The sequence below is a fragment of the Demequina maris genome, from assembly GCF_000971155.1.
GTDB classification, from domain to species: Bacteria; Actinomycetota; Actinomycetes; order Actinomycetales; family Demequinaceae; genus Demequina; species Demequina maris.
In genome coordinates this window covers 1-55,868 of the sequence record NZ_BBLX01000003.1, presented here as the reverse complement: position 1 = coordinate 55,868, position 55,868 = coordinate 1, and the positions used below count along the sequence as shown (strand labels likewise).

Here is a 55,868-nt window from a genome sequence, read left to right as displayed (position 1 = left end):
CGCGTTCGGCAACAGCTCGTTCGAGCTGCTCGCCGGGATCGGCGTCTTCGCCGCGCTGGGCTTCCTCGCGAGCCAGCAGGGAGTCGCGGTGGGCGACCTCGAGGGCCTTGCGGGCCCGTTCCTGTCCTTCGTGACGTTCCCCGCGGTGATCGCGGAGATGCCCGGAGGGCAGTTCTTCGGCGCGCTGTTCTTCGCGTCCCTGGTGCTCGCGGGGCTCACTTCGCTGGTGTCGGTGCTGCAGGTGGTGTCGTCGGCGCTCCAGGACAAGCTCAACCTCAAGCCGCGCACCGCCGCGGTCGCCGTCGGCGGGGTCAGCGCGGTGCTCTCGATCGTCGGCTTCGGCACCACCACCGGCCTGTACCTGCTCGACACGGTCGACCAGTGGTCCAACCAGCTCGGCATAGTCGCGGGCGCGATCACCATGATCGCCGCGGCGGTGTGGTTCGGCAGGCGCGGCCATGAGCTCGAACGGCACCTCGCCGCCGTCTCCACGCTCAGACCCGGCAAGGCGTGGCTGTGGCTGGTGAGCGCGGTGGCGCTGCTGCTCATCTACATGTTCGTCGACAAGGCGGTCACCCTCCTCGTTGACGGCTACGAGGGCTATCCGACCTGGTACCTCGTCGTCTTCGGATGGGGCACGGTGGCGTTCCTCGCGCTCGCGGCCTTCCTCATGCCGGTGATGCGATGGCGCAAGGACATCGTGCACTTCCACCCGTGGCCCACCCGTGAGCAGCTCAAGCTCCCCGCCGAGGTGGGGGAGCGCCATACCGAGGACTACGACCCGAGGAGCGGACCATGAGCGGCTCGGCCATCGTCCTGCTCGCGGTGTCGATCGTCCTCGTCTGGGGCGGCCTCGCCGGCTCGATCATCGTGCTCGCGCGCAGGCCGGAGAACGACCACATGCCCGAGGGCGGCGAGGACACGCGCGTCCCGGACTAGATCCCGCCCGCGCCAGGCTGCGGGGAAACCAGCGACGGTTTCAGGAGGTTTGTGACTCCTACGGGGAACTCAGCGACGCTACGACGAGTAGTCGCCCAGGTGCGCGTCCACGACCCAGTCGCTGTCGGTGATGCGGGTGATGAGCCGCGGGTCGCCGTCGGCGAGCATGAGGTATTCGTGGCTGGTGCGCGGGTTCGTCGACGGGTCGTCCCACGTGACGTCCACGAGCAGCCACTCGCCGTCGACCAGCACCTTGTTCCACGCGTGGTCGCCGCCGGTCGTCCCCGCGAGGTCCGACCCGGTCACCTGCACCGCGTCGAGCCCCGCCGCCTCCGCCATCGCGAGGAACGCCTGCGCGTAGCCGTTGCACACCGCCGTACCCTCGACGAGCAGGCCGTACGCCTCCTGCGATCGGGCGACCACGGCGGAGTCCTCGCCGCGGTTGATCGCGTCGTAGGCCTCGTAGTCGTACTCGCCCAGCGACACGAGGTAGTCGTGGATCCGCCTGACCTTCTCCCCGTCGGACGATGCGCCGGTGGCCCCGGAGGCGTTCAGCCCGAGCTGGACGGCGGTCGCCGTGAGCGACCGGCGCCGATCCGCGTCGTCGGCCGCGTACGTGTAGACGGGACGTAGCTCGGCTCCGGTGGCCGTGTCCCAGAACGCCCAGCCCTTGATGAACGCGTAGGGGTTCTGGGTCACCGCCTCGAGCAGCGCGTCCTCGATCGCAGGACCGCCGAGCTCGCGGTCCCAGTAGGTGACGTCGATCGTCTCCTGCTGCGCGATCATCGCGCTCTCGAGGTAGCGGACGAGCTCGGTGGACCCGTAGACGGGGTAGTCGACCGTGGGCGCCACGGGCTCGGTGGTGGGCGAGAGCGCAAGCGCGGCGGTCCGCCCCACGTTGGCCCACTCCGGGAGGAGGCCGGCGTCCGCCGCGCGCCCGGCCCAGAGCACCCCGAGCAGCGCGACCAGCACGACCATCAAGACGGGCGTGTGCCACCGGCGCCTGCGCGTGGTCCGAAGCCCGCGCGCCGGCTCTGCGGCCGGCGTCCAAGCCCGAGCAGGAGTGGTGTACGCGCTTGGAGAGACGCCGTGCTCGATGCGGGTGTAGCGGTTGCGGACTCGGCCCGTCCACCGCGTTCCGTCCCAGTAGCGTTCCAGATCCGGGTCGCTGGGGTCCGGAAGCCAACCGGATGCCGGCAGACCCAACGCACGACGCTCTTCCGGGCGCAGCGGTTCAGGCTGCCACTCGGTGGGATTGAATGACATGCGGCCCCCAGCCCGGAGCGCCCTCATCGCTCCTGGCGGGAACCTACCAGCGCCGACGGCGGGGGAGAAGGGCGTGCGTCACACGCTCACCCCTCGACCGCCTGCGCCGCGTCGACCACCTCGCCCACGAGCCGCTCGATCACGTCCTCGAGCATCGCCGCGCCGAGCACCTCGTCGGTCTCCGGATCGCGCACGAGCGCGAGGTGGGTGCCGCCGGCCTGCATCGCCGCGAGTGCCTCCTCGAGCGACGCCTCGGGCGAGATCACCGTGAGCGGCCGGATCGCATCGTCCGGCACCGCCTTGGTGGCGCCGCCGCGCGGCACGGACGCGAAGTCCTTGAGGTGCAGGTAGCCGGCGTACGAGCCGTCGGCGTCGACCACCGGGAAGCGCGAGAAGCCCGTGCGCACGCACTCCTTCTGCGCGCGCTGCGGCGTGACGTCGAGCGGCAGCGTGACGAGCGAGTCCAGCGGAGTCATGACGTCGCGAACCGTCTCGAAGCTGAGCGTGAGCGAGCCGGACAGCACCTGGTGCTCGTGCTCGTCGAGCAGCCCCTCGGAGCGGGACTCCGCAAGGTAGCCCTCGACCTCCTCGGCGCTGAAGGTCGACGTGACCTCGTCCTGCGGCTCCACCTTGAGCAGGCGGAGCACCAGGTTCGCGGACTGGTTGAGCAGCCAGATGAGCGGCTTGAGCACCCACACGATCGCGTACAGCGGGGGACCGAGCACGATGGCGGCGCGCTCGGGCCCCGCGATCGCGATGTTCTTGGGGACCATCTCGCCGAGCACCATGTGGAGTGCGACGACGATCACGAGCGCGATCGCGAACGCGATGCCGTGCACCCAGGCGCCGGTCACGCCGATCGCCTCGAGCGGCCCCTCGAGCAGGTGCGCGACCGCGGGCTCCGCGACGGCACCGAGGCCCAGCGAGCAGGCGGTGATGCCCAGCTGCGCGCCCGCCATCATGAGTGAGACGTGCTCCATCGCGCGCAGCGTGATGCGTGCGGGACGCGAGCCCTCGGCCGCGCGCGGCTCGATCTGGGTGCGGCGGGCGGAGATGAGCGCGAACTCGGCGCCCACGAAGAACGCGTTGCCGAGCAGCAGCGCGACGGCGATGAGAAGCGCGGTGTAGTCGTTCATCGGCCGGCCTCCTCGTGCGCGTCGTCGGTCGTGTCCGCATCGGGCTCGGGCGGCGCGACCACCTCGACCACCACGCGGTCCACGCGGTGGCCGTCGAGGCGGGTGACGCGCATGCTGGCGGTCACGGGCGTCGGGAGGCCGTCCTCGTCGCGCGCGGACTCGTCCCGCGCCTCGAGCTCGACCACGTCGCCCACCCGCGGGAAGCGCTCGAGCCGCTCGGTGAGCAGGCCTCCGAGCGTGTCGGACTCGCGCGCCTCGGGCAGCTCGAGGCCCATGACCTCGCCCGCCTCGTCGGGGCGCAGCAGCCCGGACAGCGACCAGCGGCCGTCGCGCAGGCGGCGGTGCCGACTGACGGGGCGGTCCTGCTCGTCCTCGATCTCGCCGACGATCTCCTCGACGAGGTCCTCGAGCGTGACGATGCCGTCGGTGCCGCCGTACTCGTCGACCACGACGGCGACCTGGGAGCCCTCGCGCAGCGCCGCGAGCACCGCGCTCAGCGGCATCGTCGACGGCACGGAGGCCACGGGCAGCGCGATCTCCGCCACGGTCATGGACTTCCGCGACCGGGACGGCACCGCGAGCGCGCGCTTGAAGTGCGCGACGCCGACGATCTCGTCGACGTTCTCGCCCATGACGGGGAAGCGGGCGTGGCCCGTGCGCGAGGCGAGCGCGAGCACGTCGGCGACCGACGCATCGGCCTCCACGAAGTGGACCCGCGTGCGCGGCGTCATCGCGTCGGAGGCGGTGCGCTCGCGCATCTCTGCGGCGCGCGCGAGGCGGCGCGCGACCCGCGGCTCGAGCGTGCCCTGCTCGCCCGAGCGCTCGGCGAGCGACTGCAACTCGCGCGCGGAACGCGCCGACGCGAGCTCCTCGCGCGGCTCGATCCCGAACATCCGGACGATGCGGTTGGCGCCCCCGTTGAGGACGCGGATGAGCGGCCCGGCGAACCAGGTGAAGCCGCGCTGCATGCCGGCGACCGCGCGGCCGATCCTCAGCGGCTCCGCGATCGCCCAGTTCTTGGGTACGAGCTCGCCGAAGACCATCTGGGTGCCGGTCGCGATGATGAACGCGAGCGTGAGCGCGACGCCGAGCGCGGAGCCCTCGGGCAGGCCGGCCGCCTCGAGGGGCACGCGCAGCAGCGTCGCGATCGACGGTTCGGCGATGAACCCGACCATGAGCGAGGTGACCGTGATGCCCAGCTGAGCGCCGGAAAGCTCGGTCGACAGGTTCCTGAGCCCCGCCTGGAGCGAGCGCGCGCGACGGTCGCCCGCCTCGGCAGCGCGGTCGACCGTCGGGCGGTCCACGGTGACGAAGGCGAACTCGGCCGCGACGAACAGCGCGTTCGCGGCGATGAGGACGATCGCGAGGAGAAGGAGCAGCCAGGCCTCGGTCATCGGCGGGCTCCCTCGCGCGAGGGGTGGACGGGGGCGGGCGCCGGTCGCGGGTCGGGGACCTCGCGCCGGCGCTCGGGACTATGGCCGTCGGACATGGCGTCGAGTGTAATTCACGGCGCCGACCGCCCGAGGTGGGCGCGCATCGTCCCTGGTGGGCCAGCGAAATCGCGGGAGCGGTCCAAGGTCCCGTTTCCGGTCCTGCATAATGATGCATAGTGATGCATGAAGCGCCGCTGGAGGTCACCTTCGAGGCGGCGCCCGCGGGAGTCCCCACCCCGGACCCGCGGTGCCATGCGTCCTCATACCCTCGAAGGAGCACCCCCATGCGCAAGCCTGCCCTCGTGATGATCGCGGCGATGACCGCGGCCTCGCTCTCCGCCTGCACGTACGCGTCGCAGGAGACCGCCGTGACCGGCTCGACCGCCGGCGCCACCGCGGCCGCCGGCTTCGACCTCGCGTCGGTCGAGGTGAACGAGGAGGCCGCCGCGCTGCTGCCTGCCGACGTCGCGGACCGCGGCACGCTGCGCGTGGGCATGGAGACCAGCTACGCCCCGGCCGAGTACGTCGACGTCGACGGCGTCACCCCGATCGGCTACGACGTCGACATCGCCACCGCGGTCGCCGGCGCGCTGGGCCTCGAGGTCGACATCCAGTCGGCCGCGTTCGACTCGATCATCCCGGGCATCGGCACCAAGTACGACGCCGGCATCTCGTCCTTCACCATCACCCCCGCGCGCGTCGAGGTCGCGGACATGACCTCGTACCTGTCGGTGGGGGAGGCCTTCGCGGTCGCCGCGGGCAACCCCGCCGGCATCACCGCTGACGACCTGTGCGGCACCACCGTCGCGCTCCAGACGGGCACGATCCAGCAGGACGAGGCCACCCAGATGGCCGCCGACTGCGAGGCCGCTGGCAAGGACGCGCTCGAGATCCTCACCTACGACTCGAACGCGGACGCCGCCACCAACGTGGTCGGCGGCAAGGCCGACGTCCTCTTCGCCGACTCGCCGATCATCGGCTACGCCGTCACCCAGACCGGCGACAAGCTCGAGCAGCTGGGCGACGCCTTCGCGACCGCCCCGCAGGGCGTCGTCACCGCGCAGGGCTCCGAGACCACCGACGCGGTCGCCGCGGCCCTGCAGGGCCTCATGGACGATGGCACGCTGAAGTCGATCCTCGACGCGTGGGGCGCCGCCGACGGCATGCTCACCGCCGCCGAGGTCAACCCGGCCTGAGGCCCGGCTCGAGAGGCGCCCGCATGACCACCGCATCGTCCACCGATCCCGTCCCGAACCGGATCCACGCCCGCCCCGTCCCGCGGCCGGGCCGCTGGATCGCCGCCGCGATCGTCGTCGTCCTCGCGGCGATGGCGATCCACGGGCTGGTCACCAACCCCAAGTTCCGCTGGGACATCGTGTGGGCGTACCTGCGCGACGTCACCGTGATCCGCGGCGTCGGCTGGACGCTGCTGCTCACCTTCGGCTCGATGGTGATCGGCGTCGTCCTCGCGGTGCTCCTCGCGATCATGCGCCGCTCCGACAACCCGGTGCTGCGCTCGGTCAGCTGGTTCTACATCTGGCTGTTCCGCGGCACCCCGATCTACACGCAGCTCGTGTTCTGGGGCCTCATCTCGGTGCTCTACCCGACGTTGAGCCTGGGCATCCCGTTCGGGCCCGAGTTCGTGACGTTCCAGACGGACGTGGTCATCACCGCGTTCTGGGCGGCGCTGCTCGGCCTGGGCCTCAACGAGGCCGCGTACCTCGCGGAGATCGTCCGCGCCGGCCTCGGCTCGGTGGACAAGGGCCAGGAGGAGGCCGCCCGCGCGCTCGGCATGAAGGAGCGCACGATCCTGCGGCGCATCGTTATCCCTCAGGCCATGCGGGTGATCGTGCCGCCCACCGGCAACGAGACCATCTCGATGCTCAAGACCACGTCGCTGGTGCTCGCGGTGCCGTTCACGCTCGACCTCACCTACGCGACCAACGCGATCGGCAACCGTCTCTTCGAGCCCATCCCGCTGCTCATCGTGAGCGCGTTCTGGTACCTGCTCATCACGTCGATCCTCATGGTCGGCCAGCACTACCTCGAGCGCTACTACGGCCGTGGCACGGGCTCCGAGAAGCCGCGGCGCGGCGGCCCGCGCAGGCCCCGCTCGGGACGCCAGGCGGCCATCAAGGCCTCCGGCACGGCCAAGGACGACCCCTTCCTGGAGGTGACCCCGTGACGGGTTCCGCGACCCCCATGGTCGAGGTGCGCGGCGCGCACAAGATGTTCGGTGACCTGCACGTCCTGCGCGGGGTGGACCTCACGGTCGCGCCCGGCGAGGTGTGCGTGGTGCTCGGTCCGTCCGGATCGGGCAAGTCGACGCTTCTGCGCTGCCTCAACGAGCTCGAGGTGCTCACCGGCGGCTCGGTCCGCATCGACGGCGAGCTGCTGGGCTACCGCGAGGACTCCGCGGGCGTGCTCCACCGGCTGCACCCCACGGCGATCGCGCAGCAGCGCTCGCGCATCGGCATGGTCTTCCAGCGCTTCCACCTGTTCCCGCACATGACGGCCCTCGAGAACGTCATGGAGGCGCAGGTCCAGGTGCTCAAGCGGTCCAAGCGGGAGGCGAGGGCCAAGGCCGTCGAGCTGCTCGATCGCGTGGGGCTCTCCGACCGGATGGACCACTACCCGGCGCAGCTCTCCGGCGGGCAGCAGCAGCGCGTGGCGATCGCCCGCGCGCTCGCGATGGACCCCGAGATCATGCTCTTCGACGAGCCCACGTCCGCCCTCGACCCCGAGCTCGTCGGCGAGGTGCTCGCCGTGATGAAGGACCTTGCGGCGGGCGGCATGACGATGGTCGTCGTCACGCACGAGATCGGCTTCGCGCGCGAGGTCGCCGACCACGTGGTCTTCATGGACGAGGGCGTGGTCGTCGAGGAGGGCGCGCCGTCCGCGGTGATCGACGCCCCGACCGAGGAGCGGACGAGGGACTTCCTCTCGCACGTGCTCTAACGCCTGCGGCCCGGGCGTGGCGGGGCGGCACGGCGGGTGTCGTGTTTCCGTATGACAGCCCTGGCTGAAACAGCACGGCCGTGCTGCGCGAAAGCGCTGGTAGACGGAGTGCGGCGACCGCCGCGACGGGCCTGTTTCACCTCTGCGTGAAACACGCGGGAGAGAGTGCGGTTCCTCGCGACGAACGGCCGAGCCCCGCCCGACGCGAGAAGCGCACGTCGCGCACGGGATGGAGCGCACGCGTGGCCTAGCGGCGTCGTGCCTGGATAGGGCACGATGCGGGACATGGAGACACCCGTCGCCGCGCCCGCCGTCGGGTCCGGAAGCCAGCCGTTGTCGCTCACGACCGAGGCGGCGTACCTCGTCTGCGTGCTCCTCGCCGCCGCGGCGCTCGGCTGGGGCGTCGTCGGCTACCTGCTCGCGCCAGCGGCGGTCGGCGATCCGCTGGGGGGCGTGCACGAGTTCGGCTATCTGCTCGAGGCCGTCGTCGTGACGGCGCTGCAGGTGGTGCTCCTGGGGTTGTTCCTGGGGCTCCGCTGGATGGCGCGGCGCCGCGACGCGGGGACGTCGCTGTCGCGCTTGTGGTCGCTGATCGCTGTCGTCGGCCCCGCGATCGCGGTGCTCGCCACCGCGGGGAACGTCTCCGACGGTGAGCGGGTGGCCTACTGGGCCGCGACGCTCTCCTCGACCGCCCTGTACGCGGCGGCGGTCGTGGTGGCGCCACGCGTGAGGCTCGGATCCGGCGCCGCCTTGGCGCTCCGCATCGCCGGCACGGCGCTGGGCACGCTGATCGGCGTGCCGGCGGCGGTGTTCCTGCTGTTCGGCGGCTACACGGCGCTCTAGCTCACCGCACCTCACGCGCGAGGTAGAGCGCCCGCTCGCCGGTGTCGGGCTGCAGCAGCGCGAACCTGTGGCGCGCGTAGAAGCGCAGCGCGTCGCCGTCGCCTTCGTCGACGTTGACCTCGACCAGCCGGCAGCCGCGCTCGGCGGCGTCGGCGACCACCGCGTCCACCAGCTCGGTGCCCAGCCCGTGATCGCGGTAGTCGGGGCGCACGTAGAGCTCGTCGATCAGCGCCACCGGCCCGTCGTGCCACACGTTGGGGCGGTACGTGACGAGCGCCAGGCCCACCGAGTGCTCGCCCGCGAGGAACGCCACGGTGTCGGTGGTGCCGAGCATCAGCCGCAGCCGCGCCTCGAGCACGTCGGGGCCCGGGGTCGGGGTGTCGAACTCGCGGTTGAACGCGTCGAGCAGCCTCGCGACCTCGGCGGCATCGCCGGGCCCGGCCGTGCGGATCACCCCTCCACGGTACGACTCTCCGTCGCTGATTTCCCCGCAGGAGTCGAAGTTCTCTCAGAACCGTCCCTCAGTTCCCCGCAGGGGGGTCCGGGTGGCGAGAGGTGGGAGGGGTGGGAGGCTCAGCTCGCGCGGTACGCCGCCGCCATGTCCTCGTCCCCGTGACCCTCCTCGACCACGCGGTCGAGCCGGGCCCGCGCGCCCTCGAGCCCGTCGAGCCGGACGTCCGCGAGGCCAGCCGCCGCGAGGATGAGGTCCGCGTCCTTCGCCGCCGTCGCGGCGCCGAAGCTCGCCTCGTCGAGCCGGTCCTCGAGGATGAGCCCCGCCTTGGCGCGCAGGTAGCCCATGTCGAGCGGGCCGTCCTCGATGAGCTCGAGGAAGAGCTCCGGCGCGACGCCCAGGCCCTCGGCGAGCGAGATGACCTCGCCCGTCGCGTTGTTGACCGCGAGCACCCACGCGTTGGTCACCAGCTTGAGGCGCTGCGCGGCCCCCGCCGCCGCGTCGTCGCCCACCCAGAACGTGCGCATCGCGATCGCGTCGAAGACGGACGATGCGTCGGCCCGCACGGACTCCGGCCCGGCGGCGAGCACGGTCAGGGTGCCGAGCTCCGCGGGCTCGCGCGTGCCGAGCACCGGGGCGTCGATGAGCGTGATCCCGAGGTCGTCGGCCAGCGCCGCGATCGCGGGCTGCAGGTCGAGGCCGACCGTCGCGCTCTGCACCCACATCGTGCCCGGGCGCAGGCCCGGCGCGGCATGGCTCATCACCTCGAGCGTCACGGGCCCGTCGTGGAGCATGGTGAGGACCACGTCCGCCTCGGCGACGGCCTCCGTCGGGGTGGACGCGACGGTCGCGCCGTCCGCCGCGAGGGCCGAGGCGGTGGCGTGGGTCCGGTTCCACACGCGCACGCCGTGGCCCGCGCGGACGAGGTTGCGGGTCATCGCGGACCCCATGATCCCGGTGCCGAGCACCGCGATCGTCAGCGGGCGGAACACGCCCTCGGGGGAGGGCGTGGGGGCGGTCTGCGTCATCGGGGGCTCCTGCGGTCGACGGATGAGGTCCGGGGGTACAACGTCTCGGGACCCCGCGAGGCTTCCCCGGGCACGGGACGATGCGGCGGTCGACTAGCCTCGTCGCGTGCCCCGCCTCGTTCTCGCGCCCGTCCTCGCGCTCGCCGCGGCGACGCTCACGGGCTGCGCGCTGCTCGGCGGCGGCGAGACAGGCGGCCCGGCCTCCGCTTCCGTGACCGAGGACCGCCCGACGCCCGCCGCCACCGAGGCGAGCCCGACACCCTCGGAGACCGCCGCATCGTCAGGCGTCGAGGTGCCCACGCGGGTGATCGACCTCGCCGAGCACGGCTCGTACGGCGTGGTGACGCTCGACCTGGACGCGTGGGACGTGCGCGTCGACTGGCCCGACGACCCGGACGGCACCGACCTCGCGGAGTACATCGCCGACCATCCCGGTATCGCGGTGCTCACCAACGCGGGCATCTTCTCCGAGGACCTCAGCCCGGGCGGCCTGCTGGTCGCCGACGGCGAGGAGCTTCGCGCGCTCAACCTCGCGGACGGCTTCGGCAACTTCCACCTCAAGCCCAACGCGGTCTTCGAGATCCGCGACGACGGCACCGCCGCGGTGGTCGACTCGACCGCCTACGACCCGGCGGGCGTGGCCCAGGCGACGCAGTCGGGCCCCGCGCTGCTGCTCGACGGCGAGGTGCATCCGCTCTTCACCGAGGGCAGCGAGAACACCGCGCTGCGCACCGGGGTGGGCGTGAGCCCCGACGGCGGCACCGTGTACCTCGCGATCACCCGCACGTACGTGAACCTGTGGGACTTCGCGGTGATGTTCCGCGACGAGCTCGGCGTCGAGGACGCCCTGTACCTCGACGGGCAGATCTCGCAGCTGTGGGTGTCAGGCGCGCCCGAGCCGACCTCCTACCTGGGTCCCTACGCCGGCGTGATCGCGGCGTACCCGCGCTGACCACCTCCCGCGGGTCGGCCACGGTCGCTAGCCTCGGTGCATGACCCTCGACCCGCCGGTCGCCACGTGGCTGGAGTCGCGCCTGGGCTCCGCGTCGCGGGACGTGTTCTTCGAGGCCCGTTCGATGTCCGAGGTCTGGGGCGTCGCGCTCGCGGACGGCACGCGGGTCGCGGCCAAGCGCCGCGGCGGGGGTGACCGCCTCGCGATCGCCGCCGCCGCGCATCGGGCCGCCGAGCGCGCCGGCATCGACACCCCGGCCCTGCTCGCGGGCCCGGACCCGGCCGCGGACGGGCTCTGGCTCACCGCGGAGGAGTGGCGGCCCGAGGGGGCGTTCACCCCGGACGGCGACGCGCCCACGCTGTTCGCGGGCCTGCTCGCGCACCTCGTCGCGGCGCTCGCGACGGTCGACGCGGACGGGCTCGAGCCGCCGCCGTGGCTCGACTACGCGCACACCGCCGAGGATCGCGTGTGGCCCCCGGCGGCCTCCGCGCGCTGGGACCCGCACCGCATCGAGGCGGACCTCCCGCCCGCGCTCGCGGCCATCGCGGCTCGCGCACGGACGCGCCTGCGGGCGAGCGACCTCCCGCCCGTGCTCGGCCATGCGGATCTCAACGGCCTCAACGTGCGCTGGTTGGGCGACGTGCCGATCGTCCATGACTGGGACTCGATCGCGCTGCTGCCCGAGGCGGTGCTGGTCGGCACGCTCGCGGTCGACCACGTCGCCGCGCCCGACGCCGGGGCGATCGCCGACGTCGCGACGGGGGAGCGCGTGATCGCCGCGTACGAGGACGTGGCCGGCCGGGCCTTCGACGCCGACGCGCGCGAGGTCGCCTGGGCCGCCACCGCGTGGCTCGCCTGCTACAACGCCGTGTTCGAGCATCTCCACGGCGGCCCCGGCGCCGTCACCGCGCAGATCCTGCGCGACGGCGAGGAGCGTCTCGCTCTCGCCGGGGCCTGACGCCGCGACCGGCCTACGCTGACCTCATGGCCATCACGGACCTGGCGGAGCTGCTGTCCAACCTCAGCGTGCGGCTCGACCCCGAGCGCTACGTGTGGGCGTCGGTGTCGGTCGTCCCCGAGGGATGGAGCCCCGTGGTCACCGTCGAGGAGTCCGAAGGCGTCACCGTCGTCCTGCGGGAGGACGATGCGCGGGCCCTGGACCTGCCGTACGAGTTCCCGTCCGCGCGGATCACCCTCGAGGTGCACTCCTCGCTCGAGGCCGTCGGCCTCACCGCGACCTTCGCGCGCGTGCTCGCGGACGCCGGGGTCAGCGCGAACGTGGTCGCGGGCTTCCACCACGACCACATCTTCGTGCCGTGGGACCGTCGCGCCGATGCGCTGGCCGCCCTCGAGCGGCTCGAGGCGGACTCGCGCGGCGCCTGAGCGGCCCTATCGCGGCCCGGTTGCTCGCGTGGCGAGCCGCCTGGCACCCCGATAGATTCGACGGAGAACCATGTCCACGCTGTCCCTGACGCCGCGCGAGCGGGAGCAGGTCGACGCCGCGAACGCGGCGGACGGCCCCGCCGTCGTGCTCCTCCACGAGCTCTGGACCCTCGCCGAGGCGTGGGACCCGTGGCGCGAGCGCCTCGCCGAGCACGGCTTCGCCTCCGTCGCGGTGGCGTGGCCGCGCGAGCCCGAGAACGCGGAGGCCGCGCTCGCGGACCCCGACGTGATGGCGGGCGTCAGCCTCGTCGACGTGCGCGAGCACACCATGGCCGTGGTGGGCGCGCTGCGCGAGCCCCCGTTCCTGGTGGGCCACGGGGTCGGCGCGCTCACCGCCCAGCAGGTCGCGGGCAAGGGCCTCGCGCGGGCCACGGTGGCGATCGCGCCCGCGCCGATGAAGGGGTCGACGCGGGCCCCCGACTCGATGCTGGCGGCCGCCGCGCCGGTGCTGCGCGATCCGCTCAACCGGGACCGGGCCATCCGGATGACGTTCCCCGAGTTCCGCTACGCCTACGCCAACGCCGTCAACGTCGACGAGGCGCGGACGCTGTGGCAGGAGCGCCACGTGCCGGGCGCCGCCCGCGTGGGTTTCGAGCTCGCCTCGCAGCGGCGCGACCCGCGGTCGCCGTCGAGCGTCGACACCGTCAACCGCGAGCGCGGCCCGATGCTCGTCGTGTCCGCCGGCCGCAGCCGCCTCGTCGATGCCGCGGTCGCCCAGGAGACCTTCCGCATCCAGAGCCGCAACCCGTGCGACACCGAGTACCTCGACCTGCCCGATCGCGGGCACACGCTCGTCATCGACTCGGGCTGGGCGGAGGTCGCGGACCAGGTCATCGCGTACCTGGAGCGCCACCGCTGACGGTCACACCCCGAGGATCGCGTGCAGCCGCTCGCGGTTCGCGCGGATCGACGCGCAATGGTCCTCCAACCAGTCGCCGGCGAAGCCACGCGGCTCGATCTCCGTGAGCTGCACCGCCATCGACCACAGCCGGTAGAGAGCGACGCGCCTCTCCGCCGCCTCGTCCATGACGAGCGGCGCGCCGGTGCCCGCCTCGTAGCCGCGCACCTTGGCCGGCTCGAACGGTCCCGACGCGTGGGTCTCGCCGCCCGCAAGGCCCCACAGCGGGTCGCCGAACAGCGACCGCTCGAAGTCGACCACGCCGGTGACGTCCCCGGTCTGCGGGTCGACCAGCACGTTGCCGTGCCACAGGTCCGCGTGGACGAGGGTCGGCTCGGTCACCTCCGCGAGCGCCTCGGAGGCCGCCTCGACCGCGGCCACCAGCCGGCCCGATTCGACGTCGACGCCCCAGGCCGCCGCATCGTCCACCGCCGACGCGACCAGGAGGCGCAGGAAGCCGGGCCAGGTGCCGTCGCCCAGGCGGAAGCCGTCCGCGGGGAAGCCGAAGCGCGGGCCGTGCACCGCGCCGAGCGCGGCGAGGATCTCGCCCACCTGGTGGAAGGCGCGCGCGTTGGCGGCGGGCGACATCACGTCGACCGCGGCGTCCCACGGCACGCCGGGCACGAGGGTCATGACCAGCACGTCCACGTCGGCGACCGCACGCGAGAAGTCCTCGAGCAGCACGCTCGGGGCGGGGACGTCGAGTCCCGCGACGAGCGCGAGGTGGTCGCGCTCGGAACGCAGCATGTCGTGCTCGTAGCCCAGCAGCCGCGACCGGCCCCGCGCATCGCGCGCGTCCGGCACCGAGGTCTTCACGACGACCGTGCCGCCGCCGTCGAGCTCGACGCCCTGGACCGCGGAGAACGTGCCGCCGGACAGGAGCCAGTGGTCGGTGACGCGGCCGAGCGGGGCGAGGACCGCCTCGAGCTCGTCGCGGGCGAGCGGCCGCTGGGTGGGGAGGAGGTCGGTCACAGGGTCCGGATCACGCGGGCCGGGTTGCCGCCGACCACCGACATCGGGGGCACGTCCTTGGTCACCACGGACCCGGCCGCGACCACCGAACCGCGGCCGATCGTCACGCCCGGGCAGATCACCACCGAGCCGCCCAGCCACACGTCGGCCTCGAGCGTGATGGGGAACGCCCGCTCCCAGCCCTCGCGGCGGATGTCGACGTCGAACGCGTGGTTGACGGTGTAGAAGCGCGCCTCGGGCCCGATGAGCGCGTTGTCGCCGATGGTGACGATGCCCGAGCCGAGGATCATGAGGTTCGCGTTGATGAAGACGTTGCGGCCGAAGCGCACGCGCTCCTTGTACTCGAGGTAGATCGGGGGACGGAAGTCGAGCCCCTCGCCGCACTCGCCGACGAGCCCGCCCAGCGCGGCCGTCGAGCCCTCCGGGTCCTCGTAGTACCGCGCGTTGAGCTCGCGCAGGCGGGCCAGGGTGGCGCGCTGCATGTCCGCGAGCTCGGGGCCCGAGCGGTACTTGAACCACTCGTCGTCCTGCAGCTTCTCGTACTCGGTCCGCGTGGGGTCCTCGACGGGCACCTCGGCCATCGCGGCCTTCATCTCGTGGGGGCTGGTCACGCCCTCAACCTACCCGCGCGCCGCGCGCCGGTCTCGGGACCTCAGCACCGCCTTGCGCGCCTCGATCGCGAGCGGCACGGCGAGCGCCATCGCGAGACACGCGCCCCACTGCGCGAGGGTCAGCGGCGCCGTCGAGAACGCGTCGTTGAGCACGGGCAGGTGCACCACCGCGACCTGCAGCGCGAGCGAGAGACCGACGGCGCCCCAGAGCCACGGGTTGGAGAACAGCCGGTGGACCGTGCTCCGTGTCTCCGAGCGGGCCGCGAACGCGACCGTGAGGTTGGCGATCACGAGCACCGTGAACGCGGCGGTGCGAGCGGTGTCGAGGTCCGCGGAGCCCGGCAGCAGCCCGCCGGGCAGGAACAGGTCGAACGTGAGCAGCGTGACGGCCGCCATCACGGCGCCGGTGAAGGCCATGCCGGCCCACATCCGGCGCGAGATCATGGGCGACCCGGGACGCCGCGGCCGCCGCTCCATGAGGTCGTCCGCGTAGGGCTCGGCGCTCACCGCCAGCGCGGGCCCCAGGTCCGTGAGGAGGTTGATCCACAGGATCTGCGTGGCGAGGAGCGGCGCGACCACCGCGCCCGACGCGTCGCGCAGCCCCAGCCATCCCGCGAGCACCACGCCCAGGAACACCGCGAGCACCTCGCCCAGGTTGGACGCGATGAGGAAGCGCAGGAAGCGCGTGATGTTGTCGAGGATGCCGCGGCCCTCGCGCACCGCCTCGACGATCGTCGCGAAGTCGTCGTCCGTGAGGATCATGTTCGCGGCCTCGCGCGCGACCTCGGTGCCGCCCCGCCCCATCGCGACGCCGATGTCCGCGCGGCGCAGCGCGGGCGCGTCGTTGACCCCGTCGCCGGTCATCGCGACCACCTCGCCGTGCGCCTGGAGCGCGTCGACGATGCGCAGCTTGTGCTCGGGCGCGACCCGCGCGAAGACGGACGCCTCCCGCACCGCCGCGGCGAGGCCCGCATCGTCCATCCGCGACAGCGCGGCGCCCGTGAGCGCGGGGGCGCCCGGCGGCACGATGCCCAGCTGCGCCGCGATCGCGGAGGCCGTCCGCGGGTGGTCGCCCGTGATCATGACGACGCGGATGCCGGCCGCCTGCGCCTGCGCGACCGCGGTGCGCGCCTCGTCGCGCGGCGGGTCCTCGAGGCCGACGATGCCGAGCAGGGTGAGGTCGACCTCGTGGTGCTCCTCGGCGGACGATGCGGGGGCCTCGCGGACGGCGACGGCCAGCGTGCGCATGCCGGCGTCGGCGAGCGCGTCGATCGCGGCGTCCAGGTCCGCGCGCCGGCCGGCGTCCAGCCCCTCGTCACCGGCCGCGGAGCGCACGCGCGCGCAGCGGGCGAGGATCACGTCCGGCGCGCCCTTGACAGCGAGGACGTCTGCCCGGTCGTCGTGCGTGGCGAGGACCGACATGCGTCGCCGCTCGGAGCTGAACGCGACGGAGTCCACGCGGTCGAAGCCCGACCGCAGGGTCTCGGCCTCGAGCTCGCGCTCCGCCTCGAGGAAGGCCACCTCGGTCGGGTCGCCCTCGAAGCCGCCGTCGCCGGCGACGGTCGCGTCCGAGGCGAGCGCGCCGAACGCGACGGCCTCGCGTGCGACCCGCCCCGCGTCCTGCGGCGCCGTGTCGCCGTCCGCCGTGACGATGCGGGTGACGGCCATGCGGTTCTGGGTGAGCGTGCCGGTCTTGTCCGAGCAGATCACGGAGGCCGAGCCGAGCGTCTCGACCGACGCGAGGTCCTTGACGATCGCGTGGCGCCGCGCCATGCGCTGGACCCCGAGCGCGAGCACCACGGACATGATCGCGGGCAGCCCCTCGGGCACGGCGGCGACCGCGAGCGCGACGCCGAGCAGCAGCACGTCGACGGCATCCTGGAGCGAGGAGATGTCCTGGGTGAGCGCGACGGTCGCGATCACCACCACGGCGATCCCCAGCACGCCGAGGCCGAGCACGCGGCCCAGGCGTGCGATCTCGCGCTCGAGGGGAGTGGGGTCCGACTCCGTGGCGCCGAGCAGGCGCGCGACCCGGCCCGTCTCGGTGTCCATCGCGGTCGCGGTCACCACCGCGCGCCCGGTGCCGCGCGTGATGGCGGTGCCCGCGAACACCATCGAGGTGCGGTCGCCGACCTCGGCCGGTTCGGCGAGCGGCACGGGGGACTTGGCGACGGGGGTGCTCTCGCCGGTGAGCGGCGCCTCGGCCGCCCACAGCGTGCCGTCGACCAGCCGCGCGTCCGCCGGCACGGCGTCACCCTCGGCGAGCACGAGCAGGTCGCCCACCACGACGTCGAAGGCCGGGATGCGCGCGAGGCCGCCGTCGCGGATGACGGCGGCGCTCGCGGCCGCCATCCGCTGCAGCGCCGCGACCGCCTGCGCCGAGCGGCGCTCCTGGACGAAGCCGAGCGTCGCGTTGGCGAGCACCACGACCATGATGACGACGACGTCGTACGGCACGCCCTCCGCGCCCTCGGCGGCCCACGCGACGAGCGAGATCAGCGCGGCGGCGAGCAGCAGGTAGACGAGCGGGTCCGAGAACTGGGACGCCAGCCGCCGCCACGCGGGGACGGTGCGCTCCTCCTCGAGCCGGTTGAGGCCGTCGCGCCCGAGCCGTGCGGCGGCCTCGGCGGCGGTGAGCCCGCGGTCCACGTCGGTCGCGACGGCGAGGGCGACCTCGGCGGCGTCGCGCGTCGAGGGATCCGTCACCGCGGCTGCAGCCATCGCGTCTCCCAGCGGCGGCCGTGCCGCCTCGTCTCCGTGCGCGAGGCGGCCGGGGCGCCTCGCCTTCCACGCTAGCGCGGACTACTCGGGCTCGACCTGCTCGAACAGTGTGAGCTGGAGCCCCGCCGGGCCCTCGAGGCGCGCGTTGAGCGAGCCCCACGGGGTTCGGGTCGGCGGGGCGACCTCCGTGGCGCCCGCGTCGAGGGCGCGCGCGGTCGCGGCCGCCGCATCGTCCACCTGCAGGGCGACGCGGATCTCCCGCGAGGCGTCGCGGCCCACCTCGAGCCGGTCGATGAGGGAGCGCTGCGGCGTGTTGACCAGCTCGAGCGTCGCGCGGCCGGCGCCGAGCACGACGACGCGCGCCTCGTCGCCCGAGCCGTCGCCGGTGGGCGTGGTGAGGTCGAGCTCGGCGGGCAGGCCGAGCGCGTCGCGGAAGAACGCGAGGGCGGCGTCGATGTCCTCGGCGTGGACGACGAGGCGCAGCTGGAGGGCGCCGGTGGGCTCGCTCATGAGCCCACCGTGCGCCGCCCCGGCCGCGGCGTCAACCGCTACAGGTACATGGGCGTGAGCGCCTCGTAGTCCTCCACGGTGCCGTCGTTCAGGCAGGTCTCGATGATCTGCCGGCCGAGCGGGTCGAGGTCGTCGGTGAGGAACTTCTGCAGCTCCGACTTGAAGAAGCCGGTGAGGATCGCGCAGCCCGCGTCGTACGCGGCGTTGCCCATGTGCGACTGGGTCTCGGGGCGCAGCAGGGTGCGGCGGATCGGCTGGCCGTCGAGCGTCATCTCCTTGGGCGCGTAGCCGAACAGCGGGCAGCGGGCGGGCTCGAGCTGGTCGGCGCGCATGCGGCCGCCGCCCTTGCGGGCCAGCCACTCGCGCGTGAGCCACTCGGCGGAGAAGCCCACCTTGTACGCGCCCACGTGCTGGTTGGGCGTGAGGACGTAGCGGGTGCGCGGGTAGGCGAGGATCTGCTTGAGGAGCAGGTTCGCGGCCTCGACCTGGGTGCCGGTGGAGAACGGCCAGTACGAGCCGACGCCCTCGGAGACCATGCCGCCGTGCTCGAGCCGCTTGACCGCGTCGGCGGCCTCGCCGATCGAGGGGTTCTTGTCGCCGCGCGGCGCGATGAGGCGCCACAGCCACGCGATCGCCGGCGGCACGAAGTGGGTCATGCCCATGATCCCGTAGGTGGGCTTCTCGGTGGTGCATGCCGGCATGCGGACGCCGAACGTGCGCACGTCGACGGGCTCGGGGTCGTGGACGATGCCGTGGATCATCGTGCGGGGGATCACCACGCGCGGGTTGGGGCACGGCTTCCCGGTCGAGTCGAACGTGTGCTCCCACGGCAGCGCGGTCGCGTCGGACACGCCGTCGATGCTGAAGAACACGAGCGGCTCGTCGGGGTGGATCACCGCGCGCTCGAAGTGGACGTCGGCGCCGTACTCCTTGAGGTTGTCGACGCGCACGAACCAGCCGGACTCCGCGTCCGCGACGACCATCTTCCCGGAGCCGTCCTGGACGTCCGGGTGGCACAGCGTCATGTCGTCGGTGACGGGCGCGAGGTCCGAGGTCTCGGACAGCGTGATGAGGTACGGCTCGCCGTTGGCGACGTTGGTGCCGAGCAGGATGCGGCCGTCGTCCTCGCGGCGCAGCTCCTGGCACATCTCCGACTTGCCGCCGCCCGAGGCGCCCTCGTGCATGATCACGGTCTCGTTGTCGTACGGCGTGGTGACGCGCACCGCCGAGGCGTGCGCGGTGATCCAGCCCTCCTGTTCGCCGATGTCGAGCAGCACCGAGAAGACGCCCTTCTTGGCGCTCGGCCCCGGGTAGAGGTTGTACGCGAAGATCTCGTGCAGCGTCTCGGAGCGGTCGTGGACCACCACCTGCTTGCCGTCGAAGTGCGTGTGGCGGAACGGGGGAGCGACGTAGAGGATCGACCGCGGCGCGAACTCGCCGAGCTCCTCGAACGTCACCCAGCCCTGGAGGTCGACCAGCGCGGTCGCGAAGAACGCGGAGTTCGCGGGCACGATCGCGATCGACGGCGAGCCGTGCACCGGGCCTCCCGCCTTGAACGGCACCACTACGAGGTCCTGGTGGGACAGCCACGTGAGCGTCTCGGCGCGGGTCTCGTCGAAGCGGTGGCCGAACCGGTCGCGGAAGCGCGTCTTGTCGGTCGGGCGGTCGTCGGCGATGACCATGCACTGCGGGTCGCGGCGGCGCATGTAGTCCTCGGGGTAGTTGACCGCGATGCCGTTGCGGCAGCGGGTCACCGTGGACTCCGTGACGACCTCGCCGTCGACGTCGTAGTCGACCCAGAAGACGGGCCCGCCCTCCGGTCCGAGGGACATCCGGTAGAGCTCCTCGCGCGTCGTGGGGATGGTCACCGAGGGGGCCGCCTCGAGGGCGGCGCGCACCTCCGGCGCGAGGTCAAGGCGGTCCAGCTGGGTGAGGGTGTGCATCGCGCTCGGCTCCTTCGGCTCGCGTGGCAGGCGTCATCGTCCATGGTGCGCCCGTCCCGGCGAGTCTGCCGATTCACAAGGGAAGGTAAAAGGGACGTAGGTCACGGGTCATGTCTTTGGATCCGCGACACGGCCGTGAGCAGGGACGATGCGGCAGGTCCGTGGGGATGATCCGCCGCCCGCGGGATGGCGCCCGGCGCCGAGCGGGCCGCGCGCTACGCTCCCCTCAGGCGCCCGAGGCGGGGCGGGAGCAGGGGGACGCATGCGCACCGTGGTGGTGATCCTGGTCGGGATCGTGCTGGTCGGCATCGGCTGGTTCTGGTGGCGCGGCTCCGTCGTCGAGGGCTCGCCCGCGGTGCACGCGGCCGCCGACGTGCCCCTGCCCGTGGTGACCGGGCCCTACGAAGCCGTCGCGTCCGACTGCCGCGAGGGCGTGGCATGGGAGTCCACGCATACGCGGCGCTGGCAGTCGCTCGCGCAGGAGTACGCGGGCACCGTCGACGCGTGCATGGAGGTCTACCGCATGACCACCGAGGGCACCGGGGACGCCCAGGTGGGCGACGGTGACAGCTCGAGCGACTACTACGTCGCCGTCGTCACCGCCGCGTGGAGCCGCGACGACCGTGAGGACCTCTGGTGGCCCTGGGACGGCGGCGACGACGCGCCGAGCCCGGTCACGATCGCCGTCACCACGGATGGCAGGGTCCTGGACAACGTGTACGAGGCGTCGCGGCCCGCGCGCGTGGAGTGCGTGTCGTCGATCCCGGACGCTCCCGTCCTGCTCGACGGCGCGGACCTGCTCGCGACCCCCACGTTCGTCGCGGGATCGTGCGGGGGCACGATCGCGGCGGGCCCCATCACGAAGGGCGGCGCCAGCTGGACGGTGACCCGGCCCGAGGAGTTCGACCTCACGGTGACGTCGTTCCGGATCAAGGTGGCCGAGGGCGCCAGGCCGAACTTCGAGCTCCAGGTGGCACCCTCCGCCTGACGGCGCGGCACCTTGACCGCAATTCGAACAGGTGTTCGAATGGTCGCATGCGGTGGGAGGGACAGGCGCTGCGCGCCGAGAACGATGAGGCGCTGCCCGCGCTCGCGAGGATGTCGAACCTCGTGCGGACCGTCACCACGCCGGACTTCGCCGGGGTGACGTTCCACGAGGTGCTCGCCAAGAGCGCGCTCAACCGCGTGGGCCCCGGCAGCGCCGTCCCGTTCACGTGGACCGTCAACCCGTATCGCGGCTGCACGCACGCGTGCGTCTACTGCTTCGCGCGGCCGTCCCACCGCTACCTCGAGCTCGACGCGGGCGTCGACTTCGACCGCCAGATCATCGTCAAGATCAACATCGCCGAGGCGCTCCGCAAGGACCTCGCGAAGCCCTCGTGGGACCGCGAGCACGTCGCGCTCGGCACCAACACGGACCCGTACCAGCGCGCGGAGGGCCGCTACCGGCTCATGCCCGGCATCATCCGCGCGCTCGCGGACTCCGGCACCCCGATGTCGATCCTCACCAAGGGCTCGCTGCTGCGTCGCGACCTGCCGCTCCTGGCTGAGGCGCGCAAGGCCGCCCCGGTGGACCTCGCGCTGTCGATCGCGATCGCGGACGACGAGCTCCAGCAGGCCATCGAGCCCGGCACCCCCACCACCCAGGCGCGGCTCGCGACCGTGGCCGCGGCCGCCGAGGCGGGCTTCGACGTCGCGGTCTTCATGATGCCGATCCTGCCGTTCCTCACGGACTCCGAGGAGCACCTCGACGCCGCGCTGGGCCGCATCAAGGCCGCGGGTGCGGCCTCGGTGACCTACACCGCCCTGCACCTCCGGCCCGGCGTGAAGGAGTGGTACGCGCGGTGGCTGCACGCGCATCGTCCCGACCTCGTCGGCCGCTACCGCGAGCTGTACGGCGACGGCGCCTACGCGCCCAAGGAGTACCGCCGGTGGCTCGCCGCGCGCATCAAGCCGCTCATCGCGGCCCACGGCCTCGCGCGCACCCCCGAGGACCCCAACACCGGCACCGTCGCGTCGCGGGCGAACGCGCGCGACGACGAGGGGGAGTGGCGGCGTAGCCGCGCGCACGGGGACGATGCGCCGGTCCCGGGCGCCGAGCCCCTCACCCTGTTCTGACGCAGGCTTTGCGCCCGCGCCTCGCCGTGCCATAAGGTCGGATCAGGTCCTCACGGGCCTCGTGAGACGAGCAGGGGGCTCCCCGCCCCGCCGTTCACCCGCGGACGCGATCCCCGACGGATCCCGCCCGTGCCGACAGTGCGAGCCGCCGATGGCCGCGTCGGCCCACCGCCCCTCGCGACACGTCAACCTCGCTGCGTCCTGTCCGACAGCTCCTCCGTAGCCAGAACGAAGGAGCACCCATGTTCACCATCGACCCGATCTCGCTCGCGCAGGCCCAGCGTCTCGCGGGCGCCGCGCTCGCCGAGCGGTCGGCCCGCCCGCGCCGCGCGCGGAGGCGTCAGTCGAGCAGGAAGGCCTCGCGCAGCATCGCGCGCACGAGCGCCGGCACGTCGAGCTTCCCGGGGTGGAGCGCGTCGTAGACCTGCAGCCCCTCCCAGCTCGCGATGAGGACGGCGGCCCGCTCCTCCGGGCTCAGCGGGTCGCCGTGGTCCTCGTGCTCGGCGCGCTGGCTGCTGATCGTCCACGCGATCACCGTCGTCACCAGCTCGTGGCGGCGCTGGAGCGTCTCGCGCGCGGGATGGTTCTCCGCGCCGGCCTCCGCGGTCAGCACGGACAGCAGCTGCACGAGGCCCGGGGTCTCCGCGTTCCGGGCCGCGGTCGCGGCGAAGCCGTCCGCGATGAACTCGGCGCTGATGGTCTCGGGGAGGTCGGCCGGCATGGCCTGCGCGTCGTGCCACTCGATCACGGCGAGCAGCAGCGCGGTCTTGTTGCCGAAGTGGTGGAGGAGCGTCGAGTGGTCGACACCCGCCTCGCGCGCGATGCTCCGCAGCGAGGCGCCGTAGAAGCCCTTCTGCGCGAAGGCCGCGGCGGCGCTCTCGACGATCGACTGCTTGGTCGCGCGTCCGGTGGCGTAGCCCTCGGGCATCGGTGGGTCCTCTCGTTCCAGGCCGGATGACGTCGATTTCCACCAAGCGGTGGAAATTGTTACGCTCATCCGCAGAACTCCACCGCGTGGTGGAACTTGAACCAAGGTACCGATTGATGACGATCTCCGACAACCGACGACGCTTGCGGACCGAGCTCACGCTCGCCGAGAAGGCGTCGCTCATGTCCGGCGCGAACTTCTGGAACACGAAGCGCGTCGATCGGCTCGGCGTGCCCTCGATCATGCTGACCGACGGCCCCCACGGGCTGCGCAAGCAGGGCGGCGCCGCGGACCACCTGGGCCTCCACGCGAGCATCCCCGCCACGTGCTTCCCGCCCGCCGCGACCCTCGCGAACAGCTGGGACCCCGGCCTGCTCACCCGCGTCGGCGAGGCGCTCGGCGCCGAGGCTGCCGCGGAGGACGTGAGCGTCCTTCTCGGACCCGGCCTCAACCTCAAGCGCAACCCGCTCGCGGGCCGCAGCTTCGAGTACTTCTCCGAGGACCCGCTGCTGTCGGGCACGTCCGCCGCGGCGATGATCCGCGGCATCCAGTCGCGCGGCGTCGCGGCCTGCGCCAAGCACTTCGCGGTCAACAGCCAGGAGACCCACCGCATGACGATCGACGAGATCGTCGACGAGCGCGCGCTGCACGAGACGTACCTCGAGGGCTTCCGCATCGCGCTCGCCGAGGGCGACCCGTGGACCGTGATGAGCTCCTACAACAAGGTCAACGGCACGTACGCGAACGAGAACGTCGAGCTGCTCGACCGCATCCTGCGCCGCACCTTCGGCTTCGACGGGCTCGTCGTCACCGACTGGGGCGGCAACAACGACCGCATCGCCGGCCTCATCGCGGGCAACGCCCTCGAGATGCCGTCGACCGACGGGGTCACCGACCGCGAGATCGTGGCCGCGGTCGAGGCGGGCACGCTCGACGAGACGGTCCTCGACGCCCGCGTCGAGGAGCTGCTGGCACTCATCGCGCGCACCGCGCGGGACGATGCGCCGGCCCCGGTGGACCACGACGCGCACCACGAGCTCGCGATCGAGGCCGCACGCCGGTCCATCGTGCTGCTTGACAACCCCCTCGACGTGCTGCCGCTCGGCCCCGCCTCGGGCCGCGTCGCCGTCATCGGCGACTTCGCCGCACGCCCGCGCTACCAGGGCGCCGGCAGCTCGCTGGTCAACCCCACCCGCGTCGACTCGGCGCTCGACGCCCTGCGCGCGAGCGACCTCGACATCGCCGGCTTCGAGCGCGGCTTCGCGCGCCGCGACAAGCCCTCGCGGCTCCTGCGCAGGCGCGCCCTGCGACTCGCGCGCCGCTCCGACGTGGTGCTGCTGTTCCTGGGGCTCGACGAGTCCGCCGAGGCCGAGGGCGTCGACCGGCAGCACATGCGGCTCGCGCGGAACCAGCTCGTGCTCGCGCACCAGCTCATCGGCCTCGGCGTGCCCGTGGTCGTCGTGCTCGCCGGCGGCGCACCGGTCGAGCTGCCCTTCGCGGACGAGGCGGCGGCCATCGTCCACTCGTACCTCGCGGGCCAGGGCGGCGGCACCGCCGTCGCCGACGTCCTCACCGGGTGCGTCAACCCCAGCGGACGCCTGGCCGAGACCTACCCGCTCGTGTACGCGGACGTGCCGTCCTCGGCCTCGTTCGCGCAGACCCAGGCGACCTCCGAGCACCGCGAGAGCATCTATGTCGGCTACCGGTACTTCGACAAGACGGAGACCCCGGTCCGCTACCCGTTCGGCCACGGCCTCGGCTACACGCGCTTCCGCTACGAGGAGCTCGAGGCAGGGGAGACCTCCGCGCGGGTGACGCTCACCAACACGGGTGCGCGCGAGGGCGAGGAGACCGTGCAGCTGTACGTCGAGGCGCCCGACGCCGCCGTCGGCGAGATCCGCGCCCCGCGCGAGCTGCGCGGCTTCGCGAAGGTCGCGCTCATGCCCGGCGAGACCGTCACCGTCGAGATCCCGTACGCCGAGCACGCCTTCGACGTCTACGACGTCGACCACGGCGGCTGGCGCACGGTCGGCGGCACGTACGGCGTCCTGGCGGGCGCATCGTCGCGCGACGTGCGCCTGCGTCGCGAGCTCGACGTCGAGGGCGAGGCGTGGACCGCGCCCGGCAAGGACCGCCTGCCGCACTACGTCGATGGACGCGTCGAGAAGGTCAACGACCTCGAGTTCGGCGAGCTCCTCGGGCGGCCGCTGCCGTCGCCCCGCTGGCCCGTGGGTCAGCCGCTGACGCGCGACGACATCATCGCGCAGACGCGGGGCCGCGGCGGGTTCGCGGGCCTCCTGTACCGCGTCATCGACCTCGCCTACGCGCTGCTGATGGCGCTGGGCCGGCCGCACGCGGCCAACAACACAAGATTCGTGCTCGACCTGCCGTTCCGGTCGGTCGCGCGGATGAGCGGAGGAAGGGTCGACGACGCGATGCTCGACGGCCTGCTGCTCATGGTCAACGGCCGGTTCTGGCGCGGAGTGCGCCAGGTCCTATCGGCATGGCGCGCTCGGCGAAGGAGCGAGCGCGTCCACAGCAACAACTGAGAGAGACATGTCCAAGCGCAAAGAGATCAAGCAGGAAGCCGTCGCACGCGTCAACGAGGAGCGCGCGGCGAAGCGGGCCCGTCGGGACGAGCTCAAGGCGATGACGCCGGACGAGCGCACCGCCGCGAAGGCGGCGGACCGGACGGAGGCCCGCGACGCGAAGCGTACGGCGAAGGACGACCGCGCCGAGGTGCGCGCGACCATGAACCGCGCGCAGCGCCGCGAGCTCAAGCGTCGCGAGCGGGTGTACCGCAAGGTCAAGCACCGTCCCCGCCGGGCGATCGGCTGGGGCATCACCGCCGCCGCCGGCATCGGCGTCGTCGCGCTCGCCGCGCCCTACGTCGGCGGCATCATGCGCGTCGCCTCGCTGAGCTTCACGGACGACACCCCCGAGGCCGCCGCGGCCCGCGAGGCCGCGCTCGGCGTCGCCGAGAGCATCTCGGACGAGGGCATCGTGCTCCTGAAGAACGAGGCCGGCGTCCTGCCTCTCGATGGCGGCGTCAACGTGTTCTCGTTCGCGTCGTTCAACCTCCGCCTGGGCGGCGGCGGCTCCGGCGGCTCGAACACCGCCGGCGCGCCCACGCTCTACGAGGCGCTCGAGGCGCAGGGCGTCGAGTACAACGCCGACCTCTACGCGACGATGCACGAGGCGGGTGCCGAGCACACCGAGGGCTCGTCCAACGCGTTCGTCCAGATCGCGGGCGCGCTCACCGGCGCGGGCGCCGACCACGAGCCGGCCCCCGACTACCTCACCGACGACGTCCTCGCGCAGGCGCAGTCGTTCTCGGACACCGCGATCGTCGTGGTCGGCAACGACGGCGTCGAGGGCTCGGACCTGGTGCAGGAGCAGCTCCAGCTCACGGCGGAGCAGCGCGCTCTGCTCGACGCGGTCACCGCGGTCCAGGAGCACGTGATCGTCGTGGTGAACTCCGGCAACCAGATGGAGCTCGGCTTCCTCGACGAGTACCCGCAGATCACCTCCGCGGTGTGGATGGGCACCCCGGGACCGCAGGGCGCCGCCTCGCTGGCGAAGGTGCTCACCGGGCAGGTCAACCCGTCCGGCCGCCTCACCGACACGTACGCGTACGACATCGCGAGCGCGCCGGCCGTGGAGAACTTCGGCGACTACAACTACACCAACGTGAAGCGCGGCTTCCTCGACTACGAGGAGGGCATCTACGTCGGCTACCGCTACTACGAGACCCGCTTCGAGGGCGACGAGGCCGGATACGCCGACACCGTCCAGTACCCGTTCGGGTACGGCCTGAGCTACACCGACTTCGCCTGGGAGGCCGCGGAGGCGGTCGTGACCGACGACACCGTGTCGGTCGACGTCACCGTCACCAACACGGGCGACACCGCAGGCAAGGACGTGGTCCAGGTCTACTTCGCCGCGCCCTACACCGCCGGCGGCATCGAGAAGTCCGCGATCGAGCTCGGCGGCTACGCCAAGACGTCGGTCCTCGAGCCCGGCGCCTCCGAGACGGTCACCGTGACCTTCGCGGTCCAGGACATGGCGTCGTGGGACACCGCTGCCGGGGGCGCCTACGTCCTCGAGGCGGGCGACTACGCGATCTCGGCGCGCACCGACGTGCACACGCCCGTCGCATCGTCCACCGTCACGGTCGCGAACGACGTGACCTACGACGCGGATGCCGACACCGGCGTCGCGTACGAGAACCGCTTCGACTACGTCGAGGGCGACCTCACGTACCTGTCGCGCGCGGACTGGGACGGCACCTACCCGGCGGCGCCGGACGGCACCGAGACCGCGTCCGACGAGGTGCTCGCGCTCATGGACCCGACCTTCGAGCCCGCCGACGGCGACGCGCCCACCTACGGCGCGGACAACGGCCTCACCCTCGCGGACATGGCGGGCGTCGCGTACGACGACCCGCAGTGGGACGCGTTCCTCGACCAGCTCACGCTGGACGAGCAGGTCGACCTGTTCTCGTACGGCGCCTACCAGTCGGTCGCGATCGAGCGCCTCGGCGTGCCGTCGATCACCATGCTCGACAGCCCCGCGGGCCTCAACTCGCTGTTCTCGCCGCTCGACTCCGCGGCCTACCCGACCGAGGTCGTCATCGCCTCGACGTGGAACGACGACCTCGCCTACGCGTGGGGCGAGTCGGTCGGCACCGAGGCGAAGGCTTACGGCGTCGAGGTCTGGTACGCGCCGGGCATGAACCTTCACCGCACCGCGCTGGGCGGCCGCGACTTCGAGTACTTCTCGGAGGACCCGCTGCTCACCGGCAAGATGGCGGCGGCCGTGGTCGCGGGCTCGCAGGACCAGGGCGTCCCGGTCACGATCAAGCACTTCGTGCTGAACGACCAGGAGGTCAACGCGCGCACCGGCATCAACGTGTTCGCGTCGGAGCAGGCGCTGCGCGAGCTGTACCTCAAGCCGTTCGAGATCGCCGTGAAGGAGGCCGATGCGGCGGGCGCGATGAGCTCGTTCATCAACCTCGGCGGCAGCTGGGCCGGCGGCAACGAGGACCTGCTCCAGGAGGTGCTCCGCGGCGAGTGGGGCTTCGAGGGCTTCGTGTCCACCGACGCCGTGCTCGGCGGCTGGATGGACCCCGAGCTCGCGGCCCGCGGTGGCAACGACTGGATGCTCGCGGTGTTCCCCTCGGCGACGGTCAAGGCCACCAAGGCGGCCGTCGACGCCGACCCGGCGGGCATGGGCGCGAGCCTGCGCGACCGCGTCCACGCGATCCTCTTCACGATCGCGAAGACCGGCGCAACCGCCTGACCCACCCCTGAGGACGGCGGGGCGGCCCTCGCGGCCGCCCCGTCGCCCTTCTCTCGTCGAAGGAGACGACCCCTCATGACCGACACCACCGTCGCGCCGGACGCAACCGCGTCCGCACCGCAGCCCCGCCGGCGTTGGAGGCGCGCCCTCGCGATCACCGGAGCCGTCGTCGGCGGCCTCGTGCTCGTGCTCGGCGCGCTCGGCGCCTGGTTCCTCTACGCCCCGGCACCCGACGAGCCCGAGCTCGCGGCCCAGGTCGAGCGCCGCACGCTCGAGGTCGACGGCATGACGCGCGAGTACCTCGCCGTCGTGCCCGACGGGCTCGAGGACGATGCGCCGGTCGTGCTCGTGTTCCACGGCTCCCGGATGGACGCCGAGGGCGTGCGCGCCGCGAGCGGCTACCGCTTCGACGAGCTCGCCGTCGAGCGCGGCTTCGTCGCGGTCTACCCCGAGGGCTACGAGCAGACGTGGCACGACTGCCGCGCCGAGACGCCCTACCCCGCGCGGATGGAGGACGTCGACGACGTCGCGTTCGTCCGTTCCGTGGTCGCGGACATCGCCGCGCTGGACGGTGCGAGCGCGGACGCGGTCTTCGCGACCGGCCTGTCCAACGGCGGCCACCTGTCGATTCGCCTGGGCGAGGAGGCGCCGGACCTGGTGAAGGCGATCGCGCCGTTCGCTGCCGCGTACCCGGCCGCGTCGAACAACGTGTGCGAGGCCTCGGGTGCCGCGGTTCCCACGATGCTCGTGCTGGGCACGGACGACCCGATCAACCCCTTCGAGGGCGGCGAGGCAGGCACCTTCGGCGGGAGCCTCGGCGAGGTGATGTCCGCGCAGGAGAGCGCCGCGTTCGTCGCGGAGCGCAACGGGCTCGGCATGACGCCCGAGGTCGCGGCCTTCACGAACACCGATGCGTCCGGCACCACCGACGTCACCGTGACCGCGTACGACGGCGCGGCGCCCGTGCTGCTGTTCTCGGTCGACGGCGGCGGGCATGTCGTGCCGAACCCGGTGTACGCGCAGCCGCGCATCATGGGCGGCACCACCGCGTTCCTCGACGGCCCGCTCGCCGCGGTCGACTTCTTCCTCGGCGCCGCCTGACGGCGAAGGCGGCCGGGGCGCGAGGCGTCCCGGCCGCCCGCGCCGCGGAGTAGCGTCGAGCTGTGGACGCCGAGCGCACGTTCCTGTCCTGGATCCGCACGGCGGTCGGGCTGCTGATCGCCGCGCTGCTGCTCGTCGCGCTCGACGTGCCGATCGATGAGGGCTGGCGCCTAGGAGCGGCGGGGCTGCTGCTCCTGCTCGCGATCGCCGGAGCGGCCCAAGGCCTGTACTCGTGGCGCGCCCACGCACGCGCCGCCGGCGAGGACGAGGCGCGACCGGACCTGCGCATCGGCTCGTGGATCGCCTGGGGCGTGGTGGCCGCCGTCCTGCTGCTCCTCGTCGGCTGGGTCATGACCTGACGTCGCCGGCTGCGGCGTCCTCGGGTACCTCGCCCCACGACGCTCGGCGTTTTCATGCAGTTTGAACGACCCGCATGGCGGGAGGCGCCGGCACGGACACGATTCCGGTAGATGAGACTGCTCGACGCACGGATCTTGTGCGCTTGCGTCCGTTCGGGGGCGCGGCGCCGCGCCCCCGAACGCCAAGTGCGTGAAAACGCCGAGCACGGGTGCGCGGGTCGTGCCAGGGTCCGCGGCCGGCCTGCCTCGCCCTCGTGCCCGCTACTCGCCCGTCGGCTTCTCCTCGTGGCCGCCGAAGCCCTTGCGCATCGCGGACAGGGTCTTCTGCGCGTAGTCGTCGAGGTCGCGCGACGCGAACCGCGAGTACAGCGCGGTGGTGAGCACCGGCGTAGGGACGCCCTCGTCGATCGCCGCGATCGAGGTCCAGCGTCCCTCGCCCGAGTCGGACACGTGCCCCGAGTACGAGTCGAGGTCGGGGTCCTCGCGCAGCGCCTGCGCGGTCAGGTCCAGCAGCCACGAACCGATGACCGAGCCCCGGCGCCACACCTCCGCGACCGCGGCCGTGTCGACGTCGTAGCGGTAGAACTCGGGGTGCGCCAGCGGCGCGGTCTCCGCGTCGGCCTCGCGCGTCTGCCCGCCGATGTTGGCGTTGCGCAGCACGTTGAGCCCCTCGGCGTACGCGGCCATGAGCCCGTACTCGATCCCGTTGTGGACCATCTTGACGAAGTGGCCGGCGCCGGTCGGGCCGCAGTGGAGCCACCCCTCCTCGCCCGGCGCGAGGTCGCCGGTGAGACCCGGCGTGCGCGGCGCCGCGTCCGCGCCCGGCGCGATCGTCCGCCAGATCGGCGCGAGCCGCGCGACCACCGCATCGTCCCCGCCCACCATGAGGCAGAAGCCGCGCTCGAGCCCGTGGACGCCGCCCGACGTGCCGACGTCGACGAGGTGGAGGCCGCTGTCGGCGAGCGCGGCGGCGTGCGCGATGTCGTCGCGGTAGTAACTGTTGCCGCCGTCGATGACGGTGTCGCCGGGCTCGAGCACCTCGGCGAGCGCCGTGATGACGGACTGCGTGATCGCGCCCGCGGGCACCATCACCCACACCGCGCGGGGCGCCTCGAGCGCCTCGACGAAGCCCGCGAGCTCGTGCACCGGCACCGCGCCCTCCGCGGCGAGCGCGTCGATGGCGGCGGGGGAGACGTCGTGCACCGCGACCGTGTGGCCGTCCCGCATGAGCCTGCGTGTGAGACCGGCGCCCATGCGCCCCAACCCGATCATGCCCAGCTGCATGTCACTTCCTTCCGTTCGAGTCCCGCAGGGACGGGTCGTGCCAGGGGCCGTCGCCGCCGATGAGCGTGTCCGCCTCGGTGGGGCCCCACGTGCCCGGCGTGTACCGGATCGCGGGGGCGTGGTCCGTGAGGATCCCGTCGACGACGCGCCACGCGGCCTCGACCGAGTCCTCCGAGGTGAACAGCGCGCGGTCGCCCTGGATCGCGTCCGCGAGGAGCCGCTCGTACGGGCGCCGCGCGGCCGCGCCGCCGGTCGAGGCGACCAGCTCGCGCTGCTCGCCCACGAACTCCTCGCCCGGCGTCTTCACGCGCGCGCCCAGCGCGATCTCGCCGTCCGGCTGGAGCCGGAAGCGCAGGTGGTTGGGGTGCTGCGCCATCATCGCGTCGTCGAACAGCGCCTGCGGGGGCTTCTTGAACTCGACGATCACCTCGTGGACGGTCGCGGGCAGGTGCTTGCCCGTGCGCAGGTACCAGGGCACGCCGGCCCAGCGCCACGAGTCGATGAAGAGCCGCGCGGCGACGTACGTCTCGACGTCCGAGCCGCGCGCGACCCCGGGCTCGTCGCGGTAGCCGTCGAACTGCCCGCGCACGATGTCGTTCCTGGTGAGCGGCCGGATCGCGCGGAACACGTTGGCCTTGGCCTCGTGCACCGCGCCGTAGCCCTGGTATGCGGGCGGCTCCATCGCGAGCAGCGCGACGATCTGCAGCATGTGGTTCTCGAGCACGTCGCGCAGCGCGCCCGCGCTGTCGTAGAACGAGCCGCGGCCCTGGACGCCGAAGTCCTCCGCGATCGTGATCTGCACGCTCGCGATGTGGTCGCGGTTCCACACCGGCTCGAGGAACGAGTTCGCGAAGCGGAAGTAGAGGAGGTTCATGATCTCCTCCTTGCCGAGGAAGTGGTCGATGCGGAACACCGACTCCTCGGGGAAGGCGCCCCGCACCACCGCGTCGAGCTCCTGCGCGGACGCGAGGTCGCGGCCGAAGGGCTTCTCCACCACCACCCGCGCGTCCTGGTTCAGCCCGGCGCCGGCAAGCCCTTCGATGACCGTCGCGAACATGACCGGCGGGATCGCGAGGTAGTGGACGGGACGATGCGCGTCCCCCACGGCCTCCTTGAGCGCGGCGAAGGTCGCGGGGTCGCGGTAGTCGCCGTCGACGTAGCGCAGCAGGCCGATGAGCGTCTCGAGCGCGGCGTCGTCGACGTCGGGGACGGCCGCCGTCACAGACTCGCGCGCACGCTTCTGCAGGTCCTCGAGCCCCCACTCGGAGAACGCGACGCCCACCACGGGCACGTCGAGCTCCTCGGCGATGACCATGCCGTACAGCGCGGGGAAGATCTGCTTGCGGGCGAGGTCGCCGGTGGCGCCGAAGAATACGAGGACGTCCGAGGGTGCGGGTGTGATCACGGGGTCGCCTCCTTGGCGCGGGCCGCCGCCGCGGCCGCCTCGACATCCATGCGGGCGCCTGTGAGCGCGATCGACGCCTCCCACAGGCCGGGGATCCCGGCCTCGATGGGGCCGCGCCGCAGCAGCAGCTTCCGTGTGGGCGGACCGCTCAGCCCCCATCGCGGCCCCCACAGGGTGCCGCCACGCGCGTGCGGGTCGGTGGCGGCGCGCAGCTGGGGGAGCACGCCCTGCTCGGGCGGCATGCCGCGCTGCTCGGCGTACGCCTCCCAGAACGGGCCCTGCTTGCCGCCGCCGCCCTCGCGCACCGTCCGCTTCTGCAGGTCGGTGTGCGTGATCCCCGGGTGCGCGCAGAAGGCCCGGGCGTCCGTTCCCGCGGCGCGCAGCGCATCGTCCAGCCCGAGCGCCGTCTGCAGCGCGGCGAGCTTGGACTGCCCGTACGCGCGCCAGTCCTCGTACACGCCCTCGAGGTGCGGGTTGGCGGGATCGAGCGGCGTCGCGTTGAGGCGCGCGATCGAGGTCAGGGTGACGATGCGCGCCGCGGGGGCCGCGACGAGGCTCGGCAGGAGCCGCGAGATGAGCGTCCAGTGGCCCAGGTGGTTGACGGCGAGCTGGGTCTCGAAGCCGTCCTCGGTGCGGCGCTCGGGCATCGCCATGACGCCGGCGTTCGCGAGCAGGATGTCGATGACCGGGTGCGCGGACGCGATGGCCTCCGCGGCCTCGCGGACGCTCGCCTGCGACGCGAGGTCGACCGGGACCGCCTCGAGCGAGGCCTCCGGGACCTCCGCGAGCACCGTGGCCCGCGCATCGTCCGTCTTGGCGGGGTCGCGCGCCGCCATCACGACGTGCGCGCCGCGGCGGGCGAGCGCGATCGTGGAGGCGAGGCCGAGGCCCCCGTTCGCCCCGGTGATGACGGCCGTGCGGCCGGTGAGGTCGGGAATGTCGTCGGCGGTCCAGGTCATCGAAGCTCCCTCGTGTGTCCTCTCTGCCCAACCTAGAACGACGCGCGCATGTTCCGCCGGGCGACCTAGGGTGGAGGCGAGGGGACGAGGGAGGCCACCATGTCCGCGTTGCACCTGCTCTCCGCCGCCGGGGTGTCCGTCTGGCTCGACGACCTGAGCCGCGAACGAATCGAGTCCGGATCGCTCGAGGAGGACATCCACGCGCTGTCGATCGTCGGGGTCACCACCAACCCGTCGATCTTCCAGGCCGCCGTGTCGGGGTCCTCGCAGTACGACTACCTGCTGTCGACGATGGCCGCGCGCGGGGCGTCCGCCGAGGAGGCGGTGCGCGAGCTCACCACCGCGGACGTGCGCGACGCGTGCGACATCCTCCACCACGTGTACCAGCACAGCCATGGCGTCGACGGGCGGGTGTCGATCGAGGTCGACCCGCGCCTGGCCCACGACTCGATCGGCACCATCGAGCAGGCCCGCGCGCTGTGGGACGAGGTGGGACGCGAGAACGTCATGATCAAGATCCCGGCGACCGTCGAGGGGCTGCCCGCGATCACGACGGCGCTCACCGAGGGCATCTCGGTCAACGTCACCCTGATCTTCTCGCTCGCCCGCTACCGTGCCGTCGTGGACGCGTTCCTGTCCGGGCTCGAGGGGGCCGTCGCCGCGGGGCGCGACGTGTCGCGCCTGGGCTCCGTCGCCTCGTTCTTCGTGAGCCGCGTCGACACGGAGGTCGACAAGCGGCTGCGGGCGACGGGTCAGGACTCGGGCCTGTGCGGGATCGCCGCCATCGCGAATGCGCGGCTCGCGTACGAGCATCACGAGCACGTCCTCACCACGCAGCGGTGGGCGACGCTCGCGGCCCACGGGGCGCGGCCCCAGCGGCCGCTGTGGGCGTCGACGTCGGTGAAGGACCCCGCGTACCCCGACACGATGTACGTGGACGAGCTCGTCGCGCCCGGCGTGGTCAACACGATGCCCGAGGCGACCCTGCGGGCCTTCCAGGACCACGGCGAGGCGCACGAGGGCGGCTGGAACACCATCGAGGGCACCTACCACGAGGCCCAGTCCGCGTTCTCGCACCTGGAGAGGGCGGGGATCGACATGGCCGACGTGACGGCGCAGCTGGAGCGCGAGGGCGTGGAGAAGTTCATCGCGTCGTGGGAGGACCTGCTCGCGACCGTGGGCAAGGCGCTCGCGTGACGGCCGTCCTCTCGGCGCGGCGGGCCGACATCACCACGCTCGCGGTCGACGCGATCGTCAACGCCGCGAACTCGTCGCTGCTGGGCGGCGGCGGAGTCGACGGCGCGATCCACCGCGCCGCCGGGCCCGGCCTGCTCGAGGAGTGCATGGGGCTGCGCGGCTGCCAGGTCGGCTCCGCGAAGATCACCGGCGCGCACGCGCTGCCGGCGCGGTACGTCATCCATGCCGTCGGGCCGGTCTGGCACGGCGGCGACCAGGGCGAGGAGGCGCGGCTGGCGTCGGCGTACGCCACGTCGGTGGCCCTCGCGCAGGAGCACGGATGCCGTTCCATCGCCTTCCCGTGCATCTCGACCGGGGCCTTCGCCTACCCGGCGGAGGAGGCCGCGCGCGTGGCGGTGCGCGCCGTCGGTAGGGCGCTGGCGTCCGCGCCCGGGGTGGAGGAGGTCATCTTCTGCGTCTTCTCGGACGCGGATCTCGCCATCTACCGGGGGCTTCTCGGGCGGTAGGGTGCGACTTCATGAGGGTGCTCCGGGGTGCGCCGGCCGCTGAGGCGGGCCAGTGGTTGCAGGGCCGCGCGGGTGCGTGGGCGACGGTGGGCGGCGTGGTCGGGCTCGGGTTCGAGGCGTACGCGCGCATCCTCCACCCGGTGCCCGCGCGCCGGCTCTCGTGGGACGACCCCGGCACCGGCATGGTGCCGCGCGTGGTCGAGCAGCGCGAGTGGTCGTGGGCCGAGGTGGCCGATGCGGTCGGCGGGGTCATGCATCCGCTGGTGCAGTGGCGCCGGCTCGCGGACGAGAACGGGTTCGTGATGCTCGATGACGGCTGGGAGGTCGGCCAGACGCGCGACGGCTGGCTCGACCCGCGTCTGTGGGCGGCGCTCGTGCCGCACGTGCTGCGTGCCGGGTCGTCCGAGGTGACGCTCGGGATCTGGACGGGCTGGGGCGAGCTGCACCCCGGCGGGCGGCACGTGGTCGTCGCGACCCGCGGGGACGATGCGGCGGCGGGGTCCGTTCCCGACCTCCCGCGGCTCTCCCCGGACGTGGTGGACGCGATCGCGCGCGGCGACGTCGCCGACGTCCCCGGCTTCGAGGGGACCGGGCGCGAGTACCTGATGCTGGAGGGCGGGCTCGCCGAGCTGGCGGACCCCGACTGGGGGTTCGCGGCGGGCATCGGCTGGTGGGGATCGTTCCGCGAGCCCGGACCCCAGTTCGTGTGGCCGGCGGCTCACGCGTGGGCCGTCGCGACCGAGATCGACCTCGACTCGACCCTGGTCGCGGGGTCGCGTGCGCTGGTGGACGAGGTGCTCGCGGATGCGACGTTCGAGGCGTTCGAGGTGGGTCCGTCCGATCCCGTCGGCATCGACGGCGACTCCGTGAACCGGTCCCGGCCCGGGGTGGGCTGAGCGTTCGCCGTGGGGCGCGGTTCGGCGCGCTGCTCGGTGTGGTGCGCTGGCGACCACTGCGCATCCTGCCTGGTGCGCAAAGGCGAGGGCCGATGTCCCCAGCCCTCCGCTGGTGTGAGGTTATCCTCCCTGGTATTCCTGTGGATTCGGGGTGGGGTGGTTGTCAGACCCTCGTGGTCGACTGGTGTCATGACGTTCTCCACGGCTCGTCTCACCACCGCGTTGGCGGCGTTGCGCCATTTCGACGGTGTGGATGTCGATGCGCTGGCCGAGCGCGAGTTCGCCCTGTTCCAGGAGTGTGTGGCGTCGGTGTACCGCCATGCGGGGGTGGCGGCGGCGGACGCGGCGGCCGCGACGCATCGTCGATCCGCGCGTCAGCGCGGTGCGAACGGCTGGGCGCGCCGTCATGGGCATGCGAACGCTCGCGGCAAGGTCGCCGAGGATCTCGGGATCGGCGAGGGTGAGGCGCAGAGGCTCATCGACGCGGGCGATGCCGAGAAGAAGGTGAAGTACCCGCTGATCGCGGCGGCGTACGCGGAGGGTCGCATCGGCGCGGGCGCGGTCGCGTTGCTCACCGAGACGTTGGATGCGCTGGCCGAGGTCGCGGCACTTCCCGAGGGCCTCGAGGGGAGGTTCGTCGCGAAGGCCGAGCGGCTGTCGCTGCGGGACCTGCGACGGGCCTGCGAGCAGCTGCGTGCCCGGCTGGATCGGGAGGCGCTGGCGGCGAAGGAGCGGCGCCACCGGGAGCAGCGCTCCCTGGCGATCTCGCACGATGCCGACGGGATGACCAGGCTGTCCGCGCGGCTCGATGCCGCCTCGGCCGCGCCGATCGTCGCGTGGCTCGACGCGCAGCTCAAGGACGGCTTCCAGCGCCGCAAGGACGATCCTGTGCTCGCCCAGGCGGACCAGCGCACCGCACCCCAGATGCGCGTCGATGCGCTGGTGATGCTCGCCCAGCATGGCCTCGGGTGCCATGCGCCGGGCTCGGGCGTGCGCACCGAGGTGATCGTGCGCGTGGACAAGCGTGATCTTGAGGACGACCTCGCCCAGGGCTCGTGCGACTCGCTGCCCGGCCCGATCTCGATGGGCACGCTGCGCCTGATGGCAGTCGACGCCCGGATCTTGCCGGTGGTGATGGGTGGTGACTCGGTGCCGTTGGACTGGGGTCGCGCCCGGCGCCTGTACACCGCGGACCAGCGCAAGGCCCTCATGGAGCGTGACGGCGGTTGCGCGTGGTGCCTGGCACCGCCCACCTGGTGCATCGTCCACCACTCCCGGTACTGGCGTGACGGGGGACGCACGGACCTGTGCGACGGGGTGCCGTTGTGCACGGGCTGCCACGTGCGCCTCCACACGACCGAGTGGGAGCTCGAGATGCGCGACGGCAGACCATGGTTCATCCCGCCGGCCTCCGTCGACCCCCACCGCACCGCGATCCAAGGCGGCATCGCCCGCCTCGACGTCCACACGAGCGACCACGACGACGAACGGGACGCCGCATGACCAGGGGAGGGCTCCGTCCGCTACCGGTGCACCACGACCTTGCCGATCATCGACGAGGACTCGACGCGTCGATGTGCCTCGCGGAGGTTGGCGGCGGTGAAACCTTGGAGGAGCTCGTTCGCCGTGGTGCGGATCAGCCCGCGCTCGGCGAGGTGCGCGACCTCTGTGAGGTACTCGCCCTGGCGGCCCACGTCGGCGGCGCCGTGGAGTGCCCGCGCGAACATGTACTCCAGGTGCAGCGACATCGACTTGGCCTTGAGCGGCGCGACGTCCTCGAAGCCGCCGTCGATCGCGACCACCTGGGAGAAGGGCTTGCCCACGGCCGCATAGGTCGCGATGTTCCCGCGGGTGAACGACGAGAAGACGTGGTCGACGCCGTCGGGCGCGGCCGCTCGCACGGACTCCTCGAGGGTGCGGTGGTCGACGATCGCGTCGGCGCCCATCGCCGTCGCCCACTCCGCCGAGGCCTCGCGGCCGGCGGTCGCGAGGACGCGCAGCCCGGTCGTCGCCTTGCCGAGCTGGATCGCGGCCGACCCGACCCCGCCCGCGCCGCCGACCATGAGCAGCGTGCCCGTCGACCCCTCGCCGAGGTGGAGGTGGTCGCGGAAGGCCTCGAGCGCGGTGAGCGCCGTCAGCGGAAGCGCCGCGGCGTCCGCGAAGGACCAGGTGGACGGCATCGGGGCGACGATGCGATGGTCGACGGTCTGGTACTCGGCGTTCGATCCGGCACGGGCGATGTCGCCGGCCCACCACACGTGGTCGCCCGTGGCGAAGCCGGTCACCTCGCCGCCGACCGCCTCCACGACGCCCGCGCCGTCGTAGCCGAGGACGCGGGGCGAGTCGGGCGTCGAGCGCGAGACCCGCACCTTCACGTCGACCGGGTTGACGGACACGGCCTCGACGCGGATCAGCAGGTCGAGGGGCCCATGGTCGGGCATCGGGAGCTCGACGTCGACGAGCGCCTCGTGGCTCTCGATGGGGAGCCCGGCGAAGGCGGCGATGGCGTGCATGGCGGTCCCTTCTCGCCCTTCGACATTACGCCCGCGCGGCCCCTCAGCCCCCTCCGACGATCGAGGTCACGATCCCCACCAGCGCGAAGGCCGCCCCCGCGATCGCGAACGCGCGCGTGGGTGCGTGGCGCACGTTGAGGAGGTAGCTCGCGACCGCGAGCAGCAGCGCGACCCACGCGAGGGTCGGCACCGTGAGCCCGACGATCCCGAGCGCCGTCGAGGCGATCGCGAGCGGGAACGCGACCTCGGGGTCGCGTCCCTTCCGCGGGGGCTGCTCGCTCAGGGACCCACCTCGTCGCGGACCCGGTCGAGGGCGTCCCGGTAGATGCGCGCCACCGCGTCGAGCATGGCGTTCGCGGCCTCGTTCACCTGCTGTCGGGCCGGGTCGGCCTCGAACCACGCGATCGCGGCGGCCACCCCCTGCTCGAACGGCACGCGCGCCTCCCAGCCGGGGACCAGCCGCTTGATCGTGGAGGTGTCGTACACCGCCGGATGCATCTTGTCGCCGTAGATGCCGCCCGCCTCCGACGGCCGCGCCGCCACCAGCGCGTCCGAGGGGACGCACACCGCCTGCGCGGCGAACTGCTCGTCCGTGAGTCCCGCCGCCCGCGCGATCGCCGCGTGGATCCCGCGCCAGGTGAGCGCCTCGTCCGAGGTGATGTGGACCGCCTCGCCGAGCGCCGCCGGGTTGGAGAGAAGACCGAGCATCCCGGCGGCCACGTCGGACGCATGCGTGAGGGTCCAGAGGGAGGTGCCGTCGCCCGGGAGCACGATGTCGGCGCCCCGGCGCATGCGGTCCACGAGCGTCCACGGGTGCGAGCTGTTGCCCGTGTAGCCCGGGATCTTCGAGTCGCCGTACGTGTGCGCCGGCCGCACGATCGTCCAGGGGATCCCGCTGCCCCGGAGCGCGCGCTCGCACTCCGCCTTGAGCCGGGCGTACTCCCAGTACAGGTTCTCCTGCGGGGTGTCCTCGGTGAGGGGGTGGAGCCGGTCGAACGTCTGGTACGCCGCCGAGGTCGCCACCAGCACGTACTGGTCGGTCAGCGGGGCGAACGTCTCGACGTCCGCCGCGACGTGCTCGGGCGTGAAGGCGATGAACTGGACCACCGAGTCGAAGCGCTCCCCGCGGAGCCGCATGCCGTGCAGCGCCTCCCGCAGGGACGAGGCGTCGGTGGCGTCGGCGTGGATCGTGGACGTGCCCGGGGGAGCGGCGAGCGCCGAGCGCCCGCGGGTGACGAGCGTGAGATCGTGGCCTGCGGCGGCCGCCTGGGCCGCCAGTTCGGACGAGATCAGGCCCGTACCTCCGATGATGAGGATGCGCATGCCCCGAGCCTAGGACGCGACGCCTCGGAAGCCATCCGGGACGCCGGGAAGACCCCTCCGAAAGTCGTGCGATATGTCCCTTTTGCATGGGTGCCGGTCGCGGTTCGGGGGGAGTACCGTGAATCCATGGTCGAGGACCTGGTGCCGAATCTGAGGGCGGCGCTTGGGAGGATCCTCCCGGCCGGCTGGAGGGACGCCGCGCCGTGGGGTTATCCCGCTCAGAGCGAGCTTGCCCTCATCACTGGCGTGTTCGCGTCGCAGCTGCCCGATCAGGCTGTCGCCGACATCGCCGACACCGTGATGCGCCGCCGCCCCGGCAGCAGCCTCGACAACCTCGTCGACCTCGCGGCCATCGACCCGGTCGACCTGCGCACCATCCTGGGCGAGCGCTGGGGCGACTCCACCGTGCTCGGCGTGCCCCGCCGGCGCGCCGACGTCATCCACGAGGCCGCCCGGCTCCTCACCCACTCGGGCGTGCGGTCGGCCTTCGACATGCAGGACGCGATCCGCACCCGCACCGACGAGGTCGCGAAGCTGCTGCTGTCGATCCGCGGGCTCGGCCCCGGCACCTGGGCGTCCATCGCCTTCATGGTGCACGCGCCCATCCCGCCCAACGACGACGTCCTCGCCCTCGTGAAGGACTCCCTGCGCGAGGCGCCGGACGCCTCCGAGGAGTACGTCGAGGCCGTCGAGGCCCTCGACCGCTCCGCCGTCGGCGACCTCATCCGCCGCACGGCGCACCGCCTCGCCTCCGACGAGCGCGTTCTCAGCTACGGCCTCCACCGCGTCGCCGACGAGCGCACCCGCAACGCGGGGATGTTCATCGCGAAGTAGCGGCAGCGGCTCGTTAGTAGACCGCGCGCGCCAGCAGCGCGACCAGCACCGCGCCACCGCGCGTGCGCTGCTCCGCGATCCGCTGGAAGCCCAGGTGCTCGTGGAACGTCACCGAGCCCGGGTTGGGCGGGTCGAGCTGCACCTCCGTGGTCACCTCGCTGACGCCGCGCTCGCGCGCCCGCTCGAACACCGACTCGTAGAGCGCGCGGCCCACGCCCGTGCCCTTCGCCGACGGCGCCACCACGATGCGGTCGATGTACTGGTGACGCACCCCGCGGTCCTCGAACCAGCGGTAGTTCTCCGACTCGTAGGGCTGGCCCATCCCCAGGCTCAGCAGGAACGCGATGACCTCGCGGTCCCTGTTGGTCGCGACCAGCGCGACGTCGCTCATCGTGTGCAGCGACGTGACCTCGTGCTCCTCCAGCAGGTTGACCGCGGGAGAGGCGCCCGCGTTGAGCGCCGTGACCGCCGGGATGTCGGCGGCGCGCATGACGCGCAGTCGGAGGTTCTGCATGGCCACATTGTGCCTGGTTGATGTGTCGGGAATGTGAACTACGGATGCAGCAGCAGCTTGCCCGACGTCCGGCGCGACTCGAGCGCACGATGCGCCTCGGCCGCCTCCTCGAGCGCGTACCCGTGGTCGATGCGCACGCTGAGATCGCCCAGCAGGATCCCGTGGAAGATGTCGCTCGCGCGCCACTCGCGCTCCTCGGCCTCCGCCGTGAAGTCGCCGAGCGTCGGCCGGCTCAGCACCACCGAGCCCGCCGAGTTGAGGCGCTGCGGGTCCACCGGGTCGACCGGTCCCGAGGCCGCCCCGAACAGCACGAGCGATCCGCGCCGGCGCACCGACGCGAGCGAGCCGTCGAACGTCGTGCGGCCCACGCCGTCGTACACGGCGGCCACGCCCTCCGGGACGATGCTGCGGACGGCCGTCGGGAGGTCGTGCGCGAGGTCCTCCATGAGGTCGTAGCGCAGCACGTGGGAGGCACCGGCCTGCGAGGCGATCCGCTCCTTGTCCTCGGAGCCGACCGTGCCGATCACCGTCGCGCCGCGCGCCACCGCGAGCTGCGTGAGCAGCAGCCCCACGCCGCCCGCCGCCGCGTGCACGAGCACCGTGTCGCCCGGCATCACCGGGTAGGACGAGGTCGCGAGGTAGTGCGCCGTGAGCCCCTGCAGCATCGCCGCCGCGGCCATGTCGAGCTCGACGTCCTCGGGGACCCGGTAGAGGTCGGTCACGGGGACGCGCAGGTACTCGGCGTACGAGCCCTGCGTGAAGGCCCACGCGACGCCCTCGCCCTCGACGAAGTCCTCGACGCCCTCGCCCACCTCGACGATCTGGCCGGCGCCCTCCTTGCCGGGGATGAACGGCAGCTCCATGGGGTAGAGGCCCGAGCGCTGGTACGTGTCGACGAAGTTCACCCCGGCCGCCTCGACCCGCACCACGACGTGCCCGGGCGTGGCGACGGGACGCTCGAGCTCGACCAGCTCGAGCACCTCCGGACCACCGGGCCGCGTCACCTGGATCGCTCTCACATCACGCATGGTACGTCGTGCTACACACCTCCATGCATAGGGATGTATGGTTATGCATATGAGCATCCGTGTCGCCGTCTCAGGCGCCTCCGGCTACGTCGGCGGCGAGGTCCTGCGCGTGTTCTCCGCTCATCCCGACGTGGAGTTCGGCGCCCTCACCGCGCACTCGAGCGCGGGTGACGCGCTCGGCGCGCACCAGCCCCATCTGCGGCAACTGGCGGACCGCACGATCGTCGACACCACCCCCGAGAACCTCGCGGGTCACGACGTCGTCGTCCTCGCGCTCCCGCACGGCGCCTCCGCCGAGATCGCCGCGCAGCTGCCGCCCGAGACGCTCGTCATCGACTGCGGTGCCGACCACCGCCTCCAGAGCGCAGAGGCGTGGGCCGAGTACTACGGCGGCGACCACGCCGGCACCTGGCCCTACGGCATGCCCGAGCTCATCACCCCGACGGGCCACCAGCGCGACGTGCTGCCCGGCACCACGCGCATCGCGGTCCCCGGCTGCAACGTCACCGCGGTGACCCTGGGCCTCCAGCCCGGCGTCGCGGCCGGCGTCGTCGACCCGACGGACGTCGTCGCGGTCCTCGCGAACGGCTACTCGGGCGCCGGCAAGAAGCTCGCGGTCCCGTATCTGGCATCCGAGGCGCTCGGCAGCGCGCAGCCCTACGCGGTCGGCGGCTCGCACCGCCACATCCCCGAGATCATCCAGAACCTGACCTCCGCGGGAGCGGCCGACGTCCGCCTCAGCTTCACGCCCACCCTCGTCCCGATGTCCCGCGGCATCCTCGCGACCGTGACCGCGCCGCTCGCGACGGGGGTGAACGTCGAGGCGGTGCGCGCCGCCTGGGAGGACGCCTACGCCGACGAGCCCTTCGTCCACCTGCTGCCCGAGGGGCAGTGGCCCACCACCGCCGCGACGCTGGGCGCCAACACCTGCCTGGTGCAGGTCGCAGTCGACGGCAAGGCCGGCCGCGTGGTCGTCGTCTCCGCGATCGACAACCTCGTCAAGGGCACCGCGGGCGCGGCGCTGCAGTCCATGAACGTCGCGCTCGGCCTGCCCGAGACCACCGGCCTCACCACGATCGGAGTGGCACCGTGAGCGTCACCGCAGCCCAGGGATTCATCGCCTCCGGCGTCGTCGCCGGCCTCAAGAGCACCGGCGCGCGGGACGTCGCGCTCGTCGTCAACGAGGGCCCGTCGAAGGTCGCGGCCGGGGTGCTCACCTCGAACCGCGTGGTCGCGGCGCCCGTCACCTGGACCCGTCAGGTCCTCGCCGACGGCCGCGTCGACGCCGTCGTCCTCAACTCGGGAGGCGCGAACGCCGCCACCGGGCCCGACGGCTTCCTCGACACCCACCGCACGGCCGAGCACGTCGCATCGTCCCTGCAGGCCGGCGGCCGCGACATCGGCCCGGGCGACGTCGCCGTGTGCTCGACGGGCCTCATCGGCGTCCGCCTCCCGATGGGAAGGCTGCTGTCCGGGGTGGACGATGCGGTGGTGGCCCTCGCGGCCGACGGCGGCGCCGACGCCGCGCTCGCCATCATGACCACCGACACCGTGCCCAAGGAGGCCGTGGCCGAGGTCGACGGCTGGACGGTCGGCGGCATGGCCAAGGGCGCGGGCATGCTCGCGCCGGGGCTCGCCACGATGCTGTGCGTCATCACCACCGACGCCGCGATCGACGCCGCGACCGCGGACGCCGCCCTCAAGGAGGCCGTCCGCACCACCTTCAACCGCGTCGACTCCGACGGCTGCATGTCCACCAACGACACCGTCCTGCTGCTCGCGAGCGGCGCCTCGGGCATCGTCCCCGAGCCGGACGCCTTCGCGCAGGCGCTCACCGACGTCTGCGCGAGCCTCGCGCGCGGCCTCGTCGCGGACGCCGAGGGCGCCAGCCACGACATCGCCGTGAGCGTCGTCAACGCCACCACCGAGGACGCCGCCGAGGCCGTGGCCCGCGCCATCACGCGCTCGAACCTCTTCAAGGCCGCGATCTTCGGCAACGACCCCAACTGGGGCCGCATCATCTCCGCCGCCGGCACGGTCCCCGAGGAGGTCGCGCCCTTCGACGCGACCGCGCTCGACGTCACCGTCAACGGGGTCCAGGTGTGCCGCGCGTCCGGCGTGGGCGACCCCCGCGAGGGCGTCGACCTGACCGGCCGCGAGGTGCTCGTCACCGTCGACCTCCACGCCGGCGACGCCGAGGCGACCGTCTGGACCAACGACCTCACCCACGACTACGTCCACGAGAACAGCGCGTACTCCTCATGAACCTTGACCTCACGCCCCAGCAGAAGGTGAGCGTCCTCATCGACGCCATGCCGTGGATCGAGACGTTCCGCGGCGCCACGATCGTCATCAAGTACGGCGGCAACGCCATGATCGACGACACCCTCAAGCGCTCCTTCGCGCAGGACATCGTCCATCTGCGGCTGCTCGGCCTGCACCCGGTGGTGGTGCACGGCGGCGGCCCGCAGATCTCCGGCATGCTCTCGAAGCTCGGCATCGAGTCCGAGTTCCGCGGCGGCCTGCGCGTCACCACGCCCGAGGCCATGGACGTGGTCCGCATGGTCCTCACGGGCCAGGTGTCGCGCGAGCTCGTGGGCCTCATCAACGACCACGGCCCCTACGCGGTCGGCCTGTCGGGCGAGGACGCGGGCATGCTCCAGGCCAAGCGCCGCCACGCCGTGGTCGACGGCGAGCCGGTCGACGTGGGCCTCGTCGGCGACGTCGTCAAGGTGAACCCCGGCGCGATCGTCGACATCATCGAGGCCGGCCGCATCCCCGTGGTCAGCACCGTCGCCCCCGACGTCGACGACCCCACCACGGTCCTCAACGTCAACGCCGACACCGCCGCCGCGGCCGTCGCCGTGGCGCTGCGCGCCCGCAAGCTCATCGTCCTCACCGACGTCGAGGGGCTCTACGGCGACTGGCCCGACAAGGACTCGCTGATCTCCGAGATCAACGCGAGCCACCTCGAGGAGATGCTGCCCTCGCTCGAGTCCGGCATGCGTCCGAAGATGGAGGCATGCCTGCGCGCCGTCCGCGGCGGCGTCCCCCAGGCCCACGTCATCGACGGGCGTGAGGCGCACTCGATCCTGGCCGAGGTCTTCACGTCCGCCGGCTTCGGCACGATGGTGCTCCAGGACAAGGAGGTCTGGGTATGAACGGGCACGATGCGGCGCTGACCACCCACGGCGAGGCCGGCCTCGAGCGCGGCCGGGTCGACATCCAGCGCTACGAGCACGCCCTCATGGGCACGTACGGCGAGCCGATGCGCGTCCTCAGCCGCGGCGAGGGGTCGTGGGTGTGGGACGCCGACGGCAACCGCTACCTCGACCTGCTCGGCGGCATCGCCGTCAACGCGCTGGGCCACGCGCACCCGGCGTGGGTCGCCGCGATCACGGCCCAGGCGCAGACCCTCGCCCACGCGTCCAACTTCTTCGCCACCGAGCCGCAGATCCGGCTCGCCGAGCGCCTCATCGAGCTCGCGCAGGCGCCGCACGGCTCCCGCGTGTTCCTGTGCAACTCCGGCACCGAGGCCAACGAGGCCGCCTTCAAGATGGCCCGCAAGACGGGCAAGGGCACGATCATCGCGCTCGAGGGCGGCTTCCACGGCCGGTCGATGGGCGCGCTGTCGATGACCCACAAGGAGGCGCTGCGCGCCCCGTTCGCACCGCTGCTGGAGCGCGTGGTCTTCGTCGCCCCCGAGGTGGGGGCGCTCGAGGCCGCCGTCGCGTCGGTGGGCGAGGACCTCGCCGCGATCATCCTCGAGCCCATCCAGGGCGAGGCCGGCGTGCGCCCCGTCTCGCACGACTTCCTCGCCGCCGCGCGCGAGCTCACGCTGCGCCACGAGGCGCTGCTCATCATGGACGAGGTCCAGACCGGCGTCGCCCGCACGGGCGCGTGGTTCGCGCACCAGCTCACGGGCGTGCACCCCGACGTCATGACCCTCGCGAAGGGCCTCGGCGGGGGCTTCCCGGTCGGCGCGGTCGTCGCGTTCGGCGAGCGCGCGGGCACGATGCTGGCCAAGGGGGAGCACGGCACCACCTTCGGCGGCAACCCGCTCGCCGCCGCGGCGGCCAACGCGACCCTCGACGCGATCGAGGAGCTCGGCCTGCTCGCGAACGCCAAGGCCGTGGGCGAGCACCTGCGCACGTCGCTCGAGGCGCTCGACGGCGTGGTCGAGGTCCGGGGCGAGGGGCTCATGCTCGGCATCGGCCTCGCCGCCCCCGTGAGCGCCGCGGTCGCGCGCGCCGCGGTCGAGGCCGGATTCATCGTCAACCCGCCGTCGCCGGACACCATCCGGCTCGTCCCCGCGCTCACGCTGACGCGGGCCGAGGCGGACCTGTTCATCGCGTGGATGGCCGAGCACGGCACCCGCCTCATCACGGAGAACCCATGACCGACACCGCCGTCCGCCACTTCCTCCGCGACGACGACATCACCGCGGCCGAGCAGCGGGAGATCCTCGAGCTGGCGCTCGCCTTCCGCCAGGACCGCCACCTGCACCAGCCGTTCGCCGGTCCGCAGGGCGTCGCGGTGATCTTCGACAAGCCGTCGACCCGCACCCGCGCCTCGTTCTCGACGGGCATCGCGGAGCTGGGCGGCTACCCGCTGGTCATCGACTCCGCGACCTCGCAGCTGGGCCGCGGCGAGCCGGTCGCGGACACCGCGCGGGTGCTCGAGCGGATGGTCAGCGCGATCGTGTGGCGCACCTTCGGCCAGGAGCTCATCGAGGAGATGGCCGCCTACTCGGGCGTCCCCGTGGTCAACGCGCTCACCGACGCGTTCCACCCCTGCCAGATCCTCGCCGACCTCGCCGCGGTGGCCGATGCGCGCGGCGGCGTGGACGCCCTCGCGGGCCTGTCGCTCGCGTACGTGGGCGACGGCGCCAACAACATGGCCCACTCGTACCTGCTCGGCGGCGCGCTCGCCGGCATGCACGTGCGGGTCGGGGCGCCCGCCGACTACCTGCCCGACGAGCGTATCGTCCTCGACGCGAAGCGCATCGCCGCGGAGCAGGGCGGCTCGATCACCGTCACCACCGAGCATGACGATGCGGTCGCGGGGGCGGACATCATCGCCACCGACACCTGGGTGTCCATGGGCGACGAGGAGCAGTACCAGGAGCGCGCGGGCGTGTTCGGCGGCTACCAGGTGAACGCCCGCACGCTCGTGCTCGCCAACGCCGGCGCCCAGGTGCTGCACTGCCTGCCGGCGTACCGCGGCAAGGAGATCACCGCGGACGTCATCGACGGGCCGCAGTCGATCGTGTGGCTCGAGGCCGAGTACCGCCTGCACGCCCAGAAGGCCCTGCTGACCTGGCTGGTGTCGCGGTGAGCAGCCACGCCGTCCCGCAGACCAAGGCCGCGCGCCAGGCGCTCGTGAGGCACCTCATCGAGACCTCCTCCGTCGAGTCCCAGACGCAGCTCGCGGGCCTCCTCGAGCGCGAGGGCCTGCACGCGACGCAGGCGACCCTGTCGCGCGACCTCGAGGAGATCGGCGCGGTCAAGGTCCGCAACTCCGAGGGCCGCCTCACGTATGCGACCCAGGCGATCCTCGAGTCGATGGAGGACACCGGCGCGCGGCTGAACCGCCTGTGCGCCGAGCTGCTCCACTCGGCGGCCGGCAGCGCCAACCTCACCGTCCTGCGCACCCCCGCCGGGGCCGCGCAGTTCCTCGCGATGGCCATCGACACGCACGAGGATCCCGACGTGCTGGGAACCGTCGCCGGTGATGACACGATTCTCGTCATCGCGGCGGACCCGGTCGGCGGGGAGAGCCTCGCGAGCAAGTTCCTGCACCGCGCCAGCGGTCTGTAGTCCCATCTCAAGGTAAGGAAGAAGAACATGGCAGAGCGCATCGTGCTGGCCTACTCCGGAGGCCTCGACACCTCCGTCGCCATCGGCTGGATCGCGGAGGCGACCGGCGCGGAGGTCATCGCTGTCGCGGTCGACGTCGGCCAGGGCGGCGAGGACCTCGAGGTCATCCGCCAGCGCGCGCTCGACTGCGGTGCGGTGGAGGCCTACGTCGCGGACGCCCGCGACGAGTTCGCCGAGGAGTACTGCATGCCGGCGCTCAAGGCGAACGCGCTCTACCACGACAAGTACCCCCTGGTCTCGGCCCTGTCGCGGCCCGTCATCGTCAAGCACATCGTGAAGGCGGCCCGCCAGTTCGGCGCCTCGACCATGGCGCACGGCTGCACCGGCAAGGGCAACGACCAGGTGCGCTTCGAGGTGGGCATCGTGTCGATGGCCCCCGACCTCAAGTGCATCGCCCCGGTCCGCGACCTCGCGCTCACCCGCGACAAGGCGATCGACTACGCCGAGCGCAACGCGCTGCCCATCGCGACCACCAAGAAGAACCCGTTCTCGATCGACCAGAACGTGTGGGGCCGCGCCGTCGAGACCGGCTTCCTCGAGGACATCTGGAACGCGCCCACCAAGGACATCTACGACTACACGGACGACCCGGCGTTCCCGCCGGTCCCCGACGAGGTCGTCATCACCTTCGAGCAGGGCGTGCCCGTCGCGATCGACGGCCAGGCCGTCACCCCGCTCCAGGCGATCGAGGAGATGAACCGCCGCGCCGGCGCGCAGGGCATCGGCCGCATCGACATCGTCGAGGACCGCCTCGTGGGCATCAAGAGCCGCGAGATCTACGAGGCGCCCGGCGCCATCGCGCTCATCGAGGCGCACAAGGAGATGGAGAACGTCACGCTCGAGCGCGAGCTTGCCCGCTACAAGCGCCGCGTCTCGCACGAGTGGACCGAGCTGGTCTACGACGGCATGTGGAACGCGCCGCTCAAGGGCGCGCTCGACTCGTTCATCGACGAGACCCAGCGTCACGTCAACGGCGAGATCCGTATGGTCATGCACGGCGGCAAGGCCGTCGTCACGGGCCGCCGCTCGGAGACCGGCCTGTACGACTTCAACCTCGCGACCTACGACGAGGGCGACACCTTCGACCAGTCCGCCGCCCGCGGCTTCATCGAGATCTACGGTCTCGCCGCGAAGCAGGCGGCGGCGCGCGAGGCGCGCCTGTCCTAGGGTCGGAGCAGGGCATCGCGGCGGCCGCGCCCGGGGAGGGCGCGGCCGCCGCACCACTATCTAAGGAGCAGGTCATGGCAGGGGAGACCAACGAGGGAGCGCTCTGGGGCGGACGCTTCGAGGGCGGGCCCGACGCGGCGCTCGCGCGGTTGTCGAAGTCGACGCACTTCGACTGGCGCTACGCGGACGACGACCTCCTCGGCTCGATCGCCCACGCGCACGCCCTCGAGCGGGCGGGACTGCTGACGGCCGACGAGTCGCGCGAGATGACCGCGGCCCTGGAGACGATGCGCGTCGACGTCCGCGCCGGCACCCTGGTCCCCTCCGAGTCGGACGAGGACGTCCACGGCGCCCTCGAGCGCCTGCTGATCGACCGCATCGGCCCCGACCTGGGCGGCAAGCTCCGCGCGGGCCGCTCGCGCAACGACCAGATCGCCACCCTGCCGCGCATGTACCTGCGCCGGCACGCGCGCCTCATCGCGTCCGAGCTGCTCGACCTGGTCGACGCGCTGCTCGGGCAGGCCGACCGCCACATCGACGCGCCCATGCCGGGCCGCACGCACTTCCAGCACGCGCAGCCCGTGACCCTGGGCCACGCGCTCATGGCGCACGCGTGGCCGCTGCTGCGCGACGTCGAGCGCCTCACCGACTGGGACGCGCGCGCCGCCTTCTCCCCGTACGGCGCCGGCGCGCTCGCCGGCAGCACGCTCGGGCTGGACCCGGCGGAGGTGGCCACCGAGCTCGGCTTCCTCGGGCCCTGCGAGAACTCGATCGACGCGACCGCGTCGCGCGACGTGGTCGCCGAGTTCGCGTGGGTCGCCGCCATGATCGGCGTGGACCTGTCGCGCATCTCCGAGGAGATCATCGCGTGGGCGACCGTCGAGTTCGGCTTCGTCGCGCTGGACGATGCGTACTCCACCGGGTCGAGCATCATGCCGCAGAAGAAGAACCCTGACATCGCGGAGCTCGCGCGCGGCAAGTCGGGCCGCCTCATCGGCGACCTCACGGGTCTGCTCACGACGCTGAAGGGCCTGCCGCTCGCGTACAACCGCGACATCCAGGAGGTCCACGAGCCGGTCTTCGACGCGGTCGACACGCTCGAGGTGATCCTGCCCGCCTTCACCGGCATGGTCCGCACGCTCGTGTTCCGCACCGAGCGCCTCGCCGCGCTCGCGCCGGCGGGCTTCTCGCTCGCGACCGACATCGCCGAGTGGATGGTCAAGAACGGCACGCCGTTCCGCGAGGCCCACGAGGTCGCGGGCGCGTGCGTGCGCCTGTGCGAGAAGCGCGGCAAGGAGCTCCACGAGCTCACGCCGGAGGAGATGTCCGCGATCCACCCCGAGCTCACGCCCGGCGTGCTCGAGGTCCTCACGGTGCCCGGCTCGCTCGCCGCGCGCGACGGCGTCGGGGGGACCGCGCCGTCGCAGGTGGTCGAGCAGGGCAAGGCGGCGCGTGCGCGCGTGCGCCACTTCCGCCCGTGGACGACCGCCTGAGCGTCACCCCTGATACCCCGGTGATGTGCGCGAGCGGCCTCAACACCCGTGGCCTTCCGGCCGATGTAGGGGCCATGAGCCGTTCGTCCGACGCCTGCGGGGCCCGATGAGGGCCCGCGTGCGCTCGCGCGCGACCGCGGCGCTGCTCGCCGTGCTCGCCGCGGTGGGCGTGGTGACGACCGCATCGTCCGCCTCGGCGGCGCAGCCGGACCTCGTGCTCGGCTCCCGCAGCGCGATCGTCGCCGCCGCGAAGTACGTGGTCGACCAGAAGGTCAACTACGGCCCCAAGATGGGCTTCGGCCACTCGACCGCGGGGCCGGGGCCGACGGCGAGGACCCTGACGGTCGACCCGGACGCCAAGATCAACTGGGCCGACGGCTACATGGACTGCTCGGCGCTCGTGCGCTACGCGTACTCGCGTGCCGGCGTCGACCTCGGCACCGGCGGAACGGCCTCCCAGATCGGCCGCTTCGAGAAGCTCCCGGCGGGGGCCGCGCCGCTGCCCGGCGACGTCGTGTTCTACGGCACGCGGTCGAAGACCACCGGGTCCCGCGAGTACCTCGACCCGTCGACGGGCAAGTGGTGGGACGTCTACCACGTCGCGGTCGTCGACGGCACGGGCATGAAGTACGAGGCCACGACCTTCAACCGCGCGCCCGCCTACTCCGCCGTGAACGAGTCCACGATCCTCGGCTACTTCCGGCTCAAGCCCGAGTACGGCTCGCTCAGCGGCCAGGGCATCCTCGGCGAGGACACCGTCAAGCGCGCGTACCACCTCTACGGCGACTTCGACGGCGACGGCGTCGACGACATCCTGTGGTTCACGGGCCGCACCGGCGCGAAGACCGGCACCGGCTACGGCTGGCGCCTCGCGCTCGGCGGCCAGGCCAACGACTCCTTCGGGCCGTTCCGCCGGGTGCTCAACAGCGCGGTGACACCCGCGACCAAGCATCTGGTCGTCGGCGACTTCGACGGCGACGGCATCGACGACATCCTGTGGTTCACCGGCCGCACCGGCTCGAAGACCGGCACCGGCTACGGCTGGCGGCTCGCCAGCGGTGGCCAGTGGGACGCGGACGGCCAGCCCAAGCTCGGCAACTTCCGGCGCGTGAAGAACAGCGCCCTGACGCCCGCCAAGGCGGAACTCGCGTTCGGCGACTTCGACGGCGACGGCGCGGACGACGTCATGCGGTTCGCCGGGGCCGGTGGCTGGAAGCTCGCGCGCGGCGCTCAGGACACCTCGCAGGGGCCCAAGTCGCTCGCGGACTTCGTCACCGTCAAGGACAGCGAGCTCACGCCGTCGACGGCGGACCTCCTGTTCGGCGACTTCAACGCGGACGGCGCGGACGATGTGCTGTGGCTCACCGGGGTGAAGGGCGCCGGTCAGGGCTGGCAGCTCGCGCTGGGCGCGCCGGCGTCGCTCGACGGCGCGATGACGATGGAGGAGTTCTTCCGCGTGAAGAACAACGCGCTCACGCTCGCGACCGCACAGATCACCGTCGGCGACTTCAACGGCAACGGCGCGGACGACGTCCTGTGGTTCACCGGCGAGGAGGGCACCGCGACCGGCGACGACAACGGCTGGCAGATCGCGCTCGGGCGCCGTGGCAAGAGCGTCGGCGAGCAGGTGTTCTTCGCCTTCCACCGCGCACGGAACCTGGCCCTGACCCCGGACTCGGGCTCGTTCGAGTTCGGCGACTTCAACGGCGGCGGCGCGGACGACGTCCTGTGGTTCACGGGCGCCAAGGGCTGGTCGACCGGCACCAACAACGGCTGGCAGCTCGCCGCCGGCATCGACCGTGCGAAGGTCGGGACCACGATCTTCGACGCGTTCACGCGGGTGAGCACGAGCGCGCGGGTCCCGATCGAGTCCTAGGGGCTCAGGGCTCCTCGACGGAGACCTCGGTCGCGCCCGTGAGGCTCAGCAGGTCCTCGTACGCGATCTCGAACACGGAGTGCGGCGTGCCCGCCGCGGCCCAGAGCTCGCCGTGCTTCTTGAGCTCGACGTCGATGTAGGTGGGCAGCGTGCGCGCGTGGCCCACCGGGGCGACGCCGCCGATCGGCTGACCCGTGGCGCCGCGCACCGTCGCGGCGTCCGCGCGCGAGATCACCGTCGCGCCGATCTGCCGCGCGAGCAGGTCCGTGTCGACGCGGTGCGATCCGCTGGTGAGCACCAGGATCGGCGCGCCGTCGGCGAGGAACACGAGGCTCGACGCGATCGCGCCGACCTCGCAGTCGAGCGCGGCCGCGGCCTCCGCCGCCGTCCGCGTCGAGTCGGTGAGCGTGCGCACCTGCGAGTGCAGGCCGTGCGCGCTGAGCAGGTCCATGATCTTCGCGCTCGTGGGGTGCATCCCTCCACCGTAGACCTGGGAGGTTGTCGGACCCCGGTCGTACCGTGAGGGGGAGCGGAAGGGGAAGCGGATGCACGGGCTCATCGGTCAGCTCCGGACCACGCCGGGGGGTCGCGGCGAGGTGGTCGCCGCGCTCGTGGAGGGCGCACGCGACATGCCAGGCAACCTCGTCTACCTGGTCGCCGAGGATGCGGAGGACCCGACCTCGATCTGGGTGACCGAGGTCTGGGAGACGGAGGCGGCGCATCGTGCCTCGCTCGACCTGCCATCGGTGCGCGCGGCGATCGCACGTGCGCGGCCGCATCTCACCGGGATGGGGACGCGTGTGGTGACGCGGCCCGTCGCTAGCCTGGGCGCGTGAACCCGTCCGTCCCCGCGCTCGTCGCCATGCTCCGGTCCCGCGAGCCCCGGCTGGGGCCGACGCGGCTGGTGCTGATCGACGGCCCGGCGGGCGCGGGCAAGACGACGCTCGCGAACCGCGTCGCGATAGCGCTCGGCGGCATCGCCTCCGCGGGCGCCGGCACGTTCGACCCGCACGCACCTCTGCCCGACGTGCCGATCCTGCATGGCGACGACATGTACGAGGGCTGGACCGGTCTCGCGACGCTCGACCGCGTGCTCGTCGACCAGGTCCTCGCGCCGCTCGCGAGGGGAGAGGACGGAGCGTTCCGGATGTGGGACTGGCACCTGTCGCGGCGCACGCACACGGTCCCGGTGCCGGCCCGGGACTTCCTGGTAGTCGAGGGCGTCGGGGTCGCATCGCGGGCGGCGCGGCCGTACGCCGCCCTCGTGCTGTGGTGCGAGGCGCCCTGGGAGACGCGGCTCGAGCGGGGCGTCGCGCGCGACGGCGAGGCGATGCGGAGCGAGTGGGAGCGTTGGCACCCGCGCGAGGACGCGTACCTCGAGGCCGAGGGCGTCCGCGCGGCCGCCGACGCGGTCATCGACGGCACGGTGCCGCTGCCGGGGTGAAGGGACGCCTGGGCCGTGGGGCCGCCTCGACGGCCGCATCGTCCTGGCACAATGTCACCCATCATGACTGAGCACCTCCTCGACGAGCTCGCCTGGCGCGGGCTGATCTCGCAGACCACCGGTGACGACGAGCTGCGCGCGGCTCTCGACGAGGGACCCATCACCCTGTACTGCGGCTTCGACCCGACGGCGCCGAGCCTCCACATCGGCAACCTCGTGCAGATCCTCACGGTCCGCCGCTTCCAGCTGGCCGGTCACAAGCCGCTCATGCTCGTGGGTGGTGCGACCGGGCTCATCGGCGACCCCAAGATGGCGGGGGAGCGCACGCTCAACCCCGTCGAGGTCGTCCACCAGTGGGTCGAGCGCATCCGCGGCCAGATCGAGCCGTTCATGTCCTTCGAGGGTGACAACGCCGCCCGCATGGTCAACAACTACGAGTGGACCAAGGACATGTCCGCGATCGAGCTGCTGCGCGACGTGGGCAAGTACTTCCGCCTCGGCACGATGATCGCCAAGGACACCGTCGCGCGACGCCTGAACTCGGACGAGGGCATCTCGTACACCGAGTTCAGCTACCAGGTCATGCAGGGCATGGACTACCTCGAGCTCTACCGCCGCTACGGCTGCACGCTGCAGACGGGCGGCTCCGACCAGTGGGGCAACCTCACGTCGGGCACCGAGCTCACGCGCAAGGCCGAGGGCGTCAGCGTCCACGCGCTGTCGACGCCGCTCATCACGAAGGCGGACGGCACCAAGTTCGGCAAGACCGAGTCGGGCACCGTGTGGCTCGACGCGGCGATGACGAGCCCCTACGCCTTCTACCAGTTCTGGCTCAACCAGGCGGATGCGGACGTCATCAGCTACATCAAGGTGTTCACCTTCCTGTCGCGCGAGGAGATCGAGGCGCTCGAGGTCAAGGTCGCCGAGGAGCCCTTCCGCCGCGAGGCGCAGCGCACGCTCGCGTGGGAGGTCACCACGCTCGTGCACGGCGAGGCAGCGGCCCAGGGCGCGGTCGACGCGTCGCAGGCCCTCTTCGGCCGCGGCGAGCTCGGCTCGCTCGACGAGTCCACGCTCGCCGGCTGCGCGCAGGAGCTCGGGGGAGCGGAGGTGCCCGCCGGCACCACGATCGTGGACGCCCTCGTGGCGGCAGGCATCGTCGACTCGAAGTCGGCGGCCCGCCGTTCCGTGCAGGAGGGCGGCGCCTACGTCAACAACGAGCGCGTCGACGACCCGGACCTCGTGCTCGGCGCGGAGCACGCGCTCGCCGGCGGCTGGGTCGTGGTGCGCCGCGGGAAGAAATCCGTGGGAATCGTGAGGCCGGTCGCCTGATCCGGGCGGCCGGTTTCCGGCTGAACCGGCCTCTCAGCAGGCACGACGGCTGCGACACGCCCGGGATGCACGCGATTTGACCGGTGGCACACGGTGCCCGTAATGTTTTCCACGTCGCCGCAAGGAACGCGCCAGGCAGGGACTGAACAAGGACCTGCAGGAGACGCCCCGGCGACAACGATCCGATGGAAGCGGCGGACGTCTCGCACGTCCCGCACCACACGGTAGGATCACTGGCTGGCTCTCGACGATGAAGCCCTGATCACGACTCCGAAGCTCATGCGACGGAATTGACAGGGCGGGTCGAAGA

General features: G+C 72.6%; 53 protein-coding genes and 1 pseudogene (1 of these 54 running past the window's edge). 33 read left to right on the top strand and 21 right to left on the bottom strand.

The window, feature by feature from the left end:
* Together AOM02_RS04240 and AOM02_RS14230 are read left to right on the top strand one after the other, a co-directional pair.
* Positions 1-799: the 3' portion of a sodium-dependent transporter gene (locus tag AOM02_RS04240; RefSeq protein WP_062297018.1), read on the top strand. 818 nt of this gene lie to the left of the window's left edge; 799 of the gene's 1,617 nt are visible here — the last part of the coding sequence; its start codon lies off the left edge, out of view; the stop codon is at positions 797-799.
* Positions 796-939 carry a methionine/alanine import family NSS transporter small subunit gene (locus AOM02_RS14230; protein WP_156156076.1) on the top strand — a complete coding sequence of 48 codons (144 nt, stop codon included), beginning with the start codon at positions 796-798 and terminating at the stop codon, positions 937-939. Before AOM02_RS04240 ends, AOM02_RS14230 begins: the two co-directional genes overlap by 4 nt.
* Positions 940-1,017: 78 nt before the next feature.
* On the opposite strand, the gene AOM02_RS04235 is transcribed toward AOM02_RS14230, so the two are convergent.
* From AOM02_RS04235 to AOM02_RS04225, 4 genes and pseudogenes are all read right to left on the bottom strand, one after another.
* The gene (locus AOM02_RS04235; protein ID WP_062297016.1) at positions 1,018-1,917 is read right to left on the bottom strand and encodes a transglutaminase domain-containing protein; all 900 of its coding nucleotides are present in this window, start codon (positions 1,915-1,917) and stop codon (positions 1,018-1,020) included.
* A 144-nt stretch (positions 1,918-2,061) separates the two neighbouring features.
* Positions 2,062-2,205: pseudogene (locus tag AOM02_RS14730) on the bottom strand (DUF2510 domain-containing protein); the annotation flags it as partial.
* 86 nt (positions 2,206-2,291) lie between these two features.
* Complete coding sequence (locus AOM02_RS04230; protein ID WP_062297014.1) at positions 2,292-3,341, bottom strand: hemolysin family protein; 1,050 nt, start codon at positions 3,339-3,341, stop codon at positions 2,292-2,294.
* On the bottom strand, positions 3,338-4,735 hold the full coding sequence (locus AOM02_RS04225; protein ID WP_062297012.1) for a hemolysin family protein: 1,398 nt from the start codon (positions 4,733-4,735) through the stop codon (positions 3,338-3,340). The genes AOM02_RS04230 and AOM02_RS04225 overlap by 4 nt, the downstream gene beginning before the upstream one ends.
* A gap of 323 nt (positions 4,736-5,058) precedes the next feature.
* On the opposite strand from AOM02_RS04225, the gene AOM02_RS04220 reads away from it, so the two are divergent.
* The 4 genes from AOM02_RS04220 (at position 5,059) to AOM02_RS04205 (ending at position 8,575) form a co-directional block, all read left to right on the top strand.
* Positions 5,059-5,970 (top strand): ABC transporter substrate-binding protein, encoded by a 912-nt coding sequence (locus AOM02_RS04220; protein WP_062297010.1) that lies wholly within the window; start codon positions 5,059-5,061, stop codon positions 5,968-5,970.
* Between the two features lie 23 nt (positions 5,971-5,993).
* Positions 5,994-6,959 (top strand): amino acid ABC transporter permease, encoded by a 966-nt coding sequence (locus tag AOM02_RS04215; protein WP_062297007.1) that lies wholly within the window; start codon positions 5,994-5,996, stop codon positions 6,957-6,959.
* 17 nt (positions 6,960-6,976) lie between these two features.
* Positions 6,977-7,732 (top strand): amino acid ABC transporter ATP-binding protein, encoded by a 756-nt coding sequence (locus AOM02_RS04210; RefSeq protein ID WP_062297005.1) that lies wholly within the window; start codon positions 6,977-6,979, stop codon positions 7,730-7,732.
* Positions 7,733-8,017: 285 nt separating this feature from the next.
* Entirely contained in the window at positions 8,018-8,575 is a 558-nt protein-coding gene (locus tag AOM02_RS04205; protein WP_062297003.1) for a hypothetical protein, read from the top strand.
* A gap of 1 nt (position 8,576) precedes the next feature.
* On the opposite strand, the gene AOM02_RS04200 is transcribed toward AOM02_RS04205, so the two are convergent.
* Together AOM02_RS04200 and AOM02_RS04195 are read right to left on the bottom strand one after the other, a co-directional pair.
* A complete protein-coding gene (locus tag AOM02_RS04200; protein WP_062297001.1) occupies positions 8,577-9,029 on the bottom strand; it encodes a GNAT family N-acetyltransferase in 453 nt (150 codons plus the stop codon).
* Positions 9,030-9,148: 119 nt separating this feature from the next.
* Positions 9,149-10,054: an NAD(P)-dependent oxidoreductase gene (locus AOM02_RS04195; RefSeq protein WP_062296999.1), complete on the bottom strand. Its 906-nt coding sequence runs from the start codon at positions 10,052-10,054 to the stop codon at positions 9,149-9,151.
* Positions 10,055-10,160: 106 nt separating this feature from the next.
* On the opposite strand from AOM02_RS04195, the gene AOM02_RS04190 reads away from it, so the two are divergent.
* The 4 genes from AOM02_RS04190 to AOM02_RS04175 all read left to right on the top strand — a co-directional run bounded on the left by AOM02_RS04190 (position 10,161) and on the right by AOM02_RS04175 (position 13,308).
* On the top strand, positions 10,161-11,006 hold the full coding sequence (locus AOM02_RS04190) for a phosphodiester glycosidase family protein (RefSeq protein ID WP_062296997.1): 846 nt from the start codon (positions 10,161-10,163) through the stop codon (positions 11,004-11,006).
* A gap of 40 nt (positions 11,007-11,046) precedes the next feature.
* Complete coding sequence (locus tag AOM02_RS04185) at positions 11,047-11,964, top strand: phosphotransferase (RefSeq protein WP_062296995.1); 918 nt, start codon at positions 11,047-11,049, stop codon at positions 11,962-11,964.
* A 26-nt stretch (positions 11,965-11,990) separates the two neighbouring features.
* Positions 11,991-12,389 (top strand): ACT domain-containing protein, encoded by a 399-nt coding sequence (locus AOM02_RS04180; protein ID WP_062296992.1) that lies wholly within the window; start codon positions 11,991-11,993, stop codon positions 12,387-12,389.
* Positions 12,390-12,459: 70 nt separating this feature from the next.
* Entirely contained in the window at positions 12,460-13,308 is an 849-nt protein-coding gene (locus tag AOM02_RS04175; protein ID WP_062296991.1) for an alpha/beta hydrolase, read from the top strand.
* A 3-nt stretch (positions 13,309-13,311) separates the two neighbouring features.
* Here the strand turns inward: AOM02_RS04175 and AOM02_RS04170 are convergent, their stop codons facing one another.
* The 5 genes from AOM02_RS04170 to AOM02_RS04150 all read right to left on the bottom strand — a co-directional run bounded on the left by AOM02_RS04170 (position 13,312) and on the right by AOM02_RS04150 (position 20,104).
* The gene (locus tag AOM02_RS04170) at positions 13,312-14,319 is read right to left on the bottom strand and encodes a phosphotransferase family protein (RefSeq protein ID WP_062296989.1); all 1,008 of its coding nucleotides are present in this window, start codon (positions 14,317-14,319) and stop codon (positions 13,312-13,314) included.
* On the bottom strand, positions 14,316-14,930 hold the full coding sequence (locus AOM02_RS04165) for a sugar O-acetyltransferase (RefSeq protein ID WP_228373770.1): 615 nt from the start codon (positions 14,928-14,930) through the stop codon (positions 14,316-14,318). Before AOM02_RS04165 ends, AOM02_RS04170 begins: the two co-directional genes overlap by 4 nt.
* A 9-nt stretch (positions 14,931-14,939) precedes the next feature.
* Positions 14,940-17,651 (bottom strand): cation-translocating P-type ATPase, encoded by a 2,712-nt coding sequence (locus AOM02_RS04160; RefSeq protein ID WP_062296977.1) that lies wholly within the window; start codon positions 17,649-17,651, stop codon positions 14,940-14,942.
* A gap of 81 nt (positions 17,652-17,732) precedes the next feature.
* Complete coding sequence (locus tag AOM02_RS04155; protein WP_062296975.1) at positions 17,733-18,161, bottom strand: VOC family protein; 429 nt, start codon at positions 18,159-18,161, stop codon at positions 17,733-17,735.
* A 38-nt stretch (positions 18,162-18,199) separates the two neighbouring features.
* Positions 18,200-20,104 carry a DUF4914 family protein gene (locus tag AOM02_RS04150; protein ID WP_062296973.1) on the bottom strand — a complete coding sequence of 635 codons (1,905 nt, stop codon included), beginning with the start codon at positions 20,102-20,104 and terminating at the stop codon, positions 18,200-18,202.
* Between the two features lie 262 nt (positions 20,105-20,366).
* On the opposite strand from AOM02_RS04150, the gene AOM02_RS04145 reads away from it, so the two are divergent.
* Both AOM02_RS04145 and AOM02_RS04140 read left to right on the top strand, forming a co-directional pair.
* Positions 20,367-21,092: a hypothetical protein gene (locus tag AOM02_RS04145; protein ID WP_062296970.1), complete on the top strand. Its 726-nt coding sequence runs from the start codon at positions 20,367-20,369 to the stop codon at positions 21,090-21,092.
* Positions 21,093-21,139: 47 nt separating this feature from the next.
* A complete protein-coding gene (locus AOM02_RS04140) occupies positions 21,140-22,222 on the top strand; it encodes an Rv2578c family radical SAM protein (RefSeq protein ID WP_082104868.1) in 1,083 nt (360 codons plus the stop codon).
* 340 nt (positions 22,223-22,562) lie between these two features.
* Here AOM02_RS04140 and AOM02_RS04135 read toward each other — a convergent pair whose 3' ends face one another.
* Positions 22,563-23,150 carry a TetR/AcrR family transcriptional regulator gene (locus AOM02_RS04135; RefSeq protein WP_062296968.1) on the bottom strand — a complete coding sequence of 196 codons (588 nt, stop codon included), beginning with the start codon at positions 23,148-23,150 and terminating at the stop codon, positions 22,563-22,565.
* Between the two features lie 116 nt (positions 23,151-23,266).
* On the opposite strand from AOM02_RS04135, the gene AOM02_RS04130 reads away from it, so the two are divergent.
* The 4 genes from AOM02_RS04130 to AOM02_RS04115 all read left to right on the top strand — a co-directional run bounded on the left by AOM02_RS04130 (position 23,267) and on the right by AOM02_RS04115 (position 29,911).
* Positions 23,267-25,699: a glycoside hydrolase family 3 C-terminal domain-containing protein gene (locus AOM02_RS04130; protein WP_062296966.1), complete on the top strand. Its 2,433-nt coding sequence runs from the start codon at positions 23,267-23,269 to the stop codon at positions 25,697-25,699.
* Between the two features lie 7 nt (positions 25,700-25,706).
* Positions 25,707-28,451, top strand: a complete 2,745-nt coding sequence (locus AOM02_RS04125; RefSeq protein WP_062296964.1) for a glycoside hydrolase family 3 C-terminal domain-containing protein — start codon at positions 25,707-25,709, stop codon at positions 28,449-28,451.
* A 75-nt stretch (positions 28,452-28,526) separates the two neighbouring features.
* Entirely contained in the window at positions 28,527-29,552 is a 1,026-nt protein-coding gene (locus AOM02_RS04120) for a CE1 family esterase (protein WP_062296962.1), read from the top strand.
* Positions 29,553-29,614: 62 nt separating this feature from the next.
* Entirely contained in the window at positions 29,615-29,911 is a 297-nt protein-coding gene (locus AOM02_RS04115) for a DUF202 domain-containing protein (RefSeq protein ID WP_062296960.1), read from the top strand.
* Positions 29,912-30,172: 261 nt separating this feature from the next.
* Here AOM02_RS04115 and gnd read toward each other — a convergent pair whose 3' ends face one another.
* From gnd to AOM02_RS04100, 3 genes are read right to left on the bottom strand one after another with little or no spacing between them, the layout of a single operon-like run.
* Positions 30,173-31,195 carry a phosphogluconate dehydrogenase (NAD(+)-dependent, decarboxylating) gene (gnd, locus tag AOM02_RS04110; protein ID WP_062296958.1) on the bottom strand — a complete coding sequence of 341 codons (1,023 nt, stop codon included), beginning with the start codon at positions 31,193-31,195 and terminating at the stop codon, positions 30,173-30,175.
* A gap of 1 nt (position 31,196) precedes the next feature.
* Positions 31,197-32,600 carry a glucose-6-phosphate dehydrogenase gene (gene zwf, locus AOM02_RS04105; RefSeq protein ID WP_228373769.1) on the bottom strand — a complete coding sequence of 468 codons (1,404 nt, stop codon included), beginning with the start codon at positions 32,598-32,600 and terminating at the stop codon, positions 31,197-31,199.
* Entirely contained in the window at positions 32,597-33,559 is a 963-nt protein-coding gene (locus AOM02_RS04100; protein ID WP_062296956.1) for an SDR family NAD(P)-dependent oxidoreductase, read from the bottom strand. The genes zwf and AOM02_RS04100 overlap by 4 nt, the downstream gene beginning before the upstream one ends.
* Positions 33,560-33,658: 99 nt before the next feature.
* On the opposite strand from AOM02_RS04100, the gene tal reads away from it, so the two are divergent.
* The 4 genes from tal (at position 33,659) to AOM02_RS04080 (ending at position 37,661) form a co-directional block, all read left to right on the top strand.
* Positions 33,659-34,756: a transaldolase gene (gene tal, locus AOM02_RS04095; protein ID WP_062296955.1), complete on the top strand. Its 1,098-nt coding sequence runs from the start codon at positions 33,659-33,661 to the stop codon at positions 34,754-34,756.
* Positions 34,753-35,262 (top strand): O-acetyl-ADP-ribose deacetylase, encoded by a 510-nt coding sequence (locus AOM02_RS04090; protein WP_062296954.1) that lies wholly within the window; start codon positions 34,753-34,755, stop codon positions 35,260-35,262. The genes tal and AOM02_RS04090 overlap by 4 nt, the downstream gene beginning before the upstream one ends.
* Before the next feature lie 11 nt (positions 35,263-35,273).
* A complete protein-coding gene (locus AOM02_RS04085; RefSeq protein WP_062296953.1) occupies positions 35,274-36,158 on the top strand; it encodes a hypothetical protein in 885 nt (294 codons plus the stop codon).
* Between the two features lie 189 nt (positions 36,159-36,347).
* Positions 36,348-37,661, top strand: a complete 1,314-nt coding sequence (locus AOM02_RS04080; RefSeq protein WP_062296952.1) for an HNH endonuclease — start codon at positions 36,348-36,350, stop codon at positions 37,659-37,661.
* Between the two features lie 20 nt (positions 37,662-37,681).
* Here AOM02_RS04080 and AOM02_RS04075 read toward each other — a convergent pair whose 3' ends face one another.
* The 3 genes from AOM02_RS04075 to AOM02_RS04070 all read right to left on the bottom strand — a co-directional run bounded on the left by AOM02_RS04075 (position 37,682) and on the right by AOM02_RS04070 (position 39,994).
* Positions 37,682-38,671 carry a zinc-binding alcohol dehydrogenase family protein gene (locus AOM02_RS04075; protein WP_062296951.1) on the bottom strand — a complete coding sequence of 330 codons (990 nt, stop codon included), beginning with the start codon at positions 38,669-38,671 and terminating at the stop codon, positions 37,682-37,684.
* Positions 38,672-38,714: 43 nt separating this feature from the next.
* A complete protein-coding gene (locus tag AOM02_RS14225) occupies positions 38,715-38,861 on the bottom strand; it encodes a hypothetical protein (RefSeq protein ID WP_156156075.1) in 147 nt (48 codons plus the stop codon).
* A gap of 89 nt (positions 38,862-38,950) precedes the next feature.
* Positions 38,951-39,994, bottom strand: a complete 1,044-nt coding sequence (locus AOM02_RS04070; RefSeq protein WP_062296950.1) for an NAD-dependent epimerase/dehydratase family protein — start codon at positions 39,992-39,994, stop codon at positions 38,951-38,953.
* A 126-nt stretch (positions 39,995-40,120) separates the two neighbouring features.
* Between AOM02_RS04070 and AOM02_RS04065 the strand changes: the two genes are divergently transcribed.
* The gene (locus AOM02_RS04065; protein WP_156156074.1) at positions 40,121-40,828 is read left to right on the top strand and encodes an HhH-GDP family DNA glycosylase; all 708 of its coding nucleotides are present in this window, start codon (positions 40,121-40,123) and stop codon (positions 40,826-40,828) included.
* Positions 40,829-40,841: 13 nt separating this feature from the next.
* On the opposite strand, the gene AOM02_RS04060 is transcribed toward AOM02_RS04065, so the two are convergent.
* Positions 40,842-41,342, bottom strand: a complete 501-nt coding sequence (locus AOM02_RS04060) for a GNAT family N-acetyltransferase (protein WP_062296948.1) — start codon at positions 41,340-41,342, stop codon at positions 40,842-40,844.
* A gap of 38 nt (positions 41,343-41,380) precedes the next feature.
* Positions 41,381-42,370, bottom strand: a complete 990-nt coding sequence (locus tag AOM02_RS04055) for a quinone oxidoreductase family protein (protein WP_082104866.1) — start codon at positions 42,368-42,370, stop codon at positions 41,381-41,383.
* Between the two features lie 43 nt (positions 42,371-42,413).
* Here AOM02_RS04055 and argC point away from each other — a divergent pair, with 43 nt between their 5' ends.
* From argC to AOM02_RS04010, 9 genes are all read left to right on the top strand, one after another.
* A complete protein-coding gene (gene argC, locus AOM02_RS04050; protein WP_228373767.1) occupies positions 42,414-43,463 on the top strand; it encodes an N-acetyl-gamma-glutamyl-phosphate reductase in 1,050 nt (349 codons plus the stop codon).
* Positions 43,460-44,635 (top strand): bifunctional glutamate N-acetyltransferase/amino-acid acetyltransferase ArgJ, encoded by a 1,176-nt coding sequence (argJ, locus tag AOM02_RS04045; RefSeq protein WP_062296945.1) that lies wholly within the window; start codon positions 43,460-43,462, stop codon positions 44,633-44,635. The genes argC and argJ overlap by 4 nt, the downstream gene beginning before the upstream one ends.
* The gene (gene argB / locus AOM02_RS04040) at positions 44,632-45,531 is read left to right on the top strand and encodes an acetylglutamate kinase (RefSeq protein ID WP_062296943.1); all 900 of its coding nucleotides are present in this window, start codon (positions 44,632-44,634) and stop codon (positions 45,529-45,531) included. Before argJ ends, argB begins: the two co-directional genes overlap by 4 nt.
* Entirely contained in the window at positions 45,528-46,769 is a 1,242-nt protein-coding gene (locus AOM02_RS04035) for an acetylornithine transaminase (RefSeq protein ID WP_062296941.1), read from the top strand. The genes argB and AOM02_RS04035 overlap by 4 nt, the downstream gene beginning before the upstream one ends.
* Complete coding sequence (gene argF / locus AOM02_RS04030; protein WP_062296939.1) at positions 46,766-47,707, top strand: ornithine carbamoyltransferase; 942 nt, start codon at positions 46,766-46,768, stop codon at positions 47,705-47,707. The genes AOM02_RS04035 and argF overlap by 4 nt, the downstream gene beginning before the upstream one ends.
* Positions 47,704-48,189 carry an arginine repressor gene (gene argR / locus AOM02_RS04025; protein WP_228373115.1) on the top strand — a complete coding sequence of 162 codons (486 nt, stop codon included), beginning with the start codon at positions 47,704-47,706 and terminating at the stop codon, positions 48,187-48,189. Before argF ends, argR begins: the two co-directional genes overlap by 4 nt.
* Positions 48,190-48,216: 27 nt before the next feature.
* Positions 48,217-49,416, top strand: coding sequence for an argininosuccinate synthase (locus tag AOM02_RS04020; RefSeq protein WP_062296937.1), 1,200 nt, complete (start codon positions 48,217-48,219; stop codon positions 49,414-49,416).
* Positions 49,417-49,490: 74 nt separating this feature from the next.
* Complete coding sequence (gene argH / locus AOM02_RS04015; RefSeq protein ID WP_062296935.1) at positions 49,491-50,909, top strand: argininosuccinate lyase; 1,419 nt, start codon at positions 49,491-49,493, stop codon at positions 50,907-50,909.
* A 118-nt stretch (positions 50,910-51,027) separates the two neighbouring features.
* Complete coding sequence (locus AOM02_RS04010) at positions 51,028-52,785, top strand: C40 family peptidase (RefSeq protein WP_062296934.1); 1,758 nt, start codon at positions 51,028-51,030, stop codon at positions 52,783-52,785.
* Between the two features lie 4 nt (positions 52,786-52,789).
* Here AOM02_RS04010 and AOM02_RS04005 read toward each other — a convergent pair whose 3' ends face one another.
* Complete coding sequence (locus AOM02_RS04005) at positions 52,790-53,260, bottom strand: YbaK/EbsC family protein (protein ID WP_062296932.1); 471 nt, start codon at positions 53,258-53,260, stop codon at positions 52,790-52,792.
* Positions 53,261-53,330: 70 nt separating this feature from the next.
* Here AOM02_RS04005 and AOM02_RS04000 point away from each other — a divergent pair, with 70 nt between their 5' ends.
* The 3 genes from AOM02_RS04000 to tyrS all read left to right on the top strand — a co-directional run bounded on the left by AOM02_RS04000 (position 53,331) and on the right by tyrS (position 55,558).
* On the top strand, positions 53,331-53,621 hold the full coding sequence (locus AOM02_RS04000) for a putative quinol monooxygenase (protein ID WP_062296930.1): 291 nt from the start codon (positions 53,331-53,333) through the stop codon (positions 53,619-53,621).
* Entirely contained in the window at positions 53,618-54,229 is a 612-nt protein-coding gene (locus tag AOM02_RS03995) for a uridine kinase family protein (protein ID WP_228373766.1), read from the top strand. Before AOM02_RS04000 ends, AOM02_RS03995 begins: the two co-directional genes overlap by 4 nt.
* A 63-nt stretch (positions 54,230-54,292) precedes the next feature.
* The gene (gene tyrS / locus AOM02_RS03990; protein ID WP_062296928.1) at positions 54,293-55,558 is read left to right on the top strand and encodes a tyrosine--tRNA ligase; all 1,266 of its coding nucleotides are present in this window, start codon (positions 54,293-54,295) and stop codon (positions 55,556-55,558) included.
* Positions 55,559-55,868 lie beyond the last annotated feature (310 nt).

What these genes read in the sequence shown, in the direction of transcription:
- AOM02_RS04120 (WP_062296962.1), top strand. Translation starts at nt 28,527, where the DNA reads ATGACCGACACCACCGTCGCGCCGGACGCAACCGCGTCCGCACCGCAG.
- AOM02_RS04125 (WP_062296964.1), top strand. Translation starts at nt 25,707, where the DNA reads ATGTCCAAGCGCAAAGAGATCAAGCAGGAAGCCGTCGCACGCGTCAAC.
- AOM02_RS04155 (WP_062296975.1), bottom strand. Translation starts at nt 18,161, where the DNA reads ATGAGCGAGCCCACCGGCGCCCTCCAGCTGCGCCTCGTCGTCCACGCC.
- AOM02_RS04060 (WP_062296948.1), bottom strand. Translation starts at nt 41,342, where the DNA reads ATGCAGAACCTCCGACTGCGCGTCATGCGCGCCGCCGACATCCCGGCG.
- argC (WP_228373767.1), top strand. Translation starts at nt 42,414, where the DNA reads ATGCATATGAGCATCCGTGTCGCCGTCTCAGGCGCCTCCGGCTACGTC.
- AOM02_RS04070 (WP_062296950.1), bottom strand. Translation starts at nt 39,994, where the DNA reads ATGCGCATCCTCATCATCGGAGGTACGGGCCTGATCTCGTCCGAACTG.
- argF (WP_062296939.1), top strand. Translation starts at nt 46,766, where the DNA reads ATGACCGACACCGCCGTCCGCCACTTCCTCCGCGACGACGACATCACC.
- AOM02_RS04150 (WP_062296973.1), bottom strand. Translation starts at nt 20,104, where the DNA reads ATGCACACCCTCACCCAGCTGGACCGCCTTGACCTCGCGCCGGAGGTG.
- AOM02_RS14230 (WP_156156076.1), top strand. Translation starts at nt 796, where the DNA reads ATGAGCGGCTCGGCCATCGTCCTGCTCGCGGTGTCGATCGTCCTCGTC.
- AOM02_RS04180 (WP_062296992.1), top strand. Translation starts at nt 11,991, where the DNA reads ATGGCCATCACGGACCTGGCGGAGCTGCTGTCCAACCTCAGCGTGCGG.
- AOM02_RS04065 (WP_156156074.1), top strand. Translation starts at nt 40,121, where the DNA reads ATGGTCGAGGACCTGGTGCCGAATCTGAGGGCGGCGCTTGGGAGGATC.
- AOM02_RS04220 (WP_062297010.1), top strand. Translation starts at nt 5,059, where the DNA reads ATGCGCAAGCCTGCCCTCGTGATGATCGCGGCGATGACCGCGGCCTCG.
- AOM02_RS04230 (WP_062297014.1), bottom strand. Translation starts at nt 3,341, where the DNA reads ATGAACGACTACACCGCGCTTCTCATCGCCGTCGCGCTGCTGCTCGGC.
- argH (WP_062296935.1), top strand. Translation starts at nt 49,491, where the DNA reads ATGGCAGGGGAGACCAACGAGGGAGCGCTCTGGGGCGGACGCTTCGAG.
- AOM02_RS04080 (WP_062296952.1), top strand. Translation starts at nt 36,348, where the DNA reads ATGACGTTCTCCACGGCTCGTCTCACCACCGCGTTGGCGGCGTTGCGC.
- AOM02_RS04085 (WP_062296953.1), top strand. Translation starts at nt 35,274, where the DNA reads ATGAGGGTGCTCCGGGGTGCGCCGGCCGCTGAGGCGGGCCAGTGGTTG.
- AOM02_RS04130 (WP_062296966.1), top strand. Translation starts at nt 23,267, where the DNA reads ATGACGATCTCCGACAACCGACGACGCTTGCGGACCGAGCTCACGCTC.
- argB (WP_062296943.1), top strand. Translation starts at nt 44,632, where the DNA reads ATGAACCTTGACCTCACGCCCCAGCAGAAGGTGAGCGTCCTCATCGAC.
- AOM02_RS04185 (WP_062296995.1), top strand. Translation starts at nt 11,047, where the DNA reads ATGACCCTCGACCCGCCGGTCGCCACGTGGCTGGAGTCGCGCCTGGGC.
- AOM02_RS04215 (WP_062297007.1), top strand. Translation starts at nt 5,994, where the DNA reads ATGACCACCGCATCGTCCACCGATCCCGTCCCGAACCGGATCCACGCC.
- AOM02_RS04020 (WP_062296937.1), top strand. Translation starts at nt 48,217, where the DNA reads ATGGCAGAGCGCATCGTGCTGGCCTACTCCGGAGGCCTCGACACCTCC.
- AOM02_RS04195 (WP_062296999.1), bottom strand. Translation starts at nt 10,054, where the DNA reads ATGACGCAGACCGCCCCCACGCCCTCCCCCGAGGGCGTGTTCCGCCCG.
- AOM02_RS04235 (WP_062297016.1), bottom strand. Translation starts at nt 1,917, where the DNA reads ATGGTCGTGCTGGTCGCGCTGCTCGGGGTGCTCTGGGCCGGGCGCGCG.
- AOM02_RS04035 (WP_062296941.1), top strand. Translation starts at nt 45,528, where the DNA reads ATGAACGGGCACGATGCGGCGCTGACCACCCACGGCGAGGCCGGCCTC.
- AOM02_RS04000 (WP_062296930.1), top strand. Translation starts at nt 53,331, where the DNA reads ATGCACGGGCTCATCGGTCAGCTCCGGACCACGCCGGGGGGTCGCGGC.
- AOM02_RS04140 (WP_082104868.1), top strand. Translation starts at nt 21,140, where the DNA reads ATGCGGTGGGAGGGACAGGCGCTGCGCGCCGAGAACGATGAGGCGCTG.
- AOM02_RS04075 (WP_062296951.1), bottom strand. Translation starts at nt 38,671, where the DNA reads ATGCACGCCATCGCCGCCTTCGCCGGGCTCCCCATCGAGAGCCACGAG.
- AOM02_RS04100 (WP_062296956.1), bottom strand. Translation starts at nt 33,559, where the DNA reads ATGACCTGGACCGCCGACGACATTCCCGACCTCACCGGCCGCACGGCC.
- tyrS (WP_062296928.1), top strand. Translation starts at nt 54,293, where the DNA reads ATGACTGAGCACCTCCTCGACGAGCTCGCCTGGCGCGGGCTGATCTCG.
- AOM02_RS04005 (WP_062296932.1), bottom strand. Translation starts at nt 53,260, where the DNA reads ATGCACCCCACGAGCGCGAAGATCATGGACCTGCTCAGCGCGCACGGC.
- gnd (WP_062296958.1), bottom strand. Translation starts at nt 31,195, where the DNA reads ATGCAGCTGGGCATGATCGGGTTGGGGCGCATGGGCGCCGGTCTCACA.
- AOM02_RS04225 (WP_062297012.1), bottom strand. Translation starts at nt 4,735, where the DNA reads ATGACCGAGGCCTGGCTGCTCCTTCTCCTCGCGATCGTCCTCATCGCC.
- AOM02_RS04205 (WP_062297003.1), top strand. Translation starts at nt 8,018, where the DNA reads ATGGAGACACCCGTCGCCGCGCCCGCCGTCGGGTCCGGAAGCCAGCCG.
- AOM02_RS04175 (WP_062296991.1), top strand. Translation starts at nt 12,460, where the DNA reads ATGTCCACGCTGTCCCTGACGCCGCGCGAGCGGGAGCAGGTCGACGCC.
- AOM02_RS04210 (WP_062297005.1), top strand. Translation starts at nt 6,977, where the DNA reads ATGGTCGAGGTGCGCGGCGCGCACAAGATGTTCGGTGACCTGCACGTC.
- AOM02_RS04145 (WP_062296970.1), top strand. Translation starts at nt 20,367, where the DNA reads ATGCGCACCGTGGTGGTGATCCTGGTCGGGATCGTGCTGGTCGGCATC.
- AOM02_RS04055 (WP_082104866.1), bottom strand. Translation starts at nt 42,370, where the DNA reads ATGCGTGATGTGAGAGCGATCCAGGTGACGCGGCCCGGTGGTCCGGAG.
- AOM02_RS04135 (WP_062296968.1), bottom strand. Translation starts at nt 23,150, where the DNA reads ATGCCCGAGGGCTACGCCACCGGACGCGCGACCAAGCAGTCGATCGTC.
- AOM02_RS04160 (WP_062296977.1), bottom strand. Translation starts at nt 17,651, where the DNA reads ATGGCTGCAGCCGCGGTGACGGATCCCTCGACGCGCGACGCCGCCGAG.
- tal (WP_062296955.1), top strand. Translation starts at nt 33,659, where the DNA reads ATGTCCGCGTTGCACCTGCTCTCCGCCGCCGGGGTGTCCGTCTGGCTC.